Source organism: Enterobacter sp. 22452, assembly GCF_052045065.1.
GTDB classification, from domain to species: Bacteria; Pseudomonadota; Gammaproteobacteria; order Enterobacterales; family Enterobacteriaceae; genus Enterobacter; species Enterobacter mori.
The window spans coordinates 884,701-939,966 of sequence record NZ_JBQEOB010000002.1; the positions used below are offsets into that span (position 1 = coordinate 884,701).

Here is a 55,266-nt window from a genome sequence, read left to right on the forward strand (position 1 = left end):
CTATCGCCAGACCCACCAATGCTCGCATCAGCCTGATCACACTGACAGCCGAACCCGAAATGTACAATCAACTGGCGGCCCCCATGCTGGAGGATATTCGTGAGGTTTTGCAGGAAGAAACACAGCAGTTTTTGCGAGAACTGGTAGAAAAGGCGCAATATCCGGTTCATCAGACCATTATTGCCACCGGGGAATTAAACGAACATATTCTTAGCTTGTGCCAAAAACAGAATATTGATTTAGTGATCTGCGGTAATCATAACCAAAGCTTTTTTTCGCGCGCGGCATGTTCGGCGAAATCGATTGTCGCCTCAAGCCAGGTGGATGTGTTGTTAGTCCCTCTTGGGGGCTCATAAAGCCCCCGAGGAATATCACGCCAGTTTAGGGAAAGTCGCGATCTTTTTTTGCAGCTGTCCCTCATGGCTCTGCGGTTCAATTTCACGCAGATCGTCTATAAAACGAGCCTGCCAGTGGTTAATGTCATTTTTACGGATGGTTTCCATCATCTCTGCATGGCGAGATATACGCTCCGCCAGCGGCATGGTTAACGCGCGGTGGAGGGCGTTCGCGACGTCATCGCGATCGTAAGGGTTAACGATAAGTGCTGAAGTAAGCTCATTCGCCGCACCGGCAAATTGAGACAACACCAGTACCCCAGGGTCCGCAGGATCTTGTGCTGCGACATACTCTTTTGCCACCAGATTCATCCCGTCACGCAGGGGCGTCACCAGCCCGACGTCCGCATAGCGAAAGACCTTCATCAGGATCTTGCGCTCAAAGTGTTGATTCAGATAGAAAAGGGGTGTCCAGCCAAGCTGTCCGTAGCGGCCGTTGATGCGCCCTGCTTCGGTCTCCAGCTGGTGACGAATATCCTGATAAGCCTGCACCTCGCCGCGCGACGTCGGCGCTATCTGCGTATAGCGAATTTTGCCGTGATGCTGCGGATATTTCTCCAGTAACGTCTCATACGCCAGGAAGCGCTCCGGTAAGCCTTTGGAGTAATCGAGGCGCTCTACTGAAAAGATATTCTTAACGTTTTTAAGCTCATTTTTCAGCTGCGCCAGTTTTGGCGGCAACGGGCCAGACGCTTGTTCGGCAATCTCTTCCGGCTCGATGCCGATAGGATAAACCTCCGTATGGAAGGTTTTACCCCAGGCCGCGTGCGATTTTCCGCCATGCGTAACCAGCCGCGTTTTACCCGACACGCTGTCGAGGAAAGCCAGCCTGTCATTTTCAGTCTGGAAACCCAGGAGATCGTAATCGGACAGTGCTTCCAGGATCTCGTCGTGCTGCGGAAGCGCCGTGAAGATCTCCGGCGTCGGGAAGGGAATATGCAGGAAGAAGCCGATACGGTTGTTGACGCCGCGTCTTCTCAACTCTCTGGCAAAGGGCAGAAGATGATAATCGTGGATCCACAAAATATCGTCTTCTTTAATTAATGGCAGCAGTTTATCGGCCAGCAGAGCATTGACGCGCATATAGCCTTCATAAGACTCGCGCTGGAATTTGACCAGATCCAGGCGGTAGTGGAAGGCAGGCCACAGTACGGCATTAGAGAACTCGGAATAATATTCGTTATAGTCCTGTTCGTTCAGGGCGAAAGAGACCCACGTAATGTTGCCGCGCGAGACTTTCTTAAGCGGCTTGTCTTCGTTACTGATTTCCCCACTCCAGCCAAACCAGAGTCCTCCGGCGGCTTTTAGGGCACCTAATACCCCCACCGCCAGGCCACCCGCGCTGGCTTTTTTATCATCCGGCGGTGCAATGCGATTAGAGACGACGATTAAGCGACCCATATAGATTTCTCCCGTTGTGTTGCGCTATTTGTTGTTGTTGCTGGTTAGCGACGTCAGATATCCACTGCCAGACGCTGGCGACGCTTTCCAGCCGCCATCCGGCACACGTTTCTCCAGGCCCGACTTTGACAGACATCCCGCCGGCCTTATTTACCACCATAAACCCGGCCTCATCGGTCAGGTCATCCCCCAAAAATACCGGCTTACGCCCCTGAAAAGGCGGCTCGGCCATAAACGCCGCAATAGCAGCGCCTTTGTTGATCCCTTCAGGTTTAATCTCAATGACGCACTTCCCCGGCTGTAACGCGAGCTCCGGGTGCGCATCGGCCACGCCGCGGGCGATGGCAAAAACTGCCGCTTCATGATGCGGTGCCTGACGATAGTGCAGAGCAAAGGCCATACCTTTGGCTTCCAGCTCGGTACCCGGCAGCGCCTCCAGAGCAGAAGAGAGATGAGTATGCAGCGACTGAATTAAGGCATCAGGGAGTGAGACAATATGCTGTTGATCATGGATATCGCGGCGCTCCGCTCCGTGTACACCGGCCAGCGGAAAGTGATATGGACTGGCGAGCACGTCCAGCTCGGCCATTGAGCGCCCTGAAATCAATGCCAGTGCTCCCTCGTTCATCCGCGAGAGCTGCTGTAAATTCTCTAACACCGTATCCGGTACGACGACCTCATCAGGATGCGGCTTTATCCCGGCGAGTGTTCCGTCGAGGTCAAAAAAGAAAGCAAATTTTCCGGGCAGTACAGGCGGTGCGGTTAACAAGTCAGCCACCCTTTTCCTCCTTACAGTGAGTAAACAGCCATGTAAGTATAGACAGTGTGACGGCGCTCGCCATTTGACAACCGCCCCGACAGTAAAACTGGCGGGGCGGTTAAGGGGTCAACTATGGTTATTAGTTGAGCAATAAAAAGCGCGGAAAGGCGTTAAACGGTACGCTTCGCTTTTTGCTTGTAACGGTCGAAAATCACGGCTGCGAGCAGGATCAGACCACGCACCACGTACTGCGAGAATGGCGAAATATTCAACAGGTTCATGGCGTTCTCCACCGTCCCCAAAATCAGGATACCGGCCACCACATATGAGATTTTTCCGATGCCGCCTTTCAGGGAAACGCCCCCTAAAACGCAGGCTGAGATGACGATTAGCTCATAACCAATGGAGGTCATCGGCTGGCCGCTGGTCATGCGCGACGCCAGAATGATCCCTGCTGCTGCGGAGACCAGCCCGGAGAGCACAAAGATAATGATCTTGGTGCGCACCACCGGAACCCCCGCCAGGCGCGCCGCCTCTTCATTCCCGCCAATCGCCAGCGTGTTACGGCCAAAGGTGGTGCGGTTAAGCAGGAAGCCAAACAGGATCAGGCACGCGACGGTCAGCCAGATTGGCGCGGGCAGACCCAGCCAGTTGGCATAGCCCAGGGTAAAGAAGCGCTCGTCTTCGATCCCCACGGCTTTCCCGTCTGAGATGATATAGGCCAGACCGCGCACAATTTGCATGGTCGCAAGCGTCGTGATCAGGGCATTAATCTTCAGGCGGGCAATCACAAACCCGTTCACCAGGCCGCTCAGCACACCGAGCATCAATCCTGCAAAGACGCCAATCCACAGGCTCTCGGTCATGTTAATGACGACTGCCGTGGTCACGCCTGCACAGGCAATTACCGAGGCCACCGACAGGTCAAAATCGCCCGACGCCAGGCAGAACAGCATGCCGCAGGCCACCATGCCGGACATGGAGATTGCCAGCCCCAGCCCCTTCATATTAATGAAGGTGGCAAAGTTCGGCACAAAAATCGCGCAGGCGAGGAACAGCGCGGCAAAGACCACCAGCATACCGTACTGGTCCCAGATGCGGCCAAAACTGAAAGCCGACTTCGGCGCTCCGGATGTAGTTACAGAGGACATCATTGACTCCTTACTCAGGCGACAGCCTGGCTAACTTTAGGCATGGCGAGACTCAACGCCTGTTGTTCATTCGCCTGTTCATGCAGCAACTCACCGGCAATTTCACCTTCACGCATCACGACGATGCGGTCGGCAACGCCAAGCACCTCAGGCAGATCGCTGGAGGCGAACAGCACCGCCACGCCGCGTTTTGCCAGTTCATAAATCACGTTATAGATTTCGTGTTTTGCCCCCACGTCGATACCGCGCGTCGGCTCATCCAGCAAAATGACCTTCATATCTTCCGACAACCAGCGGCCCAGAATGGCTTTTTGCTGATTACCGCCGGAGAGATTCATGATCAGCTGTTCCGCACCCGGCGTTTTGATGTTCAGCGAGCGGATATGGTGGTCGGCGTTGCTCGCTTCCCAGCCGTCATTGATCAGGCACCCCGCGCGGATGTATTTGCGTCTTGCAGAGATATTGATGTTGTCGCGCACCGAGTGGACCGGAATGATCCCCTCCGCTTTGCGATCTTCCGGGCAGAGCATCATGCCCGCATTGATCGCGTGAGCGGGCTTCTGGATATCGATTTTTTGACCGTCAATCGAGACCTGCCCCTGTGTGATCCGCGTGCCGCCAAACAACCCTTTCATCAGTTCGCTGCGCCCTGCCCCGACAAGGCCAAACAGCCCGACGATTTCACCGCTGCGCACCGAAAGAGAAATCGGCGTGCGCACGCCGGGCGCTTTAACGTTATCCAGACGCAGGCGCTCCGGGCCGTACTCGCGCGGCTGCCAGTGGTAAATATCGCCCAGCTCACGTCCGACCATCGCCTGAACCAGCTGGTCATGGTTAACCTGTGCCATGTCCGTGAACGTCCGCACGTAGCGACCGTCCTTAAACACGGTGATGGCATCGCTTAGGGCAAAGATCTCCTCCATTCGGTGCGAAACGTACAGAATGATGCGCCCTTCTTTGCGCAGCTCGCGGATCACGCGAAACAGATTTTCAATTTCACGGGCGGAGAGCGAACTGGTCGGTTCATCAAAGGCGATAATCTTGGCGTTACGCGCCAGCGCCTTGGCAATTTCAACCATCTGCCACTGGCCGATGGAGAGATATTTCAGGGGCGTTTGCGGATCAACATCCAGCCCAAGGTGTTTAAGCTGCAGCCCCGCTTCGTAATTGAGTAGCGAACGATTTACCACGCCGCTTTTGTGCGGAAGCTGACCTAAATAGATGTTCTCTGCCACGGTCATTTCAGGAATGAGGTGCAGTTCCTGATAGATGATGGCGACCCCGGCATTGAGAGCCGCCGTCGTATCGGCAAATGCCACCTCTTCGCCGCGTATCGCCAGCGTGCCGGTTGTGGGGGTGTAGTTACCGCTGAGAATTTTCAACAGCGTGGATTTTCCCGCGCCGTTCTCCCCCATCAGCGCGTGGACCTGACCGGCATGGCAGTCGAAGCTGATATCGGTCAGCGCGTTAACACCGGGGAACGTTTTCCCGATGCCGCGAAAAGAGAGATAGGGATCAGACTGTTGCATAACGACTCCGTGATTCCTGTAGTGTGTACGTCTGGCCCCTCAGAAAAATGAGGGGCACAATCACAGCGTATTACTTACCGCCCAGTCCTTTTTTCGCCAGCTCCTCTTTGAAGTTGTCGCGGGTGATCAGCACCACGTCGGTCACTTCGGTGAATTTCGGCGGTTCAGCCCCTTTGGTCACCCAGTTGTAGAGCATTTCGCTGGATTTGTAGCCGTGAACATCCGGGCTTGGCAGCAGCGAGCCATAGAAGCCGGTCGCCTGCGCTTTGGACAGTTCGCTGACCGCGTCCACGCCGTTGATGCCGATGCCGATAACGTCAGGCGCCTTGAAGCCCTGGCCTTCGGTTGCGCGCACGCCGCCCAACACGGTGTTGTCGTTCATGCCGACCACCAGCCAGTGTTTGACTTCCGGATGCTGAACCAGCATAGAGTTAGCCGCGTCGAACGCGCCCGGGATGTCGTTAGATTTGGTTGGAACTTTGTAGATCTGCTTTTCCGGGAAACCGGCCGCTTTCAGGGCGTCCATGGAACCGGTAGTACGACGACGCGCCGTGTCCAGCTCGTCAGCGGTAATCGCCATCACGCCGGTTTCTTTTACATCCCAGCCCCGTTTTTGCATCTCTTTATAAAGTTCCTGGCCCTGACGTTCGCCGATTTTAGTCGCCGCCATCATCACCAGCGGGACGCTGTCCATCGGCTTACCTTTGGCGTTCACGAACTGGTCATCAACCGCAATGACCTTCATGTCATAGCCACGTGCTTTGGCGGCAATCGCTGAACCCAGTTTCGGATCAGGGGTACAGATAACAAACCCTTTCGCACCGCTGGCCGCCAGGCTGTCGATGGCGTTCAGGGTTTTTTCACCGTCCGGCACGGCGATTTTAATTACTTCAAAACCTAAATCTTTTCCGGCTTTATCGGCGAATTTCCACTCGGTCTGGAACCAGGGTTCTTCAGGTTGCTTAACCAAAAAACCGAGTTTTAAATTTTCAGCGATAGCGGATTGTGACATAACGGCAGCCAGGCCGATGGCCGCCAGCGCTTTAGTAAATTTGTGCATGGTAAACTCCAGCTTTAGCAATCTTTTTCTGTAGGGAATATTTGCGTGCTTCTTATTTAATCGGACTTAAAACAAGACATTAGCGCTTACCTCGTCATAAGCGTTAGTGCTGGTGATAGTTTTAGCGGGAAATTAATCATCCATAAGAGAGCGGCATCACACCGCAGAATTACAGTAATTGCGTACATAAATTCAGCGGAAAATGACATAAAAATGGCAGGAATTGTCAGACAATTAAAATGGGGTTAAGCAGAATAATCCATAAGATTAGCCAAGAAGTCCCTGACAGCCGGACGCCATCACGTCCGGCAGGGAAATTACCAGGCGTAATAGATGTGATCCGCGTGATCGCGAACAGGCGCTTCGTCACCCAACAGGCGAGCAGAAAGGGTCAGCGCAAAGTCAAACGCGTGGCCCAGACCTTTACCGCTGATCAGGTTTTTATCCTCGACGACCGGTGCATCCACGTATTCACCGTCCGTTACGGTTTCCCATAAATCTCCCGAGCAGACGTAACGGCGTCCTTTGAGTAACCCGTTACCGCCCAGCACGCGCGCTGCGGCAGAACAGAGGGGACAAATCAATTTTCCACTTTCATCATGTGTGGACACAAAACGGATGACTTCCCGGCTAGCGGCCAGATTGACGCTTCCCTGCGGCCCTCCGGGTAACACCACCGCATCGTAAAGCGTGTTCAGACGTTCTGATAACGTACAGTCTGCCACCATCGGGATGTTATGGTAGCTCATTACCGCCCGAGATTCTGCGCAAGCCAGGGTTTCCACCTCAATATTCAACCGACGCAGAATATCAATCGTAATAATTGCTTCTGCTTCCTCAAAACCAGGTGCCAGCAGCACCGCAACCTTCGCCATGTTAACCTCAGTGAATGAAATACATTAAAACACCGTTTCATTTTCACAGAGTCATCAGGAACAATCCTGCATGGCGATCACATTACCGTCATTTTTGCAAAAATTGATTTAGCGCAACTTTACGCCCATAGAATATATTTTGAATTAATCATGCATATTTGTTCTATTCGCAGGATATTCTGTTACCAGACTATTTAACGCTGTACATCCAGAGCAATAAATATATTCATACACCTTAAAATCAATCACTTAGTAATGTATTAATTTATATCTGTCTGTTTGAGATTCTGTACTATATTAAAATTTGTAATGTATGGTAAATACGGGCGGATTAAGAGTTTTCTTAATCCAGATACAAGGGTATGCTTATTTATATCGAACACAGGATGTGAATATTCGGTCAACTTCCGTCAATGCAGAATTGCCTTCTGCCATGTGATTTTTTGTACCTGCCGGGTCAGGTTTAGCTGCGGACATCACGTCCCACAGTCAATAAGGATATGAGTATGACTACCCAAACGATGATGCAAAAACTGAATGCCCAAATGAACCTGGAGTTCTACGCCTCCAATTTGCACCTGCATTTGAGCGCGTGGTGCTCCGAAAACAGTCTTAATGGTTCAGCCACGTTCTTTCGTACTCAGGCGCAAAGTAACGTCACGCATATGATGCGCGTCTTTAACTTTCTGAAAGCTGTAGGGGCGAACCCTATCGTAAAGGCCCTGGACACGATCGACGATAACTACTCTTCGCTGGAAGAATTGTTCCAGAAAACGCTTGAAGAGTATGAACAGCGCTGCAGCACACTCAGCAAACTGGCTGATGAAGCCAAAGCGCAGCACGACAGTATTACCCTGAAATTCCTGCGCGATATGGACAAAGAGCAGCAGCAGGACGGTACGCTGCTCAAAACGCTTGCGGACGAACTCCGCAATGCGAAGCATGCCGGTTTATGCCCGGAGCAGGCTGACCGTCATCTGCTCGACATTGTCACCGTTCAGCGTCACTGAGCGCGACTGACCTGCTCCTGACCGGGGCAGGTTCCTCCCACAACCTCCTGCTTTGTCTGAGATTTAACAAATCAGATCTTGCTCCCAATGAATAACCCTACATCGTGTAATGATTTATTTAATTACATAATGTTTGACGAGGGAGCATCATGATCACCATTGAGTTTATTGTTGTTATTGCCTGTCTGCTGGTCGGGACCCGCTTTGGCGGGATGGGACTGGGGCTAATAAGCGGTATTGGCCTGTTTATTCTGAGCTTCATTTTTGGGCTTCAACCCGGCAAACCGCCGGTTGACGTGATGCTGACCATTCTCGCGGTGATTGGCTGCGCGGCCACCCTGCAGACTGCCGGTGGTCTGAACGTGATGATGCAGTTCGCCGAGCGTCTGTTGCGCAAACATCCGCAGCACATCACGCTCCTCGCCCCCTTCACCACCTGGATGCTGACCTTTCTGTGCGGCACGGGCCACGTGGTTTACACCATGTTCCCCATCATTGCCGATATTGCGCTGAAAAAAGGGATCCGCCCGGAACGCCCCATGGCGGTAGCCTCCGTGGCTTCGCAAATGGCCATCACCGCCTCGCCTGTATCGGTCGCGGTTGTGTCGCTGGTGTCGATTCTCGGCGCACAGCACGGGATTGGTCACGCGTGGGGGATCCTGGAGATCCTCGCCGTATCCGTACCTGCCTCGCTGTTTGGGGTGGCGATTGCGGCCCTGTGGAGTTTACGTCGCGGCAAAGATTTAGCGGATGACGTAGAGTTTCAGGAAAAGCTGAAAGATCCGAAACAGCGGGAATTTATCTATGGCAGCACGGAAACGCTCATGAATCAGCGCTTCCCGAAACAGGCCTACTGGTCCACCTGGATCTTCTTCACCGGGATTGCCATCGTGGTTCTGCTCGGTGCCCTGCCTGAATTGCGCCCTGCTTTTGAGGTAAAAGGCAAAATGGCGGCGCTTTCGATGAACCTGGTCATTCAGATGATGATGCTGATTGCCGGTGCTGTCATGCTAGTGACCTGCAAGGTGAATGCCTCTGCCATCTCGAACGGTGCGGTGTTTAAAGCGGGAATGGTTGCGATCTTCTCGGTGTTTGGCGTGGCGTGGATGAGCGATACCTTTTTCCAGGCGCATCTGGATGAACTGAAAATGGCGCTGGAAGGGGTCGTGAAAAGCCACCCGTGGACCTATGCCATTGTACTGTTTCTGGTTTCTAAACTGGTGAACAGCCAGGCGGCGGCGTTAACTGCGGTTGCGCCGATGGGGTTAATGCTGGGCATCGATCCGAAAATGCTGATCGCCTTCTTCCCGGCCTCCTACGGCTACTTTGTCTTACCGACCTACCCCAGCGATCTGGCCTGCATCGGCTTTGACCGTTCAGGCACCACCCGCATCGGCAAATTTATCATCAACCACAGCTTCATCCTGCCGGGGCTGATCGGCGTGAGCTGTGCCTGTGCGGCGAGCTACCTGCTGGTCCAGACCTTCTTCTGACAGTCTCTCGGGCGACTGACAGGGTCGCCCGTTTCACGGCTTAGTGAGACTCGCCCTGCGGGGTGAATCGCAGCTCAATCAGTGCGATGGCTTTCTGAATAGCGCGAAGCGTAACCGGATCGGCTGCCGCCGGATGGCTGGTAAAATCGATGTTTTTCAGCTGGGTCGACATTTTTTCACGCACTTCGACAGGCGCGATAACGTCAATCACATCAAGGATTTGCTTAATAACCAGCTGACAGGCAACGACGTCAGAGACCAGTTCCTGATCGGCGCTCAGGTTTTGTGACATGGGGTTTCTCCTTAGTTAAAGGCCGCCATAGTAGCAAACCGCGCGCCCTTTCATCTCTTTCTCGTCGCCCGCAGGCATAAAAAAACCTGCCGAAGCAGGTTTTTTTATCAGAACATCGCACCCGGTGGGACGTCTTTGAAAGTCGTGCAGTAGTTAGCCCACATGCTTTTCAGGATTTTGCGCAGTTTCATTATGTTGCTCCAGTAACGTGTTATGCAGGTGTTATTGTCAATGCGCTTATAATATGACCACCATCACAAAAATCAATCATTTTGTGACGAACATCACACCAACAAATCCACCAGTGCTACAACAATGTTACGAAAAAAGCCGCAAAATCCACAGGTTACGACCATATAAATTCCAGTAAATTTTTATAAAAAATTTTGATACGTCTGGAAAGTTATGGATGTCTTCACACGCTGTTAGCCAACAATCCCACGCACGAAGGCTTCGATCTCTTTATCCTGGCAGTTTTCAAAGAAACACTGCTGGAAGCGTTGACCGGATACGGCGGTTTTCACCAGTTCAGGATCGATTGCGCGCAGGGTATCGAGGTAATTTTCTTTTACCACCGCCGCTTTCACCTGATTCAGGATCCCCGCGTTACGCACCTGAGGCTCTTTACGCTCTGGCGGATACCCCTCGCCGTTACGGCCCGTAAAGGCTTTCTCAAAGATAAAGCGCACGTTCAATTCAGCGCCCCAGCCAAAGCCTTTGGCAAATGGCAGAGACAACGCGTTACCGTTGTTGATCTGCGCAAACAGGAAGGCGTCAGCAGGATCGATGCAATAGCCGCAAATCACGCCCGGATGGATATTCAGCGACATCAGCGCCCCCTGGCCGGTACCGCAGCCGGTCACGACAAAATCCACGGCTCTGGAATTCAGCAAAATGCTCGCCATAATGCCCAGATGGATATAGGTAAGATGGTGATCGTTCTCGTCGCTCATCCCGACGTTATACACCGGGAAGCCTTTTTCATCGGCAACGGCTTTTAGCTCATTAAGGATGATGGGATTTTTAGCTGCCTGGCTGTTTTCCATCATCAGCGCAATTTTCATCGTGTCTCTCCTGAATGTGTGGCGGACAAGCCCGCTGTGGATACCTTATCCCCTTAACCTTACTATCAAACAAACACTCTTTCAAATTAAGTGAAAATGCGTTTTAAAAAACGCAATTGCGCTCACAGTTTCGTGACCTGATGCTGTTCGTTGCGAAGAGAAAGGGTTGATCTTCGGGCTATTCGAGGCATTGACTGGAACGGTGGAAGCTAAAATAGCCTATTTCCCTCTTCACGCAGAGTGAACCATGAAAAGAGTAATCATCGCCGGAACGATCCTGCTTCTCGCGGGATGCAACATTAACCGTCAGGCGGAGGTCAGTCACCTTGACGCCCCCAACGGGATTGTCCGCCTCGACTACGGCCAGGCCATGCTGCAAAACGCCCATTCCGATGCGTATGTGAATAACGGCACCGCAGTGAAAGCCTGTCAGGGCATGGGATATGCCACCGCCTCCGCCTATGGTCAGCCTGTCAAAACCTGTACCCTGATTAGCGGATCGCTGTGCCTGAACGAGAGCGTGACCATTCAGTATAAATGCATGGGCTACACCGTGAATCCTAACGCCACGAATCCATGGTATTAATGTCGTCTGCCAGCATCGCTGGCAGTCTTTTTAATTAAGAACACAAACAATTCTCATTAATAAATATAAAAAGTGTCAATGCGTGTTATTCCCATTCGTATTTTTAAATAAACAAATATTTATTTTACGTTTTGCAAATAATTAAATAACAAATTATAGTGTCGCTCATTGTGAACCAGAAATAATAAACCGGAGCGCCACCATGCTGAAAACTGAAATGATCGACAAGCTCAATGCTCAAATGAACCTTGAGCTTTATTCATCCCTTCTTTACCAGCAGATGAGCGCCTGGTGCAGCTATCACAGCTTTGAAGGTGCCGCCGCGTTTCTGCGTCGTCACGCACAGGAAGAGATGACGCACATGCAGCGTCTCTTTGATTATCTGACGGATACGGGCAGCCTGCCGCGCATTGATACGGTTGCCTCTCCGGTTGCTGAATACGGTTCTCTTGATGAACTGTTCCGCGCCACTTACGAGCACGAACAGCTGATCACTCAGAAAATTAATGAACTGGTTCACGCTGCAATGACCAGCCAGGATTATCCGACCTTTAATTTCCTGCAATGGTACGTTGCTGAGCAACACGAAGAAGAAAAACTGTTTAAATCCGTGCTGGATAAATTGTCTCTGGCCGGTAAATCAGGTGAAGGTCTTTACTTTATTGATAAAGAACTGGCGACACTCGATACGCAGAATTAATTCCCACACGGTGCTGAACCCTCAGCACCGTTTTAATGCCCATCTACTTATTACCTCTCCCCTTCGCCTCACCGTTCAACAGATGCTTGCCCCTCGCGAAAGCGTAAACTTAAAATTACACGGGTTGTAACGGTGATTTGACGAGTTCACGCTTTTCCCTTACTCTGCGCCGCAGATTAGGTCGCGATTAAGAATCGTTGTAGAGGAAAGCGTGAAAAACAGAGCTCTGGGAAGTATTTTCATCGTCGCAGGAACGACGATTGGCGCAGGAATGCTGGCCATGCCGTTGGCGGCCGCAGGCGTCGGATTTGGCGTAACGTTATTGCTTCTCGCCACACTCTGGGCGTTGATGTGTTACACCGCTCTGCTGTTACTGGAGGTTTATCAGCACGTCCCTGCCGACACGGGTTTAGGTTCGCTGGCTGCACGCTACCTGGGACGTTATGGCCAGTGGGTTACAGGCTTTAGCATGATGTTCCTGATGTACGCCCTGACGGCTGCTTACATTAGCGGAGCTGGAGAGCTGATCGCGTCCAGCGTCAATGACGGGTTTGGTACACACATTACGCCCGGCACAGGCGCGGTCTTCTTCTCGCTCATCGGCGGCGGCGTGGTGTGTATTGGCACATCGCTTGTTGATCTGTTTAACCGCTTTCTGTTCAGCGCCAAGATTATTTTCCTGGTTGTGATGCTGGTTCTGCTCGCGCCGCACGTTCACAAGATTAACCTGCTGACGCTGCCGCTGGAAAAAGGGCTGGCGCTTTCCGCGATCCCGGTGATTTTCACCTCGTTCGGTTTTCACGGCAGCGTGCCGAGTATCGTCAGCTATATGAATGGCGATACCCGCAAGCTGCGCCGCATCTTTATCATCGGCAGCGCGATTCCGCTGGTCGCCTACATCTTCTGGCAGCTGGTCACGCTGGGCAGCATTGACTCCTCAACCTTTATCGGTTTAATGGCTGCGCATTCCGGCCTGAATGGTTTCCTGATGGCGCTGCGTGAGGTGGTGACCTCTCCACACGTCGAGTTGGCGGTACATTTGTTCGCTGACCTGGCGCTGGCGACGTCGTTTTTGGGCGTGGCGCTCGGCCTGTTTGATTATCTGGCCGATCTGTTCCAGCGCCGCAATACCGTTGCCGGACGCTTGCAAACGGGTGCAATTACCTTCCTGCCGCCACTGGCCTTTGCGCTGTTTTACCCGCGTGGCTTTGTGATGGCGCTGGGCTATGCGGGTGTGGCGTTATCCGTCCTCGCGCTGCTGTTGCCTTCCCTGCTGGCATGGAAGAGCCGTCAGCAGCATCCTCAGCAAGGTTATCGCGTGGCGGGGGGTAAACCGCTGCTGTGCATCGTGTTTGCCTGTGGCGTGGTGATAATTCTGGTGCAATTCCTGATAGCAGCGGGAATGCTGCCGGAAGTGGGGTAATAAAAAAGGGGCTACGATTAGCCCCTTTCTTTATTAATGCAAACAACAACTCTTGAACTTCTTCCCGCTGCCGCACGGACAAGGATCGTTACGCCCGACCTTCGTGCCGTTAATAATCGGTTTTTGGGTTTCCTGCTGCTGCGGGTTAGCAACCCAGTAGTTGTATAAACGCAGCGCCGCGGGCTGGATGCTCTCGATGCTGGCGGTATACTCCTCTTCGGTCAGTTCATCCAGCTTTTCGCTGCCCTCTTCCGTCCCGTGCAGCGCAATCACATCCAGATCGGCTTTCAGTTCGTCAGGCAGTGATGACCAGTCGGTCAGCGCCACGCCGCGCATGTAGCCATAGCACCACTCTTCAACCACGGTGTAGCTTTGGCCATCAACGTCGTTAAAACCAAACATGGGCTCGAACTGATCCGGATACTCGCTCAGGCGCTCAGCAATGTCGTTCATATGCTTAAAGCAGAGATCGATAAAACGGTTCATTTCACGATCGTTTTTCCAGCGCGGAATGTACTTCTCGCCGCCCCAGACCGCTACCAGCCAGGCATCGGGTTCAACCACCCTTGGGCCGGAAAGCACTGCGGTAAGCATGCCGTCAAGTTCGGACACGTCAATCACGGACGCATCGTCATGACCGTAAGACATTAACGTCTCTTCCAGCCACTCCATTTCGCTTTCATTTAATGGGCCTTCAGTCATTGCTGACACTCCTGATAAAAAAAGGAAAAGATCCTAACACATATCGTACGCCTTTCCTGGCTGAAGTTGAGGTCTTTATTGCTGCAAAAACGTGCAAATCGTGACCCTTGCACAACTTATGGGCTTTGTTGTTAACGAGATGTGATCTCCGCTGTAATTTCAGTGCGTCCCGCGAGGCAGCGTAAATCGGCACTCTATACTCATCTATGTCGCAACCCGGTCAATGGGTTAACCATTCTGGCAACGATTTTGCTTAATGTTCTGCGCGCAAACTGCGCATGGAAACCTCGCCGTATTAAGCAGGATGTGGCCTGGATTTTGTTCGTTTAGTGCATGTTGTTCTCGATCTTATTTATAGATTGGCTGCGCCGTAGGGCGTTTGGGTTGACGCCGTGGTGCAAAAACCTCTTTGCTAAGGAACACAATAATGTCGCTGAAATTTATCAGAAGTCCCCTTTCTCTTGTGTTAGCCGGTTGTCTGGTGACGGCATTTTCCGCCCAGGCCGATATTGTGATTGGCGTGGCCGGGCCGTTTACAGGCCCAAATGCCACCTATGGCGATCAGTACTGGCATGGCGCAACGCAGGCCGCAGAAGACATTAACGCCGCGGGAGGGATCAACGGTGAGAAAATTAAGCTGGTTCAGGGAGATGATGCCTGCGAGCCTAAACAGGCTGTTGCCGTCGCCAACCGTTTAGTCGACCAGGACAAAGTCAATGCGGTTGTCGGCCATTTCTGCTCCTCTTCCACCATGCCCGCCTCCGAGGTGTATAGCGATGCGGGCATTATTGCCATCACCCCCGGTTCGACTAACCCACTCATTACCGAGCGCGGCATGAGCGATATGTTCCGCATGTGCGGGCGGGACGATCAGCAGGGGCAAGTCGCCAGCGACTTCATCATCGATAAGCTGAAGGCCAAACGTGTGGTGATCATTCACGATAAAGACACCTACGGTCAGGGGTTGGCGGACGCCACCAAAGCGGCGCTTGCCAAACGCGGCGTGAAGGATGTGATGTATGAAGGCTTATCACGTGGGGAAAAAGACTTTAACGCGCTGGTAACGAAAATTGGCGCGCAAAAACCGGACGTGGTGTTCTTCGGGGGCTGCCACCCTGAAGCGGGCCCGCTGGTGCGCCAGATGCGTGAACAGGGCGTACAGGCGAAATTCTTCTCAGGGGACTGTATCGTCAATGAAGAGATGGTCACCGCTGCGGGTGGCCCGCAGTACACCAACGGTATCTACATGACCTTTGGTAAAGATCCGCGACTGATCCCGGACGGTAAAGCGGTGATTGAGAAATTCCGCGCCGGTAAATTCGAACCAGAAGGCTATACCCTTTACTCCTATGCCTCCGTCCAGGCCATTGCCGCCGCCTTCAAAGCCACCGGAGGCAAAGACTCCGCCAAAGCCAGCGAGTGGCTGAAAGCGAACGCCGTCGACACGGTGATGGGCAAAAAAGCCTGGGACAGCAAAGGCGATCTGAAAGTGTCTGACTACGTGGTTTATCAGTGGGACGACAAGGGAAAATATAAGGAAGTGCAGTAACGGGACGGAGTCACGCTCAACGTCGGCAGGTTCGCCTGCCGACGCGGAATACACATCGGGCTGCACGCGTCGTGCGGCCTATAAAAAGAGCGCGCGATGATGAGTACATTCTTCCTGCAACAGTTAATCAACGGATTAACGCTGGGCTCCGTCTACGGCTTAATCGCCATCGGTTACACCATGGTGTACGGCATCATTGGCATGATCAACTTCGCCCATGGCGAAGTGTATATGATCTCGGCCTATCTCTGCGCCATCGGACTGGCCTTGCTGTCATTCTTCGGTCTTGAGTCGTTTCCCCTGCTGATTCTGGGCACGCTGGCGTTCACCATCGCGGTGACGGGCGTGTATGGCTGGACTATTGAGCGCATCGCCTATAAACCCCTGCGAAACTCCACCCGACTGGCACCGCTGATCTCCGCCATCGGGATGTCGCTGATTTTGCAAAACTATGCCCAACTGAGCCAGGGCCCCCGCCAGCAAGGCGTGCCAACCATGCTGGACGGCGTACTTCGCGTGCATCTGGGAGAAGGTTTCGTCCAGATCACCTACACCAAAATCTTTATTCTGATCGCCTCGTTCGCCGGCATGCTGCTGCTCACCTGGATAATCAGCCAAACCCGGCTGGGGCGGATGTGTCGTGCGGTGCAGCAGGATCGCAAAATGGCCTCCATTCTGGGGATCAATACCGACAGGATCATTTCGCTGGTCTTTGTGATCGGCGCGGCGATGGCCGGGCTGGCGGGGGTATTGATCACCATGAACTATGGCACCTTTGATTTCTACGTGGGCTTTGTCATCGGCATAAAAGCCTTTACGGCGGCGGTGCTGGGCGGCATCGGCTCTCTGCCGGGCGCCATGCTCGGCGGGTTGATTCTGGGAGTGGCGGAAGCGCAATTCTCCGGGATGGTGAACTCAGATTATAAAGACGTGTTCTCGTTTGGGCTGCTGGTATTGATCCTGATTTTCCGTCCTCAGGGTCTGCTGGGCCGCCCTGTCGTGGCGAAGGTGTGAGGGTGAAGACGATGACATCTGCCGGTTTCTCCCTTAAACGCTGCATTCTTGATGCCGTATTTTCCGGGCTGGTTGCTTTGATTATCTTTGGCCCTATCGCTGGCGTGGTTCTCGACGGTTACAGCTTTAACTTTGCCGGACAACGGCTGGCGTGGATTATTGCCATCGTCATGCTGGGCCGTTTTTTGCTGAGCATCTTCCTGCAGACCGCCCCCGGTGCGCGTTTCCAGGCGAGGTTTGAAGCGGACAGCGCAGGGGTATATGTCCGCCCTCCCGGATACAAGAGCCGCATGCGTTGGATTATTCCGCTGGTTATTACGCTTGCGATCTGCTTTCCGTTTGTGGCGACCAAATACGTGCTGACCGTTGCCATTCTGGGGCTGATCTATGTTCTGCTCGGCCTCGGGCTGAATATTGTGGTCGGTCTTGCGGGGCTGTTGGATCTGGGGTATGTCGCCTTTTACGCGATTGGCGCGTATGGCCTCGCGCTGGGGTATCAGTATCTGGGGTTAGGGTTCTGGAGCATGCTGCCGCTGGCGGCGCTGATGGCCGCCGCCGCCGGTGCGCTGCTTGGTTTCCCGGTGCTTCGCATGCATGGGGATTATCTGGCAATCGTGACGCTCGGGTTTGGCGAGATTATCCGCCTGGTGCTCAATAACTGGCTGACCTTCACTGGCGGCCCAAATGGCGTTTCAGCCCCTGCCCCCACCTTTTTTGGACTGGAGTTTGGCCGACGCGCCAAAGAAGGCGGCGTCCCCTTCCACGAGTTTTTCCATCTGACCTATAACCCAAACATGAAGTTTATCTTTATTTACGCCGTGCTGTTTTTGGTGGTGTTGATGGTGCTCTACATCAAGCACCGCCTGACGCGAATGCCGATTGGACGGGCGTGGGAGGCATTACGAGAAGATGAAATTGCCTGCCGCTCAATGGGTCTTAATCACGTGCTGGTGAAGCTTTCTGCTTTTACGCTGGGCGCATCAACGGCCGGGATTGCGGGGGTTTTCTTCGCCACCTATCAGGGGTTCGTTAATCCCACCTCTTTTACCTTTTTTGAATCCGCACTGATTCTGGCTATCGTGGTGCTGGGCGGGATGGGTTCAACGCTGGGCGTTGTGCTGGCCGCCTTTGTCCTGACCGTCACGCCGGAACTGCTGCGCAGTTTTGCGGAGTATCGCGTACTGCTGTTTGGCGTGTTGATGGTGGTCATGATGATCTGGCGTCCGCGCGGTTTGATCCGCATTAACCGCAGCGGCTATGCCGTGCGTAAGGGGGTCGCACCATGAACGGAACCATACTACACGTTGAGCACCTGATGATGCATTTTGGCGGGATTAAAGCGTTAAATGACGTCAGCCTTGATGTACAACGCGGGTCCATTACCGCCCTCATCGGGCCTAACGGCGCGGGGAAAACAACCGTGTTTAACTGCCTGACGGGCTTCTACAGGGCGTCCGGCGGAAATATCTTATTCAACACCCGCAGTAAAACCACCAATGTGATTCAGATTCTCGGTCAAAAATTCCAGCCCGGTGACTGGATTAACCCAGCCCGGTTAGGGTCGCGTCTTTTCTACAAAATGTTCGGTGGAACACACCTGGTAAACCGCGCGGGCCTTGCGCGCACGTTCCAGAATATCTGCCTGTTTCGCGAGATGTCGGTCATCGAAAACCTGCTGGTTGCACAGCATATGCGTGTAAATCGCAATCTCCTCGCCGGTGTGCTCAACACTCCCGCCTATCGTCGGGCGGAAAGTGATGCCCTCGATCGTGCATTTTACTGGCTGGAAGTGGTGGACCTGGTGGACTGCGCCAATCGCCTCGCGGGGGAAATGTCTTACGGTCAACAGCGACGCCTCGAAATCGCCCGGGCAATGTGTACTGGTCCGGAGATGATCTGCCTTGATGAACCTGCCGCAGGCCTGAACCCGGTGGAAACGCACAAGCTCAGCAGCATTATCCGTTTTCTGCGCGACCACCACGACATTACGGTATTACTGATTGAGCATGATATGGGAATGGTCATGGAGATTTCGGACGACATTATTGTGCTCGACCACGGAGATGTCATTGCGCGGGGGAAACCAGAGCAGATCCAGCACGATGAAAAAGTGATTGCCGCCTACCTGGGCACCGACGAGAGCGAGGTTAACCTGTGAACGAAACGATGCTGGAATTTCGTGAGGTGGACGTTTTCTACGGTGTGATCCAGGCGCTGAAACAGGTTTCCCTTGAGGTTAACAAAGGCGAAACCGTGGCGTTAATTGGCGCTAACGGTGCAGGAAAATCGACATTATTGATGTCTATCTTTGGTCAACCCCGGGTCCGTAGTGGGCAGATCCTGTTTTGCGGAGAGGATATCAGCCATAAATCCACCCACTACGTTGCGTCCGGCGGTATCGCCCAGGCGCCCGAAGGACGGCGTATTTTCCCGGATATGACGGTGGAAGAGAACCTGCTGATGGGCACAATCCCGATTGGAAACCAGTTTGCATCTGAAGATATGCAAAGTATGTTCGACCTTTTCCCCCGCCTCAAAGAGCGGCGTAAACAGCGGGCAATGACCATGTCCGGCGGAGAACAGCAGATGCTGGCAATTGCGCGGGCCTTAATGAGCCGCCCAAAGCTGCTGCTGCTGGATGAACCCAGCCTGGGATTGGCCCCTATCGTGGTGAAACAGATTTTCCAGACGCTGCGCGAGCTAGCACGCAACGGCATGACCATTTTTCTGGTTGAGCAGAATGCGCACCACGCGCTGAAGCTGTCTGATCGCGGGTATGTGATGGTTAACGGACAGATCCGGCTGAGCGGCAGCGGCGAGGAGCTGCTGGGGAATCAGGAGGTGAGGAAGGCGTATCTGGGTGGGGTGTGACCGTTAAATTTCAGGCACAAAAAAACCACCTTTCGGTGGTTTCACGACACTGCTTATTGCTTTGATTATTCTTTGCTTTCCCATGGTAGCCGGAGTGGGACTTGAACCCACACAGCGCGAACGCCGAGGGATTTTAAATCCCTTGTGTCTACCGATTCCACCATCCGGCCAGGGAAGAAAGTGGAGGCGCGTTCCGGAGTCGAACCGGACTAGACGGATTTGCAATCCGCTACATAACCGCTTTGCTAACGCGCCGTAAAACTTTTCAAACTGACACCCGCTGTTGCGCATGCCTTTAATCTGGAGCGGGAAACGAGACTCGAACTCGCGACCCCGACCTTGGCAAGGTCGTGCTCTACCAACTGAGCTATTCCCGCATGTCATCAAGTTGTTTCTAACCACTTGATTTCATTATCGTCCGGCTAGCTGCGCCGCCGTTCGATGCGTTGCATTCTACTGATATGTCGTTTTGAGTCAACGTTATTTTTTGCATCCCCGGATCGTTTGCTGAAAATTACGTCGAAACGATCACTGTTCAAGCAAATCTCCGCGCGCCGCGTTCAAATACTGCAGCATTGACCACAGCGTCAGTACCGCGGCGACCCACAGCAGACCAATCCCCGCCCACTCAACCCAGGCGTTCGGACGCCACAGCATCCAGACCAGCGCCGCCATCTGCGCCGTTGTTTTGACCTTACCAATCCAGGATACCGCCACGCTGCTGCGTTTACCCAACTCCGCCATCCACTCTCGCAGCGCAGAGATGATAATTTCGCGGCCAATCATCGTTGCCGCGGGCAGCGTGACCCACCAGGTGTGGTAATGTTCAGCCACCAGCACCATCGCGATCGCCACCATGACTTTATCGGCCACCGGATCGAGGAACGCACCAAAGCGAGTGCTTTGATTCCAGCGGCGCGCCAGATAACCGTCGAACCAGTCGGTTACCGCAGCGACCAGGAAAATCAGTGCGCAGGCAAAAGGCGCCCAGACGACCGGCAGATAAAACGCCAGTACAAAGAACGGGATAAGCACGACGCGAAAAAGAGTGAGCAACGTAGGGATATTAAATCGCATAATGACGGTAACTGTCTGTTGTCAGTAAAATTTAGCTCTATGTTGCTACAGAGCCCTCAATGTTTCAACGAGTAGTAGATCTTTTCTGCCAGCCCTTGCGAAATACCCGGCACTTTTGCAATTTCCTCCATGCTGGCATTGAGTAATCCTTGCAATCCGCCCATATACTTCAGCAGCATTTGACGACGTTTTGGTCCAACGCCTTCGATGGTCTCCAGCGTGCTGGTGTTTTTGACCTTCGCCCGTTTTTTACGGTGGCCGCTGATCGCGTGATCGTGCGATTCGTCGCGGATATGCTGGATCACATGCAGCGCGGGCGAATCCGGCGGCAGGCTAAAGCCCTCACCTTCCGGCTCAAAGAAAAGCGTTTCCAGACCCGCTTTACGATCCGCCCCTTTCGCCACGCCCAACAGCAGCGGATGGTTTTTATCCCACTCGACGTCGAGTGATTCAAACACCGCCTTCGCCTGCCCGAGCTGCCCTTTTCCGCCGTCGATAAGGATCACGTCCGGGATCTTGCTCTCTTCGATGGCTTTACCATAGCGTCGACGCAGCACCTGGTTCATCGCGGCGTAATCATCCCCCGGCGTGATCCCGGTGATGTTATAGCGGCGATACTCCGCCCGCAACGGACCGTTGGCATCAAACACCACGCAGGAGGCCACGGTCTGCTCCCCCATCGTATGGCTGATATCAAAACACTCCATACGTTTCACTTCAGGCAGCTTCAGAAGCGTAGCAAGCGCGGTTAAACGCTGGCTGACCGTCGACTGCTGGGACAGTTTCGTCGTCAGCGCCGTCGCCGCGTTGGTGCGCGCCAGCTTCAGATAGCGTGCACGGTCCCCGCGCGGTTTCGTCTGGACATTCACCCGACGCCCGGCCAGTTCTGAGAGGGAATCCGCCAGCAGGGTTTTATCGTCGAGATTGAAATCAAGCAGGATCTCGGAGGGTAACGTGCGCATCTGGCTACCCTGAAGATAGAACTGTCCAACAAATGTCTCGACCACTTCACCCAGCTCCGTGCCGCCCGGTACTTTCGGGAAGTAGCTGCGGCTGCCGAGCACTTTACCCTGGCGAATGAACAGAACGTGAACGCAGGCCAGCCCGTTATCAAAGGCCACGCCAATCACGTCCAGATCGTCACCGGTATTGGAGACAAACTGCTTTTCGGTAACGCGGCGTACGGCCTGAATTTGGTCACGAATGCGCGCAGCCTCTTCAAACTCCAGCGCCGCGCTGGCTTTCTCCATTCGCGCGATAAGCTGGGTGAGAACCTGATCGTCTTTCCCCGCAAGGAACAAGCGAACATAGTCCACCTGCTGGGCATACTCTTCTTCGCTGACCAGACCCGCTACGCACGGCCCCAGACAGCGACCAATCTGGTACTGCAGGCACGGACGCGAGCGGTTACGGTAAACGCTGTTTTCACACTGGCGGATCGGGAAGATTTTTTGCAGCAGCGCCAGCGTTTCTCGCACGGCATAACCGTTCGGGAACGGGCCGAAATATTCACCCTTCGCATGCTTCGCGCCCCTGTGCATCGCCAGACGCGGATGGGTATCCCCGCTCAGGAAAATAAAGGGATAGGATTTATCATCACGCAGCAGCACGTTATAGCGGGGCTGATACAGTTTGATGTAGTTATGTTCAAGCAGCAGCGCTTCCGTCTCGGTGTGCGTGACGGTGACATCAATATTCTGAATGAGTGCGACCAGCGCTTCGGTTTTGCGGGAGGCAAGATTGCTGCGGAAATAGCTGGAAAGGCGTTTTTTGAGATCTTTCGCCTTACCCACATAGATAACCGTACCGCCAGCGTCATACATGCGATACACGCCTGGCTGGCTGGTGACGGTTTTTAGAAATGCTTTTGAATCGAACGCTTCATTCACTGACTTATTAACGACTCCGCATTACACAGACCATGACGAATGGCCAGGTGAGTCAGCTCGACATCACCGTGAATGTTCAGTTTACTGAACATCCGATAGCGGTAGCTGTTCACCGTTTTCGGGCTGAGATTCAGCTGTTCAGAGATCTCATTCACTTTCTGACCTTTGGTGATCATCAGCATAATCTGCAACTCGCGCTCAGACAAACTGGCAAACGGCGATTCCGTTTTTTCAGGTTCAATCTGGCTCAATGCCATCTGTTGTGCAATGTCTGAGGCGATGTAGCGTTGCCCGGCAAACACGGAGCGAATCGCATTCACAACTTCCTGTGGTGCGGCGCCTTTACTCAGATACCCGGCGGCCCCCGCCTGCATAACTTTCGCGGGCAGCGGGTTTTCGGTATGTACGGTCAGCATGATGACTTTGGTATCAACAAAGGTACGGGCGATTTTACGTGTTGCTTCAAGCCCACCAATGCCGGGCATGTTCATATCCATCAACACCACGTCGGCCGAGTTTGTGCGACACCATTTCACGGCATCTTCACCACAGCAGGCCTCACCGGCAACTTTAATACCCTTTATATCTTCAAGAATGCGTCGTATCCCTGCGCGCACCAGTTCGTGGTCATCAACAAGAAGGACGTTGATCAAAGGAAATGTCTCCAGAATAGGGATAACGCTACTGACTACTTATTGCGTTTATATTAACGGTTTTCCTCGCAAGATTAAAACGTTAAAAAACGTGCTATACGATTACGCTCTCGTTTTTGGAAATTAGCCTGTACAGCAAGTGGAAAGAAAACCCATGCGGTATGGGCTTTTGCGTCTATTTTTAAGCATCTGTATTCAAAAAGTTACAAAAAACAGGCACGCAACATCGGCCTAAAAACAGTTCTAAACTTTTTGTAACAACAATTAACGGTAAACGAAGCGGCGATGACAATAAATTGTGAATATCGCAGAGGAGACATTACCTGTGGGTATTGTTTACGTAAATAAACAAAATGCGGAAAAGTACGAAAAACAACCACTGCTTTTTTTGTCACGGCTTGTGGTATACTCCGCGGCCTTGACTTTCATCGTCGCGCTCGAGCGCTGTTTTATATTGAGGAAAATAAATGAGCTCACCTGATTTCGCCACTGCGGAAAATAACCAAGAACTGGCACAGGAAGTAAACTGTCTGAAAGCGCTGCTGACGCTCATGTTACAGGCAATGGGTCAGGCTGATGCGGGCCGTGTGATCCTGAAGATGGAAAAACAAATCGCGCAGATGGAAGACCAGGCTGAATCAGCCGTATTCGCCAACACCGTTAAGCAGATTAAACAAGCTTACCGTCAGTAAAAAAAACGGCTGGATGCGGTGCATTCAGCCGTTATCTCGTCTGTCACGCAGAACGTGTTGTCTCTTCAGATCAGTCCTGTCGCCGCCGCATAACAGGCAATCTGCGTCTTGTTTGGCGCGTTAAATTTCTTCTGCATATTCTTTTGATGGAAATTAACCGTATTCTCAGATATCGAGAGAATAATCGCTATTTCTGCAGACGTCTTTCCTTCCGCAGTCCACTTCAGAATTTCCCGCTCACGCTTGCTGAATTTCATTTCAGGCGGCATGACCATCTCATGTTCAAAACGCAGCAGAGACGTTAAGGCCATTTGAACCAGCATTTGCAGGCGCAACTCTATTTCTTCGCCGCTTAACTTATCCGCCTGTGCGCTAGTACGTGATACAGACAGGAAACCGAGCGCGTGATTAGGCAGCATCAAACACTGTGTAATTCCCGTACGCAAACCGTGATCCCGCGCGCCATCCCACAGTGCCTGAGCATCAGCGAATAATTCATCCGTCCAGGGTAAATGCCCCTGAATGAAATTCTCTGGTTTCAGCACCGGATCGATGGCGAAAAAATTCTCTGACTTATATTGCGCCATCCATTCCTGCGGATAACTGGTTTGGACCGAAATCCGGGGGCGCGTAAAGGGGACAGGATGACGAACGCAAAGTGAGAAATAATCAAATTCGAGTGCCTGCGTTTGTCGCTGAAGTTCTTGATATACCTCGTCGGCACAGGACATTTCCTGAAACCGGAGGAAGCAATCCCGTCGCCAGTTGAAAAAGTCTGAATCCCTCATACTTACCGAATGAAGCCTCTGATAAAGATAATCATTATTATGGTGAATATAACCTAACACATAAATCTTATTTATTTATACAAAATATCGTCCATCGCACCTCAATCTTTAGATTTAATACGGTTAATCTGAACACGGGTGGAATAAAAGAACTACCAACACGCGTTTAGAGGCGAATAATTTGCCCCAGAAGAAAAATCTGGAGCAAATTACGGCAAAAATGCTACTGCATGAGGAATTTTTCGAGGAACTGGCGGGTGCGAGGCTGTTGCGGGTTCGCAAACAAGCTCTTCGCTGGTCCCTGCTCAACAATGCGGCCCTGATCCATGAAAATAGCCCGGTCCGCCACATCGCGAGCAAAGCTCATTTCGTGAGTCACAATCACCATTGTCCGTTTTTCCTGCGCCAGTTGGCGAATGGTGTTAAGCACCTCCCCTACCAGCTCGGGATCGAGCGCGGAGGTGGGCTCATCAAACAGGATCACATCCGGACGCATCGCCAGCGCGCGCGCAATGGCCACACGCTGCTGCTGTCCACCCGAAAGACGGCGCGGGTAGCTGGTTTCCTTACCTGCCAGCCCAACCTTCGCCAGCAGCTCCCGTGCGCGGGTGGTGGCCTCTTCTTTTGGCTCCCCCTTCACGATGACCGGCCCTTCAATAATATTTTCCAGCACCGTACGGTGCGGAAAAAGATTGAAGTTCTGGAAAACAAAACCGACATGCTGACGTAGACGGCGAATTAAGCCTTTCTGCTGGCTAATAGATTTCCCGGTATCAATTGTGATATCCCCTACGCGGATCGTCCCGCCTTCAGGCTGTTCAAGGAGATTAATACTGCGCAGCAGCGTGGTTTTCCCCGAGCCACTCGGCCCGATGATCGCCACCACTTCGCCCTGCTCCACTTCCAGATCGATACCGTGGAGCACCGTTTGTCCGTGGAATTTTTTCACCAGGTTTTTAACGTCGATTGCACTCATTTCGGATCACGCTCCTGGCGGTTAAGCTGGTTTTCAAAATAGTTCTGCAGGGCGGAAAGCACCGTCGCCATCACCCAGTAAATTAGCGAGGCCGCCAGATACATCGTGAACACTTCCAGCGTCCGCGAGGTGATCAGCTGCGCCTGACGGAACAGCTCCGGCACCTGAATGGTGGCCGCCAGCGACGTATCTTTTACCAGGCTGATAAAGCTGTTGCTCAACGGCGGTAACGCAACGCGCGCGGCCTGGGGCAATATCGCCCGACGCAGGGTTTGCCACGGCGTCATCCCGATACTGGCCGCCGCTTCCCACTGCCCTTTATCAATGGAGGAGATGGCCGCACGCAGGGTTTCGGAGGTGTAGGCAGCGGTATTTAACGACAGACCGATCATCGCCGCCGGGATGGGATCAAGCTCAATACCGAACTGCGGCAAACCGTAGTAGATCATAAAGAGCTGGGCGATAAGGGGCGTGCCGCGGAATACAGAGATGTAAAAACGCGCCAGCCAGCGTACCGGCAAGACGGGCGACATGCGCATTAACGCCAGCACAAACCCAAGCACCAGGCCGAAGAACATCCCTCCGATACTGAGTTGAAGCGTAAACACCGCTCCTTTAAGCAGGAACGGCAGTGAATCAATAACCAGTTGAATACTTTCGTGCATTATTATTTTTCGACCTGATTTTTAGACATGAGGATGATAGGCAAACAGCGCAGGCGCCCCGCCAGTGTGAACAAACAAAATCGGTCCTTCATCCTTAAAGCGCTTCTGTGCAATGCCGTCTATCAGCCCCGCCATCGCCTTACCGGTATAGACCGGATCGAGGAGAATGCCTTCGAGGCGTGCCAGCAATTTCACCGCTTCCATCCCCTCTTCATTTGGCGTGCCGTAGCCCGGCGCAAAATAGTCATCCCAGAGCAGAATGTCAGCCCTGGCTTTCAGCTCGAGTTGTTCTGCCACCGCCTGCTGTAAAGAAACCACTTTCGGCTTCTGATCCGCAACGCTGCGGGAGACCGTCACGCCAATCAGCTCGACATCCGGCAGCAGTTGCTCCAGCCCCACCGCCAGCCCGGCATGGGTACCGGCGCTACCGGAGGCGACAACAACGGATGAGAGATTCACCGCGCCCTCGCATTGCTGAGCAATTTCCAGCGCGCTTTCTACATAGCCCAGTGCGCCCAGCGCGTTCGACCCGCCGACAGGAATAACATACGGACGAAAACCCTGCGCTTCCAGACGCGTGGCCAGTTCGTCGAGCTGCGCGGTCGGATCGGTCAGGGCGTCGACCATCTCGACCTGCACGTTAAACAGATCCAGCAGGAGACGGTTACCGTTAGTGAGATAGTTTTCTGCGTGCGTTCCGATCGGGTTTTCCAGAAGCGCAACGCAGTGCAGGCCAAGTTTTGCCGCCACCGCCGCCGTCTGGCGCACGTGGTTAGACTGAATCGCCCCTGCGGTAATCAGCGTGTCCGCCCCTTCGCGCAGCGCGTCTGCCGCCAAAAACTCCAGCTTACGCAGCTTATTACCGCCCATCGCCATCGGCGTTACGTCATCGCGCTTGATAAAAATGTCGCGCCCTAAATAATCAGAAAATCGGGGTAAATACTCCAACGGCGTGGGCGCGCCGATAAACTCCAGGCGGGGAAAGCGCGTTAAATTCTGCAGTGACATGGTTCCTCCGGTAACGCTAATTCATATGATATTTTTCATTATGCACGCAGACGCGTAAGAAATAAAAAAGGCGCTTTTAAAAGCGCCTTTTTTTATGGGTCAATGACTTATTTGGTGACGTCAGCGCCGAACCATTTCTCAGAAAGCGCTTTCAGGCTACCGTCTTTCTGCATGTCAGCAATCGCGGAATCGATCGCTTTCACCAGGTCTTCGTTACCTTTACGGATGGCAACACCGGCTTCCTGACGAGAGAACGCATCACCCGCAACGGCCAGGGTATTGTTGGTTTTCTTCACCAGATCCAGCGCGGCCAGGCGGTCAACCAGAATGGCGTCGATACGGCCCACGCGCAGATCCTGGTATTTGGTCGGGTCATCATCATAGGTACGGATGTCCACGCCCTGCACGTTCTGGCGCAGCCACTCTTCGTAGTTGGTACCCAGACCGACGCCGACTTTCTTCCCTTTCAGGTCCGCTGCCGTTTTAATCCCGCCTTCGTTACCTTTCTTCACCAGCGCCTGAATACCGGACACGGTGTACGGCGTGGAGAAGTCATACTTCTTCTTACGCTCGTCAGAAATGGTCACCTGGTTGATCACCACATCAATACGTTTTGAATCCAGCGACGCCAGCATACCGTCCCATTTGGTCGGTTTCAGGGAGGCTTTCACGCCAAGGTGTTTCGCCAGTTCTTCCGCAAATTCCACTTCGAAACCGGTCAATTTACCGTCGTCACCCTGGTAGCTGAACGGAGGATAGGTTCCTTCCAGCCCCACCAGCAGCGTGCCACGCTCTTTTACTTTATTCAGCAGGTTTTCCGCGGCGAACGTTTTCACGCTCATGCCCGCAACCAGCGCAACGGCCATAACACCCATCAGCGCCTGACGACCCAGAAGTGCAAATTTCATAAATACCCCGATATAGTGGAATTTTTACGTAGTGTAGAGAAATCGCCTGCAACGTCAAAGGCGACTGCGCTACATCTTATTCTTTTTTAATATATATCAGAAGTTGTTCCGGCGTGGGCTTTCTGCTTCACGACACCCGGCATCTGTACCTTGTATTGTGCATACTTGCGCAGCGCAATCCGGTAGTTGTTGGTGCTGGTCGCAGGCAGCCACGGCTCCAGATTTTCATCCAGATAACCGGTTTTCAGCAGATCGCGAGAAATATTGTTGACGGTCAGATGTTGCCCAAGGCGACGCAGGCGAACTACATATTCGCGAACAGTGCCGTGGCTCATCTCCGTTTGTTCAAACAGGAATTGCTTGAAGCCGATAATATCGAAGAAGTCGCTTTGCTCTTTGCAGTGGAGATCGCCACAGAAACGGCAAAGCGCCACCCACTCTTTTTGCTCTTCGAGCCAGGCGGCCTCATCCATTAACGTGTCGAGGCGGGATATCGCGATTTTGTTCACGATTTCGCCACGACGAACCAGCGTGATACGGTCGAGTAATTTATTACAGTGGGCGCAATGCGTCTGGCTGTGTTTAAAGTCTTTCAGGTAGCGGCTTAAAGGCCGTCTTTTAGATTGCTGCACCGTCATGATAACTCCTGGTTGTCAATACGTTGTGCGGCATTTCCCAGGTGAATCAATCACCTATAACTTACCCAGTTTCGTGCGTAAGCGCTTGATGGCCTGGCTGTGCAGCTGGCTAACCCGAGACTCCCCCACCTCCAGTACCGCGCCAATCTCCTTGAGATTGAGCTCTTCCTGGTAATAGAGGGTCAACACCAGCTGTTCGCGCTCTGGTAAAGCTTCAATCGCTTCCATCACGCGCTGGCGTAAATTCCCTTCCATTAAATGGTGTAACGGGTTTTCTTGCTGATGCTCATCCGTCACCAGCTCGATGCTATCGCCATGCTCTTCGCGCCACTCATCGTAAGAGAAGAGTTGGCTATTATTGGTATCGAGCAACATCTGACGATACTCTTCAACAGCGATCCCAAGACGCTCAGCCACTTCGGTTTCCGTCGCGTTGCGTCCCAGTTCCTGTTCCAGCTGCCCCATCGCATGCGCCACTTCGCGCGCGTTGCGGCGAACACTGCGCGGCACCCAGTCTCGGCTGCGCAGCTCGTCCAGCATCGCCCCACGAATACGCTGAACTGCGTAAGTCGTAAATGCCGTTCCTTGCAGAGCGTCGTATCGGTCAACTGCATTCAATAACCCGATACCGCCCGCCTGTAGCAGATCGTCCAGTTCCACGCTCGCCGGCAAACGCACCTGGAGGCGCAATGCTTCGTGACGCACCAGCGGAACATAACGCTGCCACAGCGAGTGTTTATCCATTACACCATCAGCGGTATAGAGTGAATTCACGATAAACAGCCCTGCGTTAATTGAGTTATCGGCATGATTATCCGATTCTGCAGGGGTTTCAATTGGGTGAATAGTGGGTGAAATGAGGGGTTATTTGGGGGGTTATGCAAATAGCGCTAAATAAAAACCCCGCCGAAGCGGGGTTTACGCATTATCAGGCGATTAGCCCTGCAGCAGAGACAGAACCTGCTGAGGAACCTGGTTAGCTTTGGACAGCACGGAGTTACCGGCCTGCTGGATGATCTGCGCTTTAGACATATTTGACACTTCGGTCGCATAGTCGGCGTCCTGAATACGGGACTGCGCTTCAGACAGGTTGGTAGTGGTGTTGTTCAGGTTGGTTACAGCTGAGCTCAGACGGTTCTGTACCGCACCCAGAGAAGAACGGAATTTGTCTACGGACGCGATAGCTTTGTCCAGCAGAGCCAGTGGATCTGCAGTAGACACGCCTTTGAACTCGCCCGCTGCGTTCAGGGTAACAGTCTGTGCGTTGTTCAGGGTACCGCCCGCGCCGCCATCAGCGATAGCAGCAGCAGTCAGGGAGTAGTTTTTACCCTGAACTTCAGCGTAACCTGCAGCAGCGCCAGCAGCGTCTGCGCCAACTTTAACTGCAACACCAGTCAGAGTACCGGTACCACCGTTAGCATCGGTATAGGTGATGTCAGCGGTGTTCACTTTCACGCTGCCAGTTGCATCGTCAACAGACACAGCGTAGTTGTCAGAACCAGAAGAAACCACGTAGGTCGCAGTAGATGCGCCAGCTGGAGTCTGCACGTTGTGCAGAGTCAGGCTCTTCGCGTCCACGCCCAGAGTAGTAGCAACCGCGCTCAGGTCAACATCTTTCAGAGCACCGCTCGCGCCAACCTGAGTGATAGAATCGCTCAGTTTCAGTGCGTTGTTAGAAACGGAGAAGCCGTTCAGACCCAGAGTAGAAGAGTCGATCTGCTGCAGGTCGATGGAGATAGTCTGGCCGTCGTTTGCACCAACCTGAATCGCCATAGAACCGTTTTTAGCCAGTACGTTCACGCCGTTGAACTGAGTCTGACCAGATACGCGGTCGATTTCAGACAGACGGGATTTGATTTCGTCCTGGATTGACGTCAGGTCAGAATCAGAGTTAGTACCGGTAGTTGCCTGAACGGTCAGTTCACGAACACGCTGCAGGTTGTTGTTGATTTCAGACAGCGCGCCTTCAGTGGTCTGTGCCAGAGAGATACCGTCGTTAGCGTTACGTGCAGCCTGAGTCAGACCTTTGATGTTAGACGTGAAGCGGTTAGCGATAGCCTGGCCCGCAGCATCATCTTTAGCGCTGTTGATACGCAGACCGGAAGACAGACGCTCAATAGAAGAAGACAGAGCAGACTGGTTCTTGTTGATGTTGTTCTGAGTGATCAGCGAGAGGCTGTTGGTATTAATGACTTGTGCCATGATTTCGATTCCTGTTGTTCATCAAATCTGTTTGGTTAGATTTGGGTTTCCACCCTTCGGCTTCATCGCCGTCAAAGGTGTTATCGTCTGGTCCAAAACAACCTTTAGATTTTTTTTCAGGATCTCGATAATTTTTTTAGCCACGGAAATACTCTTCTCTATTACCGTTATTCCCGCCATTAAAAAAAAGAAATTAACCGTAAACTTTCACGCATAAAGGCCGATAACCCCACTATTCGTTCTACGTGTCGATAGATTAAGGAATAAATATGGCAAGTATTTCATCATTGGGGATTGGTTCGGGTCTTAAGTTAGCAGACATTCTGGATAGTCTCACCACGGCCGAAAAAGCGCAGCTGACGCCGATTTCCAAGCAACAGACATCCTATACCGCCAAGCTTAGCGCTTACGGCACGTTAAAGAGTTCGCTGGAAGCGTTTCAGACCGCCAACACCGCGCTGAATAAAGCTGACCTGTTTACGGCCACCAGCACGGCGAGCAGCACCACGGCATTCAGCGCGACCACGACCGGCAGCGCGATTGCGGGTAAATACACCATTAGCGTCTCTCAGCTGGCGCAGGCGCAGACGCTGACCACAAAAAATACCCAGGCGGATACCAAAACCGCCATTGCCACTGCGGACAGCAAAATTACCTTTACCGCGGGCAACGGTAAAGATCCGGTGACGGTTGATATCAGCGCGGCAAACTCCTCGCTGACCGGCATTCGTGATGCCATCAACAAAGCGGATGCGGGCGTGACCGCCAGTATTATTAACGTCGGTAATGGTCAGTATCGTCTGTCTATTACCTCAACCGAAACCGGTGCAGATAACGCGGTCAGCATCAGCGTGAGCGGCGACAGCGCCCTGCAATCCTTTATGGGTTACAACGGCACCAGCACCGACGCCAGCAACGGCATGACGGAAAGCGTCACCGCGCAGAACGCCAAGCTGAAGGTCAACAACGTTGATATCGAAAACAGCAGCAACACCATCAGCGATGCGCTGGAAGATATCACCCTGAACCTGAACGACGTCACCACCGGTAACCAGACGCTGACGATCACCAAAGATACGTCTAAAGCCGAAACGGCGATGAAAGCCTGGGTGGATGCTTACAACACGCTGCAGGACAGCTTTGCAACCTTAACCAAATATACGGCGGTGGATGCAGGCACAGATGCACAGGATTCCAGCAACGGCGCCCTGCTGGGTGACAGCACGCTGCGTACGATCCAGACCCAGCTGAAAACCATGCTGAGCAATACCGTGGGTGGTACCACCTATAAAACACTGTCGTCACTGGGCATTACCACTGACCCAAGCTCAGGAAAACTGGAGCTGGACAGCGATAAAATGAAAAAAGCGCTGACGGACAACCCGACTGCCGTTAAAGATCTGGTTGTGGGTGACGGTAAAACCACCGGCATCACCACCACTATGGCCACCCAACTGACTGACTGGCTCTCCAGCAAAGGGATTATCCAGGCAGCCAAAGATGGCGTCAGCAAAACGCTGAACAAGCTCACCGACCAGTACAACGCCGTGAGCGAGCGTATTGACGCACGCGTGGCACAGTACAAAGCCCAGTTTACCCAGCTGGACGTACTGATGACCTCGCTGAACAACACCAGCAGCTACCTGACGCAGCAGTTTGAAAATACGTCCAGCAGCAAGTAGTAACCGCTAAACGAACCCGAGGGGGATAACATGTACGGCGCAAAAGGCACGCAAGCCTACGCAAAAATAGAGGTTGAAAGCGCGGTGATGAGCGCCAGCCAGCAACAGCTGGTTATCATGCTATTTGATGGAGCCCTCAGCGCGCTGGTTCGCGCGCGTCTGTTCCTGCAAGACGGTAATATTCCGGCAAAGGGGTTGGCACTCTCGAAAGCCATCAACATTATTGAAAACGGGTTGAAGGTTGGCCTGGTGGACAATAACGGTGATGAGCTTACGCAAAACCTGATTGCCCTTTATGCCTATATGGTACGTCGCCTCCTGCACGCCAACGTGAATAACGACGCCAGCGCCATCGAAGAGGTGGAAACATTGCTGCGCAATATCGCTGACGGGTGGAAGGAGGTTGCGGGTACGCCACAACTGATGCAGGACGCCGTCTAATGAGTAATGCACCGCAACTCTATACCCTTTATCAGCAACTCCTTGAGCAGAGCCAGTTGATGTTGCGCCTGGCTCGCCAGGGTTTATGGGATGATCTCATTACTTGTGAAACCGATTATGTCAACGCGGTGCACTCGCTGGCTCGTCTTACGCAGGAAGCGGAACCCTCTGCACAAATGCAGGAGCAACTTCGACCGACTCTGCGCGTGATCCTCGACAATGAAAGCCAGGTGAAAACATTGCTGCAGTCCAGAATGAATGAACTGGCGAAAATGGTGGGGCAATCCTCCATTCAGAAAACCGTTCTTTCCACCTACAGCAACCAGGGCGGTCATGTCCTGGTCCCGCAAAGTAGTAGCGATCTCAATTAGCCATGTAGCTGGCGAACGAACGTTTCCCGCTTCGTTCGCCAGGCATTTCTGCAAAACGTACTCCATACTTGAGTTTCGCGACCTCATGGAGACGGTGCATGCGCAATCCAACCTTACTGCAATGCTTTCACTGGTATTACCCCGCTGGCGGTGAATTGTGGCGAGAAGTCACGGCTTTAGCCCCCAACCTCAACGAAATCGGCATTAACATGGTGTGGCTACCTCCGGCGTACAAAGGCGCATCGGGGGGATATTCGGTGGGCTACGACTCTTACGATCTGTTCGATCTCGGTGAATTCGATCAAAAAGGCGGCGTCGCCACCAAATACGGCGACAAAGCACAGCTGCTGGAGGCCATCGACGCGCTCAAAAGCAACCAGATCGCCGTGCTGCTGGATGTGGTGGTCAACCACAAAATGGGGGCGGACGAGAAAGAGCCGATCCGCGTGCAGCGCGTCAATGAACAAGACCGTACGCAAATCGACGATGAAATCATCGAGTGTGAAGCCTGGACGCGCTACACCTTCCCTGCCCGCGCGGGGAAATATTCGCAGTTTATCTGGGATTACAAATGCTTTAGCGGCATCGACCACATTGAAAACCCCAATGAAGATAATATCTTCAAAATCGTCAACGACTACACCGGCGAAGGCTGGAACGATCAGGTCGACGACGAGATGGGCAATTTCGACTACCTGATGGGCGAGAACATCGATTTTCGCAATCATGCCGTGACCGAGGAGATCAAATACTGGGCGCGCTGGGTGATGGAGCAAACGCAGTGTGACGGTTTTCGTCTGGATGCCGTAAAACATATTCCGGCCTGGTTTTATAAGGAGTGGATTGAGCACGTGCAGGAGGTGGCGCCGCAGCCGCTGTTTGTTGTCGCGGAATACTGGTCGCACGAGGTGGATAAACTGCAGAACTACATTAATCAGGTCGAGGGCAAAACCATGCTGTTCGATGCGCCGCTGCAGATGAAGTTCCACGAGGCGTCGCGTCAGGGGCGCGACTACGACATGAGCCAGATCTTCACCGGCACGCTGGTGGAAGCCGATCCGTTCCATGCGGTCACGCTGGTTGCCAACCACGACACCCAACCCCTGCAGGCGCTGGAAGCCCCGGTGGAAGCCTGGTTTAAACCGCTCGCCTATGCGTTAATTCTGCTGCGCGAAAACGGCGTGCCGAGCGTGTTCTATCCGGACCTCTTCGGTGCCAGCTACGACGATACGGGCGGCGACGGTAACACGTACCATATTGATATGCCCGTGATTGAACAACTGCATGAGCTGATCCTCGCCCGCCAGCGTTTTGCCCACGGCATTCATACGCTGTTTTTTGATCATCCTAACTGTATCGCGTTCAGCCGCAGCGGGACCGACGACGCGCCGGGTTGCGTGGTGGTCCTTTCCAATGGCGATGACGGGGAAAAAGTGATTTGTCTGGGAGAGAATTACGGCAATAAAACCTGGCGTGATTTTCTGGGCAATCGCGAGGAAACCGTGACCACGGCGGCGGATGGTGAAGGGACATTCTTCTGTAACGGGGGAAGCGTCAGCGTGTGGGTCATAGAGGATGCGCTGTAGAAACAATGCCGGGTGGCGCTAACGCTTACCCGGCCTACGGTGCGGCGGTTTTGTAGGCCGGGTAAGGCGAAGCCGCCACCCGGCAAAAAAAAGCTACGGTAGTTTACTCTCCAGCGGATTTTTGCTCAGGTAATTCGCACACTCTACCGTTGGACGATCCACTTTTTGCAGCTCCATACCATCATACTCAAGCGTTGCGCCATCACGCTCCAGCGGATAGATATCCAGCTTGCGGGTCACGTTATAGTAATCATCCGAACGCAGCATAATCTTGCCCGGCACCGCCACCACGCGCTGCCATTGACGGCAATCCAGCGTATCGCCCTCTTCCGTCACCACCAGCGTGGCAATCGCCTCCGGGCTCACCATCTTGCTTTGCGGCCCTTTTGACTGCCAGTACCCTGCCAGATGCGACGGCACAGGATGCTTGATGACTTCCTGATAATTATCAACCTGAACACAGCCGGTTAACGCCAGAAGCGCACCCACAATTGCTATTTTTTTCATCATCTTTCCTGCGTGGGAAGAAAAAAATATTGTGGCATTAAAGCCGTATGGGTGCCAGCGTAAGATCGGCAGGTTTTACACCTGCATCGACATCACGTCCTGATAGGCCGATACCAGCTTATTACGCACCTGGAGGCCCATCTGCAGAGACACCGACGCTTTTTGCAGATCGGCCATCACATCATTAAGCGCCACGCCCGGCTCACCGAGCGTAAATTTTTCCGCCTGCGTCCGGGCGGCGTTCTGCTTGTCGCTGATACGGTCAAGCGCGGCGTGCAGTTGCCCCGCAAAGCTGATGGTTGAAGGTTCGTCCATCACGTTCTGATTACGTGCCGTCATTGCCGTTGCCTGCAGCTGACTGATTACCCCTTCAATGCCCTGTATAGCCATGACTTTCCCCTGGATGGATTTTTACGCGGTCAAGACTAACAGCTTGTCAATCAGATAATGGCGGTAAATAGCGTTAAAAAACCAGGTTATTTGACGCATAGAAAATCACGAATCATCAAATAATGGCAGGGCCATCAATATGGAACTTTTGTCGTGTTTGCCGACCCGGGAGTCAGTTTTGTTTCTCTACACGAATAACGTAAACCACCAGGATTTAAGAGGTGCGCAATGAGTGCAACAGCATCGACAGCGCCACAGAATAAATCACTCGAGTGGATGAACCGCCTTCGCGCGAACCCTAAAATCCCGTTGATCGTGGCAGGCGCTGCCGCCATTGCGATCCTTGTTGCGATGGTCCTGTGGGCGAAAAGCCCTGATTACCGCACGCTTTACAGTAACCTTTCCGATCAGGATGGCGGTGCCATCGTCACCCAGCTTACCCAGATGAACATCCCTTATCGCTTTGCCGATAACGGCGGCGCGCTTGAAGTGCCAGCGGACAAGGTGCACGAGCTTCGTCTGCGCCTGGCGCAGCAGGGTCTGCCGAAAGGCGGCGCGGTCGGTTTCGAACTGCTGGATCAGGAAAAATTCGGTATCAGCCAGTTCAGCGAGCAGGTGAACTACCAGCGCGCGCTGGAAGGTGAACTGGCCCGTACCATTGAAACCTTAGGCCCGGTGAAGAGTGCGCGTGTGCACCTTGCCATGCCTAAGCCCTCTTTATTTGTTCGTGAACAGAAATCCCCTTCTGCCTCCGTGACCGTCAACCTTGAGCCTGGCCGCGCGCTGGACGAAGGGCAAATCAGCGCGGTCACGCATCTGGTCTCCAGCGCGGTTGCAGGCTTACCGCCGGGCAACGTGACGCTGGTGGATCAGGGCGGTCATCTGCTGACGCAAAACAACAGCGCCGGTCGCGATCTGAACGACGCGCAGCTGAAGTACGCGGCCGATGTGGAAGGTCGTCTTCAGCGCCGTATCGAAGCGATCCTGGGCCCGGTCGTCGGTAACAGCAACGTGCATGCTCAGGTTACCGCGCAGATCGATTTTGCGAATAAAGAACAAACGGAAGAGCAATACAGCCCGAACGGCGATCCGTCTCAGGCGGTGATGCGTTCTCGTCAGATTAACTCGAACGAGCAGGTGGGCGGCCCCTACCCTGGCGGCGTGCCGGGCGCGCTGTCTAACCAGCCTGCTCCGGCTAACGCGGCACCGATTTCAACGCCTCCGGCCAACCAGCAGAATGCACAGCAGACAACTTCAACGGCAAACAACGCGGGACCGCGTACCAGCAGCCGTAACGAAACCACGAACTACGAAGTGGACCGTACTATCCGCCACACCAAACTGAACGTGGGGGATATTCAGCGTCTGTCTGTTGCCGTGGTGGTGAACTACAAAACCCTGCCGGACGGCAAGCCTCTGCCGCTGACGGCCGAGCAGATGAAGCAGATTGAAGATCTGACCCGTGAAGCGATGGGCTACTCCGAAAAACGTGGCGATACGCTGAACGTGGTGAACTCACCGTTCAACTCGGTTGATGAAAGCGGTGGCGAACTGCCGTTCTGGCAACAGCAGTCGTTTATCGATCAGCTGATGTCCGCAGGCCGCTGGTTACTGGTGCTGATTGTTGCCTGGCTGCTGTGGCGTAAGGGCGTACGTCCTCAGCTCCAGCGCCGTGCTGAAGCCGAGAAAGCCGCGCTGGAACAGATGAATAATCGCCAGGAAGTGGAAGAAGCGGTTGAAGTGCGCCTCAGCAAAGACGAGCAGGTGCAGCAGCGCCGCGCTAACCAGCGCATGGGCGCAGAGGTCATGAGCCAGCGCATTCGCGAAATGTCAGACAACGATCCGCGCGTCGTCGCGCTGGTCATCCGCAGCTGGATGGGTAATGAACATGAGTAATACGCTTACAGGTACCGATAAAAGCGTCATCCTGCTGATGACCATTGGCGAAGACCGCGCGGCAGAGGTGTTCAAACACCTCTCGCAAAGAGAGGTGCAAATCCTCTCTGCAGCCATGGCCAACGTGCGGCAAATTTCCAACAAGCAGCTGACCGAAGTGCTGGCGGAATTTGAGCAGGAAGCCGAACAGTTTGCCGCGCTCAACGTCAACGCCAACGAATACCTGCGCTCCGTGCTGGTCAAGGCGCTGGGCGAAGAGCGTGCCGCCAGCCTGCTGGAAGATATTCTGGAAACCCGCGATACCGCCAGCGGTATCGAAACGCTCAACTTTATGGAGCCGCAGAGCGCCGCCGATCTTATTCGCGACGAGCACCCGCAGATTATCGCGACCATTCTGGTTCACCTCAAACGGGGCCAGGCAGCCGATATTCTGGCGCTGTTCGAAGAGCGTCTGCGTCACGATGTGATGCTGCGTATCGCCACGTTTGGCGGTGTCCAGCCAGCCGCGCTGGCGGAGCTGACCGAAGTGTTGAACAACCTGCTCGACGGCCAGAACCTCAAGCGCAGCAAAATGGGCGGCGTGAGAACGGCGGCCGAGATCATCAACCTGATGAAAACGCAGCAGGAAGAAGCGGTCATCACGGCGGTACGCGAGTTCGACGGCGAGCTGGCGCAGAAAATTATCGACGAAATGTTCCTGTTCGAAAACCTGGTCGAAGTGGACGATCGCAGCATCCAGCGCCTGCTTCAGGAAGTGGACTCCGAATCGCTGCTTATCGCCCTCAAAGGTGCCGAGCAGCCGCTGCGCGAGAAGTTCCTGCGCAACATGTCCCAGCGTGCAGCCGATATCCTGCGCGACGACCTGGCCAACCGTGGTCCGGTGCGTCTGTCTCAGGTGGAAAACGAACAGAAGGCGATCCTGCTTATCGTTCGTCGACTGGCCGAAACCGGCGAGATGGTGATTGGCAGCGGAGACGACACCTATGTCTAATGAGCTGCCGTGGACGCGCTGGACGCCCGACGATCTGGCGCCTCCCCTCTCCGAATTTATCCCGGCCGCCCTCCCGTCCGATGAGGGCGATATCGATGCCGCGGTGCCCGAGCTGAGCGAAGAAGAGCAGCGTGCGCAGATGCTGGCTCAGATGCAAATGCAGGCGCACGAACAGGGCTTCAACGCCGGTCTGCACGAAGGGCGGCAGAAAGGCCAGGAGCAGGGTTATCAGGAAGGGCTGGCAAAAGGGCTGGAGCAAGGCATCGAACAGGCGCGTCAGCAGCAGGCGCCCCTCAATGCCCGTATGCAGCAGCTGGTGAGCGAGTTCCAGCATACGCTGGACGCGCTCGACAGCGTGATTGCGTCGCGCCTGATGCAGATGGCGCTGGAAGCCGCGCGTCAGGTGATTGGCCAGACGCCAACCGTCGATAACTCGGCGCTGATTAAACAGATTCAGTGTCTGCTCCAGCAGGAGCCGCTGTTCAGCGGCAAACCGCAGCTGCGCGTTCACCCGGACGATCTCCAGCGCGTGGAAGAGAGTCTTGGCGCGACGCTCAGCCTGCACGGCTGGCGGCTGCGGGGCGATCCCTCGTTACACCACGGCGGGTGCAAAGTCTCTGCGGATGAGGGCGATCTGGATGCCAGCGTGGCTACCCGCTGGCAAGAACTGTGCCGCCTGGCAGCACCGGGAGTTGTCTGATGACCGCACGCCTTACCCGCTGGCTCAACACGCTCGATAACTTTGAAACGAAGATGGCACAACTGCCATCTGTTCGTCGTTATGGCCGTCTGACCCGCGCCACCGGCCTGGTGCTGGAAGCGACGGGCCTGCAGCTTCCGCTGGGTGCCACCTGCGTTATTGAGCGTCAGGACGGACTGGAAATGCGTGAGGTCGAAAGTGAGGTGGTCGGTTTTAACGGCCAGCGCTTGTTCCTGATGCCGCTCGAAGAAGTTGAAGGCATTCTGCCCGGCGCGCGCGTCTACGCGAAAAACAGTTCAGGCGACGGTCTGCAAAGCGGCAAGCAGTTACCGCTTGGGCCAGCGCTCCTTGGGCGCGTGCTGGACGGCAGCGGCAAGCCGCTCGACGGCCTGCCCTCCCCGGACACCACCGAAACCGGGGCGCTGATCACCCAGCCGTTCAACCCGCTGCAGCGTACCCCGATCGAGCACGTGCTGGATACCGGCGTGCGCCCGATTAACGCCCTGCTGACCGTGGGACGCGGACAGCGTATGGGCCTGTTCGCCGGGTCCGGCGTGGGGAAATCCGTCCTGCTCGGCATGATGGCACGCTATACCCAGGCCGATGTGATCGTCGTGGGGCTGATTGGCGAGCGTGGACGCGAAGTCAAAGACTTCATCGAAAACATTCTGGGTGCGGAAGGCCGCGCCCGCTCGGTGGTTATCGCCGCCCCGGCGGATGTGTCCCCCTTGCTGCGTATGCAGGGTGCTGCCTACGCGACCCGCATCGCCGAAGATTTTCGCGACCGCGGCCAGCACGTCCTGCTGATCATGGACTCCCTGACCCGTTACGCGATGGCGCAGCGTGAAATCGCGCTCGCCATCGGTGAGCCTCCGGCCACCAAAGGGTATCCGCCTTCGGTATTTGCCAAGCTTCCGGCGCTGGTCGAACGCGCGGGGAACGGCATCAGCGGCGGCGGCTCGATCACCGCATTCTATACTGTGCTGACCGAGGGCGATGACCAGCAGGATCCGATTGCCGACTCCGCGCGTGCGATCCTCGACGGTCACATTGTGCTGTCGCGCCGTCTGGCCGAAGCGGGGCATTACCCGGCGATTGATATTGAAGCATCCATCAGCCGCGCAATGACGGCGCTGATAACCGAGAAGCACTACGCCCGCGTGCGTAACTTCAAACAACTGCTCTCCAGCTTCCAGCGCAACCGCGATCTGGTGAGCGTTGGGGCGTATGCCAAAGGCAGCGACCCGATGCTCGACAAAGCGATTGCGCTCTGGCCGCAGCTGGAGGCGTTTTTGCAACAAGGTATTTTTGAACGCGCCGACTGGGAAGACTCAATCCAGGCTCTGGATCTGATTTTCCCGCAGGTGTAACACAGGTGGAGGGCGAAGGTCATGGCGCAAAACAGCGCGTTATCAACGCTAAAAGATCTGGCTGAAAAGGAAGTTGATGATGCCGCACTGCAGCTCGGCGCAATGCGACGCGGGTGCCAGCAGGCTGAAGAGCAGTTGAAGATGTTAATCGACTATCAGCATGAATATCGCACCAACCTGAATACCGATATGACGCAGGGCATTGGCAGCCAGCGCTGGATCAACTATCAGCAGTTTATCCAGACGCTGGAAAAGGCGATTGAGCAACACCGCCTGCAGCTTAACCAGTGGACCGAAAAAGTGGATACCGCGCTCAACTTCTGGCGCGAGAAAAAACAGCGGCTGCAGGCCTGGCAAACGCTACAGGACCGACAGGTCGCGGCGTCAACCCTGGCGGAAAACCGCCTGGATCAGAAAAAAATGGATGAGTTTGCCCAGCGCGCATCAATGAGGAAACCGGAATGATCACACTGCAACAACTGCTGATGACCGACAGCGACCTGTCAGGCGGCACGCAAACGGGGAAAGGCGCCGAGGGTGCGCAAGACTTTCTTTCTCTGCTGGCGGGCGCGTTGACCGATGCGCCTGGTCAGGGCAAAGATGCGCCGCTGACCCTGGCTGATTTGAAAGCCGCTGGCAGCAAGCTGTCCAGTATGGCGCAACAGGACGCAGGCGAGACCACCCTGCAGGCGAAAATTGCCGACCTGCTCTCACGCCAGGAGACGCTGACTGCCGACGATGACGCGGCGAAAACCACTGCGCTGCAAACGCTGGTGTCCGGGCTGATGCCGACGACCCACGGTGATGCGTTAAAGACGCTGACGCACGCGTCCGCAAAAGATGACAGCAAAACTGACCTAAGCGAAGACGAACTCGCGGGGCTTAGCGCGCTGATGGCGATGTTGCCGCACCAGCAGACGGCAACACCGGTGACGACGCAGGCAACCCACGTCGACGGCATTACCGCTCAGACGTCCCTCACCTCCGCGCTTCCGCAAACGCTGAAAAACGCGCTGCCGGGCAAAGAGAATAACCAGCCTCAGGCGGCGTCTCAGCCTGTGGCACAAACGGCTGACGCTGCCCTGCCAGCCAGCGTACCCGTGACGCCTGCGGTCGCGGCGGCGGCTGAGAAACAGGACATCGCGAGCAGCGCGTCGTCAACCTCGCCCACCGCAAGCCTGGCGCCAATCCTCAGCAGCCACGCGACCTCACAGCCCGCTGCAACCGTTGCCACCGCGCCGGTATTGAGCCAGCCGCTCGGCACCAGCGAATGGCAGCAGACGCTGAGTCAGCACATCACGCTGTTCACGAAGCAAGGCCAGCAGACCGCTGAGCTGCGTCTGCACCCGGAAGACCTGGGCCAGGTGCAAATCTCGCTTAAACTGGATGATAACCAGGCGCAGCTGCAGATGGTGTCTCCGCACAGCCACGTGCGCGCGGCGCTGGAGGCTGCTCTGCCGGTCTTACGCACTTCTCTGGCGGAAAGCGGCATTCAGCTTTCGCAGAGCAGCGTCAGCAGTGAGAGCTTCGCCGGACAGCAGCAATCCTCATCACAGCAGCAACAGCAGGCTTCCCGTTCGGGCCAGCACGGTGCGTTCAATGAAGAGAGTGATGAGTTATTGCCGACCCCTGCCGCCCTGCAATCCGCCGCGCGGGGAAATGGCGCAGTGGATATCTTCGCCTAAACGCCAGAGGTAGCGTGATTATTCCCGTCTTTTCCACGCTTTGAGATAAGGCGGACACGGGATAATCACCCTATTAAGCTGTACCGAAACAGGAAGCTCGTATCAGATGACTGACTCCGCTATCACCAAAAAAAGTAAGCGCTCCATCTGGATCCCGCTGCTGGTGTTGATCACGCTCGCCGCCTGCGCTACCGCGGGCTATAGTTACTGGCGTATGCAGCAGGAACCGACTGCCGCTGCTGCCAAAGCTGAAGCGCCACCGCCTCCGGCTCCCGTGTTCTTCCCGCTGGACACCTTCACCGTCAACCTGGGTGATGCGGATCGTGTGCTTTATGTTGGCATTACGCTGCGCCTGAAAGACGAAGCTACCCGTTCTCGTCTGAACGATTATCTTCCTGAAGTGCGTAGCCGTCTGCTGCTGCTGTTCTCTCGTCAGGACGCTTCGACGCTCGCTACCGATGACGGTAAGCAAAAACTGGTCGACGCCATCAAACAGACGCTGTCGACCCCGCTGGTAAACGGCCAACCGAAGCAGGAAGTCACTGACGTTCTGTATACAGCCTTCATTCTGCGGTAACGACATGGGCGACAGTATTCTTTCTCAGGCAGAAATCGATGCGCTGCTCAACGGCGACAGCGATAAGAGTGATGATCCACAACCGGGACTGAGCGGCGACGACAATATTCGCCCCTATGACCCGAATACCCAGCGTCGCGTGGTACGTGAACGTCTGCAGGCGCTGGAGATCATCAACGAACGTTTTGCGCGTCAGTTCCGTATGGGGCTGTTTAACCTGCTGCGTCGTAGCCCGGATATCACCGTCGGCGCGATCCGCATTCAGCCGTATCATGAGTTTGCCCGCAACCTGCCGGTGCCAACCAACCTTAACCTGATCCATCTGAAGCCGCTGCGCGGCACCGGTCTGGTGGTGTTTTCACCAAGCCTGGTGTTCATTGCGGTGGATAACCTGTTCGGCGGCGACGGGCGTTTCCCGACCAAAGTAGAAGGTCGTGAGTTCACCCACACCGAACAGCGCGTCATTAACCGCATGCTGAAGCTGGCGCTGGAGTCTTACAGCGACGCGTGGAAGGCGATTAACCCGCTGGAAGTGGAGTACGTCCGTTCCGAGATGCAGGTGAAGTTCACCAATATCACCACCTCTCCGAACGATATCGTCGTTAACACGCCGTTCCACGTTGAAATCGGCAACCTGACCGGTGAGTTCAACATCTGCCTGCCGTTCAGCATGATTGAACCGCTGCGCGAGCTGCTGGTGAACCCGCCGCTGGAGAACTCGCGCCACGAAGATCAGAACTGGCGTGAAAACCTGGTTCGCCAGGTTCAGCATTCGCAGCTTGAGCTGGTAGCGAGCTTTGCCGATATTCCGCTGCGGTTATCTCAGATCCTGAAATTACAACCCGGCGACGTTTTGCCGATAGAAAAACCCGACCGCATTATTGCCCATGTGGATGGTGTCCCCGTGCTGACCAGTCAGTACGGCACAATTAACGGCCAGTATGCGTTACGCGTTGAGCACTTGATCAACCCGATATTGAATTCGCTGAATGAGGAACAGCCCAAATGAGTGACATGAACAATCCGTCCGATGAGAACAGCGGAGCACTGGACGATCTGTGGGCTGACGCGTTAAACGAGCAAAAGACGACCCCGACGAAAAGCGCGGCGGACGCGGTATTCCAGCAGCTGGGCGGCGGCGACGTCAGCGGCACGCTGCAGGATATCGACCTGATCATGGATATCCCGGTTAAGCTGACGGTTGAGCTGGGCCGCACCCGCATGACCATTAAAGAGCTGCTGCGCCTGACGCAGGGTTCCGTGGTCGCCCTTGACGGCCTGGCCGGTGAACCGCTGGATATTCTGATCAACGGTTATCTGATTGCTCAGGGTGAAGTGGTGGTGGTTGCTGATAAGTACGGCGTGCGCATCACCGACATCATTACGCCATCCGAACGTATGCGTCGTCTGAGCCGTTAAGCATGAAAACCCAGGCAACAATGTCCCAACCCTCCGCGGTACCTGGCTCACCGCTGCTCCAGGTGAGCGGTGCCCTGTTCGGTATTATTGCCTTCATTCTTATTGCGGCCTGGCTGGCAAAGCGTTTTGGTCTGGCGGGTAAAACCGCCGGAACGCGCGGCCTGAAGGTCAGCGCCAGTACCACGCTGGGGCCACGCGAGCGCGTGGTCATCGTCGACGTGGAAGATGCGCGTCTGGTGCTGGGGATCACCGCCTCAAACATCAATGTATTACATAAACTGCCGCCCGCCCCTGTCACGGGTGACGAGCGCGCAGAAGCCCCAGCGGATTTCCAGTCCGTTATGAAGAGTTTGCTTAAGCGTTCCGGGAGATCCTGATGCGCCGTTTGTTATCCCTTACGCTTGCGGGTGTTGGCCTGTTTGCTCCCGCGGTCTATGCGCAACTGCCCGGTCTGGTCTCGACCCCGCTTGCCGGAGGCGGTCAAAGCTGGTCGCTTTCGGTTCAGACGCTGGTGTTCATCACCTCGCTGACCTTTATTCCGGCCATTCTGCTGATGATGACCAGCTTTACCCGCATCATCATTGTTTTTGGCCTGCTGCGAAACGCCCTGGGAACGCCTTCCGCGCCGCCCAACCAGGTGCTGCTGGGTCTGGCCCTGTTTTTGACCTTTTTCATTATGTCGCCGGTGATCGACAAGATTTACACCGACGCCTACCAGCCGTTTAGCGAAGATAAAATCTCGATGGAGGTTGCCCTGGAGAAAGGCGCGCAGCCGCTGCGTGAATTTATGCTGCGCCAGACGCGTGAAGCGGATTTAGCGCTCTTTGCCCGCCTCTCCAACACCGGCGAGCTTCAGGGACCGGAAGCGGTGCCGATGCGCATTTTGCTGCCAGCCTATGTCACCAGCGAGCTAAAAACCGCGTTCCAGATTGGCTTCACTATTTTCATTCCGTTCCTGATTATCGACCTGGTGATCGCCAGCGTCCTGATGGCGCTCGGGATGATGATGGTACCGCCTGCGACCATCGCTCTGCCCTTTAAGATCATGCTCTTTGTGCTGGTCGATGGCTGGCAGCTGCTGGTCAGTTCGCTGGCGCAGAGTTTCTACAGTTGAGGAGCGCGCAATGACGCCAGAATCGGTCATGATGATGGGTACGGAAGCGATGAAAGTCGCGATTGCCGTTGCCGCCCCGCTGCTGCTTGTTGCCCTCGTGACCGGTCTGATCATCAGTATCCTGCAGGCCGCCACGCAGATTAACGAAATGACGCTGTCGTTTATCCCGAAAATCATTGCCGTGTTCGTGGCGATTATCGTCGCCGGGCCGTGGATGCTGAACCTGCTGCTGGACTATATGCGCAACCTGTTCACCAATCTGCCGTACATCATCGGCTGATATCACGATGCTGCACTTCACCAGCGATCAATACGTCCAGTGGCTGGGCGTCTACTTCTGGCCGATGCTGCGCATTATGGCGCTCATCTCAACCGCTCCTATTCTCAGCGAGAAATCGATACCCAAGCGCATCAAAGTGGGGCTGGGGATCGTCATCACGATTATTGTCGCCCCGTCCCTGCCGCCGGTTGTTATCCCTGTATTTTCCGCTAACGCCGTATGGGTGGCGCTTCAGCAGGTGATGATCGGCGTCGCCGTTGGGTTTACCATGCAGCTCGCGTTTGCGGCAGTGCGTACTGCGGGTGAGCTGATCGGCCTGCAAATGGGGTTATCCTTCGCCACCTTCGTCGACCCCGGCAGCCACCTCAACATGCCGGTGCTGGCGCGTATCATCGATCTGCTGGCGATGCTGCTGTTCCTGTCGTTTAACGGCCACTTATGGCTTATCTCAATGCTGGTGGACACCTTCCACACGCTGCCGATTGGCGAAAATCCGGTTAACAGCAACGCGTTTCTGGCGCTGGTGCGTGCCGCCGGGCTGATTTTTCTCAACGGGCTGATGCTGGCGCTGCCGATCATCACCCTACTGCTGACCGTTAACCTGGCATTAGGCTTACTGAACAGAATGGCACCGCAGCTTTCCGTGTTTGTCATTGGTTTTCCCGTGACGTTGACGGTCGGTCTTTTATTAATGTCATTGCTAATGCCACTTATCGCCCCCTTCTGTGAACATTTATTCAGCGAGATATTCAACCTGTTAGCGGATATTGTCAGCGAACTGCCTCGCAAATAATAGTCCTCACACTCCATATTGTCTTTCTGAGGATATTCCTAAAATAAAACGCGAAAAACATCTTCCAGGATATATCTGACGCGGTTTAAATGTTTCTAACCATCTCACAATACTTAATATTTACTTTACTTTAAGAAGATTCCTGGCAAATTATAAGTAACTTTACGGGATAGTGAGTTCGCCTGAAAGTCTTTGTCATGCTCACAGGTTTTATTTGGTTTTTTCCATCCCGTATGGCTGTTTATGAGCTCTCAGGCAGATGGTGAATTATCGTTACGCATTGAGTGAGGGTATGCCATGTCAACGATCATTATGGATTTATGCAGCTACACCCGGCTAGGGTTAACCGGGTATCTGGCAAGCAGAGGGGTAAGAAAGAGAGACATCAACGATGCACACACCGTTGACGAACTCGAAGCCGCTTGTGAAGCACACAAGCCCGGCGTGGTGTTTATTAATGAGGACTGTTTCATTCACGATCCAGCCAACAGTCAGCACATTAAGCAAATCATTAATCAGCATCCTAAAACGTTGTTTATTGTTTTTATGGCGATCGCCAATATTCATTTCGACGAATACTTGTTGGTCCGTAAAAATTTATTGATCAGTTCTAAATCGATTAAACCCGAGTCGCTGGATGACATTTTGGGTGATTATTTGAATAAAGAAGTTAAGAATGTAGGAGCGGTTAACTTACCCACCCTATCATTAAGCAGAACTGAATCAAGTATGCTCAGAATGTGGATGGCTGGACAAGGGACAATTCAGATCTCGGACCAGATGAATATCAAGGCAAAAACGGTTTCGTCACACAAAGGAAATATTAAAAGGAAAATTAAAACGCATAATAAGCAAGTGATCTACCACGTCGTTCGCCTGACCGATAATGTCACAAACGGAATTTTCGTTAATATGCGCTGATCCGCGCAAGACCTTCTGTACCCTACCTGCGATCTCTGGCCTGGCCAGAGATTTTTGCATTTTCAGCCGCATGGGCCGGGGACGGGAACGCCGCCCGACACCACGCTATTCTGCTGCTTCCACAAAAATACCATCCTCATGTCCCAGTTCGTTAAAGAACCAGATACCGAGCGGGTAATCTTCCAGAGAAACCAGGTACATTACACCTTCGCTAAACTCTTCTATTGCCAGCACCACACCCGGGCGGCGCGGTCCACCGTCCGTTTTAACGGTTACCCGATCGTTGACCTTCATACATTCCTCCTGTGGTTTTGAGCCAGTGTAGAACAAAACGCATTAACTGGCACCGCCCCCCGGCGCGAATGGTGTTTTTGTGTGCGGTCTATACTTATGGATGGACACGGTTGCATGAGGACCCCGTAATGAAGACCGATAAAGAGTACAGCGACACCATCAAGCGTGAGGTGGAGGTGGATGTCGATGCCCTGCTGGCCGCTATCAATGAGATCAGTGAGTCCGAAGTTCGCCGCTCAGACGATGAGTCAGACAAAGTAATTGTGAACGGAAGGGACTATCACACTTACCGCGAGCTGGCCGAAGCCTTCGAGCTTGATATTCATGACTTCAGCGTGTCTGAAGCGAATCGGTAAGAAGAAAAAAATCCCGGTCATGGGGATGGCCGGGATCAAACTTGCTTATGCAAGAAGCACTTGAAAATTCGTTACACCAGGAAATCTGATGTAGAAACAACACTATCCCCAACGGATTTGTCTGACAAGCATATATTCTCCTGGCGAATATAATATTTTATACATGTGAATTTTAGTTATGAGCAGCAACATGCGCCGCGTATGGGTTACGCAGGAACGATTCCGTCAAACCGCTCTCCCGGCACTGTCATTTTTTAGGAATAATCTTAGATAAGCGCGCATCAGCCATCAGGAGCCGTTATGCCTTCGCTTCAGAATCCACTGCTGATTTTCACCGATCTGGATGGGACACTGCTGGATATTCATACCTATGACTGGCAGCCTGCCGCCGCATGGCTGGAGCGGCTACAGGATAAACAGGTCCCCGTTATCCTTTGCAGTAGCAAGACGGCGGCTGAGATGCTCGACATCCAGCAGGAGTTAGGCCTGGAAGGTCTGCCGTTCATTGCGGAAAACGGGGCGGTCATTCAGCCTGATGTTCGCTGGGACCCACCTGCCCGGCGCATCACGGGGATCTCGCATCATACGATTCGTCAAATCATCGAACAGGTCAGACTGCAAACGCACGTTAAATTCACCACCTTTGATGACGTGAATGAACGGGTAATCAGTGAATGGACGGGACTGACGCCTTCCCGTTCGCTGCTTGCGCGCAGGCAGGAAGCGTCCCTGACGTTAATCTGGCGCGACAGCGATGCGCAAATGACCCGCTTTGAAGAGGCGCTGGAACCGCATGGCTTGCAGTTTGTACAGGGGGCGAGATTCTGGCACGTCCTGGACGCGCGCTGCGGCAAGGATGTGGCGGTAAAATGGCTGACTGAGCAGTATTGTCTGCAGGAGCGTGTTGCGTGGACATCCCTTGGGCTGGGCGATGGTCCCAACGACGCCCCGCTGTTAGACAGCGTCGACTTTGCGGTGGTGGTCAAAGGCATTAACCGCCAGGGCATTTCGCTGCAGAACGATAACCCGGAACGGGTTTATCACACGCAGCGTCCCGGCCCTGCGGGCTGGCGCGAAGGGCTCGATCACTTCTTGTTGTGATCGCGCCAGACGACGCAGTTGCGTCCCCCCTGCTTTGCCTCATACAACCGCGCATCGGCAATGGACTGCAGCTGCTCAAAATTGTAGTTACCCGTCTCCTGCGCGCTGCTGACGCCCAGTGAGGCACTGATGCGCAGAGTGACGCTCTTCTTAACCAGAATCTCTTTGCTGTCGATACGCGCGCGGATCCGCTCAGCAACATTTGCCGCTTCCTCAAGCGTCAGGCCAGGGAGCACGACACAGAACTCCTCGCCACCCACACGGCCGCCCACGTCATTGGCGCGCAGCGCACTCGCAATCAATCCTCCGGCGTGCGACAACACTTTATCCCCTGCCTGATGCCCGAAGCGGTCATTGATACCCTTGAAATGGTCCAGATCGATCTGGATGACAGACAACGGCAGGGACTGCTGCTGGCATTGCTTCGCAAGGACATTCGCCCGTTCAAACAGCGCCCCGCGATTATTCAGGCGGGTCAGCGGATCGTGCCAGGCCTGCCACTGAAGCGAGTGTTGAAGCGTATACATATTGCTGACCATGCGTCGGATCACGAGCCAGGAGATCAGCAGCATGGCGGTGAAGAGCGCCCAGAGTAACGCCAGCACAATACTGATGCTGCCGAAATCCCCTCGCACCCCTTCATGTAGCGTATGCACGCGCAGGACAACGCCCTCAAAATGATCGAGCCGTTCCCAACTGATAAAGCGGCTACCCAGACGAATCCCCCCCTCCGTGTCGGACTCGATAGCGTGAGCTATCTGCGCCAGCTCGCTTTCATCGAAGTGGTTAACCGAGCTTTCAGGTGATTCTGAGGTCGCAATCATATTGAGGCGCGTGTCGTAAAGCTGGTATTCGCCTTCTGTATGGTTGTCCATGGCCTCCTCCAGCAGCTGTTTCATCGTATCAACGCTGATATCCATCGCCACCACGCCATACCAGAAATGGTCGTAATAAATCGGCACGCTGGCGGTAATAAGCCGCTTGTTCCCGATAAATGACGACGGTGGTGAAATAAACCAGCGAACGGCACGTGCGCGGTTTTCACGCTCAGACTGCTGTGAAAACCAGGGCTGCGTGACCAGCTGATAATAGCGGGGGGCAATATCTCTCGGTTGTGCAGGCGTATCGGTCGCGATAAAGAACCCTGCGCGGGAAACATACAGCACCCGCTCCACGTTACTGCTGTGCGATGACGCCAGACGCAGGAGGTACCCTACTTCGAGGGCTGCAGAGAGTTCGTTTGCCAGGCGATCGTTATCACGGTTGAGCAGCGTGGTTTTTTCAACAAACGCATCGGACACCCCGTTGATGGGTAACGTGCGATTTTCGTCCACCGCGATTTGCCAGTTTGTGGTGTTCCGCAGGGTATTAAAACGCGTCACCGCATTGTGCAGCACGCCGAATGCCAGCGGTGTTTGCAGCGCATCGCGCATGCTGTGACGGAAGAAAAGCATTTTATCGACGTTGTACTGCAACTGCCTGTCCAGGGCATTTGCGACCGTTTCCAGATGGTTACGCTGGCTGGAGATATAGGCATCTTCCAGTACCACCACTTCACGCCAGGTGAGAAGCGTGGAAAAGACCAGGACAATAATAAAACAGAGATTAACAATCAGGCCGGGATTGCTACGCTGATGCAGCCATTGCTGAAGAGATCGTTTTACAACATAGGTATCGCGCTGCACACACACTCCCTGAATGTCACATAAAAACGCCCGGCGAACCGGGCGTTAGAGTGATTAAGCCTTCTCGCGATGTTGCCGTCCGTCCCCCGGCTGAAGCTCGTCTTCACGAAACGCTTCCCGCTTGATGCCATAACCATCATGCCACCGGCACTCCACCATACCACTGGAATAACCTGTGACAATCATACGCGGACCACCGTTCTTCGGCTTAACTTCATCACTGACCAAAAAGACCATACCCGCCTCCTGTATCAGGGTGAAACTTTTTCAATTTAGACGAGGAATGGCCTTTTTGCATCCCTGTTCGGGTAGCAATTAGTGCGAGGCTCCACGCATTTTTTCGACTGCTTTTACGGCGGCGACCACGATAGCGCCAATGATAAAGCCCAGCACCAGATTCAACAGCGTCGGCAAAATAGCGGCGACAACCGCCCCCTGCGCCGAGGCAAAATGCTCAATCGCATGGTGCAGCGGCGCAATACCGTGCACGACAATCCCGCCGCCGACGAGGAACATGGCCAGCGTACCCACGACCGACAAACTTTTCATCAGCCAGGGGGCCAGCGTCAGCAGGCTTTTACCGATACCGCGTGCTACCGCGCTCGATTTCTCCTCCAGCCAGTAGCCGATATCATCCAGCTTGACGATAAGCCCCACCAGGCCGTAAACGCCCACGGTCACCAGAATCGCAATGCCGGAAAGCACCATAACCTGATTGACCAGCGGCGCTTCTGACACAATCCCCAGCGTAATCGCCACGATTTCGGCCGAGAGAATAAAGTCAGTGCGGACGGCCCCTTTCACTTTATCACGTTCGAACGCCAAAGGATCCTGAGCGGCCAGGGCTTCCAGTCGCTGCTGGCGCACCTCTGGCGTGTCGCTCTCCTTACGTGAGGCAAAAGAGTGCAGGACTTTCTCGACCCCCTCGAAGCACAAAAACGCGCCGCCAATCATCAGCAGTGGCGTGATGGCCCAGGGGATAAAGGCGCTGATCAACAACGCGAGCGGAACGAGGATCACCTTATTGATAAAGGACCCCTTCGCCACGCTCCATACCACCGGCAACTCCCGGTTAGCCTTTACGCCAGTGACCTGCTGCGCGTTCAGCGATAAATCATCCCCCAGTACACCAGCCGTCTTTTTGGCCGCCAGTTTTCCCATGACCGAAATGTCATCCAGCAAGGTGGCAATGTCGTCCAGTAATGTTAATAAGCTACTTCCTGCCAAAATCTCTATCCTTCTTTTTTTGCTAATTAAGTGAATAGTATGGAACAAAACCGGACACCCGGAAACAGGCACCTGACGTCAACAAAAAATTCACATCCAGACCACAATTAAAGCACTCGCCAGACCGATAGTTTTGGCGTTTACTATGAGCGAACTTTTTATTTCGACGTGAGGGACTATGCGTTTCCGGCAACTATTACCGCTCATTGGAGCACTTTTTTCGCTGTATATCATCTGGGGATCCACCTATTTTGTCATTCGAATCGGTGTGGAAAGCTGGCCTCCATTGATGATGGCAGGGATCCGCTTCTTCTCTGCGGGCGTATTGTTGATAACGTTTTTGCTGCTGCGTGGCCACAAGCTTCCCCCACTCCGCCCGCTGCTCAACGCGGCACTGATTGGCTTTCTGTTGCTGGCCGTTGGGAATGGTGCCGTGACCGTGGCGGAGCACCAGAATGTCCCGTCCGGGATCGCCGCCGTGGTGGTCGCCACCGTCCCGCTGTTTACCCTCTGCTTTAGCCGCCTGTTCGGTATCCGCACCCGCAAGCTGGAATGGCTGGGGATCGGCATCGGGCTTGCGGGGATCATCCTGCTCAACAGTGGTGGCAATCTGAGTGGAAACCCATGGGGTGCGCTGCTGATCATGGTTGGCTCCATGAGCTGGGCGTTTGGCTCCGTCTACGGTTCGCGGATTGAACTGCCTTCCGGCATGATGGCAGGCGCGATTGAGATGCTCGCAGCGGGAATCATACTGCTGATTGCCTCGACGCTGATGGGTGAGAAGCTGACAACGATGCCGGACCTGTCTGGCTTCCTGGCCGTGGGGTATCTTGCGCTCTTTGGCTCCATTATTGCCATTAACGCCTATATGTTCCTGATCCGCAATGTCTCCCCGGCCGTCGCCACCAGCTACGCCTACGTGAACCCGGTGGTCGCCGTCCTGCTCGGTACCGGTTTTGCGGGAGAAGTGTTATCGACGGTGGAATGGCTGGCGCTGGGTGTGATTGTTTTTGCGGTGGTGCTGGTAACATTGGGCAAATATTTGCTGCCTGCGAAACCGGTCGTCACGCCGTGCGAGGTGGAGAAACCTTAATCCCCTGCGTATCGATCTGCGCGGCCTCAGCGCCGCCGCAGATCCACTCTTCCAGCCGCTCTGTCAGGTCCAGATCGCTCAGTTTTAGCCTGCCGCGCAGGGCGCACTCCCACACGACTAATACCCGCCAGCCCTGAGAAAGCAACGTCGCAATATCGCGTTTATCCCGCTCTACATTCTTGCCTATCTTCTCCAGCCAGAAATCAGTTCGCGTTGCGGGAACCTTGAACAGGTAGCAGTTGTGATGGTGCCAGAAACAGCCGTGGGTAAAGATAATGCACTGATACGCGTCGAGGATGAAATCGGGACGCCCGGCGAGCGAGGCATCCTGGACGCGAAAATCAAAACCGGCCTGCGTCAGTAATTCCGCCAGCCGTTTTTCGATGGCGGTATCACGCGTGCCGATGGCACGCATGTTTTTACTGCGCGTCGCTTTATTGTGTACGTCCGTCATTGACGGCCTCGCTCTGACGCAGCGCCACAGCCTGTTTAATGCGTGAGGCCAGCAGTTTCGCCACCGCCGCAAACGCGGGCACGACCACCGAGTTACCAAACTGACGGTAAGCCTGGGTGTCTGACACCGGAATACGGAAACTGTAGCCCTGCGGCGACTCAAACCCCATCAGCCGCGCACACTCACGCGGGGTTAAGCGACGTGGGCGATGGCGCTGATTCTGCGGATCGTCAAAGTCTTTTTCACCCAGCGCTTTATCCCAGCCTCTGTCGATGAGGATCTCTGCGCCGTCTTTGTAATAACGCGCCGACAAGGTGCGGGTCACGCTGTCTGGATTTGTTGGGTTCACCATGCCAAAACCGAACCCATTGCCTTTGGCCTGGTGCTTTTTGGCATAGCGGTAGAGGTATTTCCACAGTACCGGCGTCAGGATAAATTTGGCGTCAACGGCGGGCTCCAGCAGATCGGCCACGCTCGGTCGGCGCGCCGGATACAGCGACGGGATATCCCTCAGGGTGAAGTCGCCTTTCAGATTGAGGTCCCGGCGGAAACCTACCAGCACGATACGTTCGCGATGCTGCGGCAGGAAATATTTACCGTCGATGATTTTCGGATCGTCTGCGCCCATGTCCTGCGCATCGGCCACGTCGTAGCCCAGCTCATCCAGCGTTTGCATAATGATGCGGAAGGTTTTCCCGCCATCATGGCTTTTTAAGTTTTTGACGTTTTCCAGCACAAAAATAGCCGGACGACGGGCATCAATAATTCGGACCACGTCAAAAAACAGCGTGCCCTGCGTATCACAGGCAAACCCGTGGGCGCGTCCCAGGGCATTTTTTTTCGACACCCCGGCGAGCGAAAAAGGCTGGCACGGGAAGCCCGCCAGCAGCACGTCGTGCTCAGGCACGGTTTGCCGAATATGCTCTGCGGCCTCTTCGTCGCTGACGCCGCTTTTGTGGCTC

General features: G+C 54.3%; 62 protein-coding genes, 3 tRNA genes and 1 pseudogene (2 of these 66 cut by a window edge). 34 read left to right on the forward strand and 32 right to left on the reverse strand.

From position 1 onward, the window contains the following. A protein-coding gene (uspC, locus tag ACTJJA_RS09380; protein ID WP_010432484.1) for a universal stress protein UspC crosses the window boundary here: on the forward strand, window positions 1-356 show its 3' portion. The gene continues 73 nt to the left of window position 1, outside the view; 356 of the gene's 429 nt are visible here — the last part of the coding sequence; the start codon falls outside the window, past its left edge; its stop codon occupies window positions 354-356. A gap of 15 nt (window positions 357-371) precedes the next feature. Here the strand turns inward: uspC and otsA are convergent, their stop codons facing one another. The 6 genes from otsA to ACTJJA_RS09410 form a co-directional block, all read right to left on the reverse strand. Continuing rightward, a complete protein-coding gene (gene otsA, locus ACTJJA_RS09385; RefSeq protein WP_440667582.1) occupies window positions 372-1,796 on the reverse strand; it encodes an alpha,alpha-trehalose-phosphate synthase in 1,425 nt (474 codons plus the stop codon). Further along, on the reverse strand, window positions 1,771-2,574 hold the full coding sequence (gene otsB, locus ACTJJA_RS09390; protein ID WP_108417565.1) for a trehalose-phosphatase: 804 nt from the start codon (window positions 2,572-2,574) through the stop codon (window positions 1,771-1,773). The genes otsA and otsB overlap by 26 nt, the downstream gene beginning before the upstream one ends. A 152-nt stretch (window positions 2,575-2,726) precedes the next feature. Next, entirely contained in the window at window positions 2,727-3,707 is a 981-nt protein-coding gene (araH, locus tag ACTJJA_RS09395) for an arabinose ABC transporter permease AraH (protein WP_010432481.1), read from the reverse strand. Window positions 3,708-3,721: 14 nt separating this feature from the next. Continuing rightward, window positions 3,722-5,236: an L-arabinose ABC transporter ATP-binding protein AraG gene (gene araG, locus ACTJJA_RS09400; protein WP_010432479.1), complete on the reverse strand. Its 1,515-nt coding sequence runs from the start codon at window positions 5,234-5,236 to the stop codon at window positions 3,722-3,724. A gap of 70 nt (window positions 5,237-5,306) precedes the next feature. After that, the gene (araF, locus tag ACTJJA_RS09405; protein ID WP_049006600.1) at window positions 5,307-6,296 is read right to left on the reverse strand and encodes an arabinose ABC transporter substrate-binding protein AraF; all 990 of its coding nucleotides are present in this window, start codon (window positions 6,294-6,296) and stop codon (window positions 5,307-5,309) included. A gap of 317 nt (window positions 6,297-6,613) precedes the next feature. Further along, the gene (locus tag ACTJJA_RS09410; protein ID WP_420984599.1) at window positions 6,614-7,171 is read right to left on the reverse strand and encodes a DJ-1 family glyoxalase III; all 558 of its coding nucleotides are present in this window, start codon (window positions 7,169-7,171) and stop codon (window positions 6,614-6,616) included. A gap of 506 nt (window positions 7,172-7,677) precedes the next feature. Here ACTJJA_RS09410 and ACTJJA_RS09415 point away from each other — a divergent pair. Beyond that, a complete protein-coding gene (locus ACTJJA_RS09415; RefSeq protein WP_440667586.1) occupies window positions 7,678-8,181 on the forward strand; it encodes a non-heme ferritin-like protein in 504 nt (167 codons plus the stop codon). Window positions 8,182-8,330: 149 nt separating this feature from the next. After that, a complete protein-coding gene (locus ACTJJA_RS09420; protein WP_440667588.1) occupies window positions 8,331-9,674 on the forward strand; it encodes an anaerobic C4-dicarboxylate transporter in 1,344 nt (447 codons plus the stop codon). Between the two features lie 40 nt (window positions 9,675-9,714). Here the strand turns inward: ACTJJA_RS09420 and ACTJJA_RS09425 are convergent, their stop codons facing one another. The 3 genes from ACTJJA_RS09425 to ACTJJA_RS09435 all read right to left on the reverse strand — a co-directional run bounded on the left by ACTJJA_RS09425 (window position 9,715) and on the right by ACTJJA_RS09435 (window position 11,030). Continuing rightward, window positions 9,715-9,966: a DUF2766 family protein gene (locus tag ACTJJA_RS09425; protein WP_006176098.1), complete on the reverse strand. Its 252-nt coding sequence runs from the start codon at window positions 9,964-9,966 to the stop codon at window positions 9,715-9,717. 107 nt (window positions 9,967-10,073) lie between these two features. Further along, a complete protein-coding gene (azuC, locus tag ACTJJA_RS09430; protein ID WP_003859682.1) occupies window positions 10,074-10,157 on the reverse strand; it encodes a stress response protein AzuC in 84 nt (27 codons plus the stop codon). Window positions 10,158-10,391: 234 nt separating this feature from the next. Beyond that, entirely contained in the window at window positions 10,392-11,030 is a 639-nt protein-coding gene (locus tag ACTJJA_RS09435) for an RpiB/LacA/LacB family sugar-phosphate isomerase (RefSeq protein ID WP_089598429.1), read from the reverse strand. A gap of 247 nt (window positions 11,031-11,277) precedes the next feature. Between ACTJJA_RS09435 and yecR the strand changes: the two genes are divergently transcribed. The 3 genes from yecR (at window position 11,278) to tyrP (ending at window position 13,739) form a co-directional block, all read left to right on the forward strand. After that, entirely contained in the window at window positions 11,278-11,616 is a 339-nt protein-coding gene (yecR, locus tag ACTJJA_RS09440; protein ID WP_440667591.1) for a YecR family lipoprotein, read from the forward strand. Between the two features lie 202 nt (window positions 11,617-11,818). Beyond that, window positions 11,819-12,316 carry a non-heme ferritin gene (ftnA, locus tag ACTJJA_RS09445; RefSeq protein ID WP_010432452.1) on the forward strand — a complete coding sequence of 166 codons (498 nt, stop codon included), beginning with the start codon at window positions 11,819-11,821 and terminating at the stop codon, window positions 12,314-12,316. A gap of 211 nt (window positions 12,317-12,527) precedes the next feature. Continuing rightward, entirely contained in the window at window positions 12,528-13,739 is a 1,212-nt protein-coding gene (gene tyrP, locus ACTJJA_RS09450; protein WP_440667594.1) for a tyrosine transporter TyrP, read from the forward strand. A 33-nt stretch (window positions 13,740-13,772) separates the two neighbouring features. Here the strand turns inward: tyrP and ACTJJA_RS09455 are convergent, their stop codons facing one another. After that, window positions 13,773-14,441: a YecA/YgfB family protein gene (locus ACTJJA_RS09455; protein ID WP_010432448.1), complete on the reverse strand. Its 669-nt coding sequence runs from the start codon at window positions 14,439-14,441 to the stop codon at window positions 13,773-13,775. A 427-nt stretch (window positions 14,442-14,868) separates the two neighbouring features. Between ACTJJA_RS09455 and ACTJJA_RS09460 the strand changes: the two genes are divergently transcribed. From ACTJJA_RS09460 to ACTJJA_RS09480, 5 genes are all read left to right on the forward strand, one after another. Beyond that, window positions 14,869-15,990 (forward strand): branched-chain amino acid ABC transporter substrate-binding protein, encoded by a 1,122-nt coding sequence (locus ACTJJA_RS09460; protein ID WP_421510598.1) that lies wholly within the window; start codon window positions 14,869-14,871, stop codon window positions 15,988-15,990. 99 nt (window positions 15,991-16,089) lie between these two features. Then, a complete protein-coding gene (locus ACTJJA_RS09465; RefSeq protein ID WP_440667737.1) occupies window positions 16,090-17,004 on the forward strand; it encodes an ABC transporter permease subunit in 915 nt (304 codons plus the stop codon). An 11-nt stretch (window positions 17,005-17,015) separates the two neighbouring features. Further along, entirely contained in the window at window positions 17,016-18,290 is a 1,275-nt protein-coding gene (gene livM / locus ACTJJA_RS09470) for a high-affinity branched-chain amino acid ABC transporter permease LivM (protein ID WP_126816352.1), read from the forward strand. Then, window positions 18,287-19,162, forward strand: coding sequence for an ABC transporter ATP-binding protein (locus ACTJJA_RS09475; RefSeq protein WP_440667597.1), 876 nt, complete (start codon window positions 18,287-18,289; stop codon window positions 19,160-19,162). Before livM ends, ACTJJA_RS09475 begins: the two co-directional genes overlap by 4 nt. An 8-nt stretch (window positions 19,163-19,170) precedes the next feature. Next, window positions 19,171-19,875: an ABC transporter ATP-binding protein gene (locus ACTJJA_RS09480; protein WP_250902879.1), complete on the forward strand. Its 705-nt coding sequence runs from the start codon at window positions 19,171-19,173 to the stop codon at window positions 19,873-19,875. Window positions 19,876-19,958: 83 nt separating this feature from the next. On the opposite strand, the gene ACTJJA_RS09485 is transcribed toward ACTJJA_RS09480, so the two are convergent. From ACTJJA_RS09485 to uvrY, 6 genes are all read right to left on the reverse strand, one after another. Continuing rightward, window positions 19,959-20,045 (reverse strand) — tRNA-Leu (locus ACTJJA_RS09485). Between the two features lie 11 nt (window positions 20,046-20,056). Beyond that, window positions 20,057-20,130, reverse strand: a tRNA-Cys gene (locus tag ACTJJA_RS09490). Window positions 20,131-20,176: 46 nt separating this feature from the next. Further along, a tRNA-Gly gene (locus tag ACTJJA_RS09495) sits at window positions 20,177-20,252 on the reverse strand. A 151-nt stretch (window positions 20,253-20,403) separates the two neighbouring features. Then, window positions 20,404-20,952: a CDP-diacylglycerol--glycerol-3-phosphate 3-phosphatidyltransferase gene (gene pgsA / locus ACTJJA_RS09500; RefSeq protein WP_006176115.1), complete on the reverse strand. Its 549-nt coding sequence runs from the start codon at window positions 20,950-20,952 to the stop codon at window positions 20,404-20,406. A gap of 56 nt (window positions 20,953-21,008) precedes the next feature. Beyond that, window positions 21,009-22,841, reverse strand: coding sequence for an excinuclease ABC subunit UvrC (gene uvrC, locus ACTJJA_RS09505; RefSeq protein WP_010432427.1), 1,833 nt, complete (start codon window positions 22,839-22,841; stop codon window positions 21,009-21,011). Continuing rightward, the gene (gene uvrY, locus ACTJJA_RS09510; protein WP_042714108.1) at window positions 22,838-23,494 is read right to left on the reverse strand and encodes a UvrY/SirA/GacA family response regulator transcription factor; all 657 of its coding nucleotides are present in this window, start codon (window positions 23,492-23,494) and stop codon (window positions 22,838-22,840) included. Before uvrY ends, uvrC begins: the two co-directional genes overlap by 4 nt. Before the next feature lie 400 nt (window positions 23,495-23,894). Between uvrY and ACTJJA_RS09515 the strand changes: the two genes are divergently transcribed. Beyond that, window positions 23,895-23,975, forward strand: coding sequence for a hypothetical protein (locus ACTJJA_RS09515; protein WP_419716714.1), 81 nt, complete (start codon window positions 23,895-23,897; stop codon window positions 23,973-23,975). Further along, window positions 23,962-24,186 carry a DUF2594 family protein gene (locus tag ACTJJA_RS09520; protein ID WP_010432421.1) on the forward strand — a complete coding sequence of 75 codons (225 nt, stop codon included), beginning with the start codon at window positions 23,962-23,964 and terminating at the stop codon, window positions 24,184-24,186. The genes ACTJJA_RS09515 and ACTJJA_RS09520 overlap by 14 nt, the downstream gene beginning before the upstream one ends. Window positions 24,187-24,251: 65 nt before the next feature. Here the strand turns inward: ACTJJA_RS09520 and sdiA are convergent, their stop codons facing one another. The 8 genes from sdiA to ACTJJA_RS09560 form a co-directional block, all read right to left on the reverse strand. Beyond that, entirely contained in the window at window positions 24,252-24,974 is a 723-nt protein-coding gene (gene sdiA / locus ACTJJA_RS09525) for a transcriptional regulator SdiA (protein WP_010432419.1), read from the reverse strand. Window positions 24,975-25,197: 223 nt separating this feature from the next. Next, window positions 25,198-25,950, reverse strand: coding sequence for an L-cystine ABC transporter ATP-binding protein TcyN (gene tcyN, locus ACTJJA_RS09530; RefSeq protein WP_010432417.1), 753 nt, complete (start codon window positions 25,948-25,950; stop codon window positions 25,198-25,200). After that, window positions 25,947-26,615, reverse strand: coding sequence for a cystine ABC transporter permease (gene tcyL / locus ACTJJA_RS09535; protein ID WP_010432414.1), 669 nt, complete (start codon window positions 26,613-26,615; stop codon window positions 25,947-25,949). Before tcyL ends, tcyN begins: the two co-directional genes overlap by 4 nt. Before the next feature lie 21 nt (window positions 26,616-26,636). Beyond that, window positions 26,637-27,623, reverse strand: coding sequence for a D-cysteine desulfhydrase (gene dcyD / locus ACTJJA_RS09540; RefSeq protein ID WP_440667601.1), 987 nt, complete (start codon window positions 27,621-27,623; stop codon window positions 26,637-26,639). A gap of 107 nt (window positions 27,624-27,730) precedes the next feature. Further along, the gene (tcyJ, locus tag ACTJJA_RS09545; RefSeq protein WP_100165996.1) at window positions 27,731-28,531 is read right to left on the reverse strand and encodes a cystine ABC transporter substrate-binding protein; all 801 of its coding nucleotides are present in this window, start codon (window positions 28,529-28,531) and stop codon (window positions 27,731-27,733) included. An 86-nt stretch (window positions 28,532-28,617) separates the two neighbouring features. After that, window positions 28,618-29,169 carry a flagella biosynthesis regulatory protein FliZ gene (gene fliZ / locus ACTJJA_RS09550; RefSeq protein WP_010432406.1) on the reverse strand — a complete coding sequence of 184 codons (552 nt, stop codon included), beginning with the start codon at window positions 29,167-29,169 and terminating at the stop codon, window positions 28,618-28,620. 54 nt (window positions 29,170-29,223) lie between these two features. Beyond that, window positions 29,224-29,943: an RNA polymerase sigma factor FliA gene (locus tag ACTJJA_RS09555; protein ID WP_042714098.1), complete on the reverse strand. Its 720-nt coding sequence runs from the start codon at window positions 29,941-29,943 to the stop codon at window positions 29,224-29,226. Window positions 29,944-30,105: 162 nt separating this feature from the next. Next, a complete protein-coding gene (locus ACTJJA_RS09560; protein WP_010432402.1) occupies window positions 30,106-31,371 on the reverse strand; it encodes a FliC/FljB family flagellin in 1,266 nt (421 codons plus the stop codon). A 269-nt stretch (window positions 31,372-31,640) separates the two neighbouring features. On the opposite strand from ACTJJA_RS09560, the gene fliD reads away from it, so the two are divergent. The 4 genes from fliD to amyA all read left to right on the forward strand — a co-directional run bounded on the left by fliD (window position 31,641) and on the right by amyA (window position 35,451). Then, complete coding sequence (gene fliD / locus ACTJJA_RS09565; protein ID WP_010432396.1) at window positions 31,641-33,053, forward strand: flagellar filament capping protein FliD; 1,413 nt, start codon at window positions 31,641-31,643, stop codon at window positions 33,051-33,053. Between the two features lie 30 nt (window positions 33,054-33,083). Then, window positions 33,084-33,494, forward strand: a complete 411-nt coding sequence (gene fliS / locus ACTJJA_RS09570; protein WP_010432394.1) for a flagellar export chaperone FliS — start codon at window positions 33,084-33,086, stop codon at window positions 33,492-33,494. Next, window positions 33,494-33,865: a flagella biosynthesis regulatory protein FliT gene (gene fliT / locus ACTJJA_RS09575; protein WP_010432391.1), complete on the forward strand. Its 372-nt coding sequence runs from the start codon at window positions 33,494-33,496 to the stop codon at window positions 33,863-33,865. The genes fliS and fliT overlap by 1 nt, the downstream gene beginning before the upstream one ends. A gap of 98 nt (window positions 33,866-33,963) precedes the next feature. Continuing rightward, a complete protein-coding gene (amyA, locus tag ACTJJA_RS09580; protein ID WP_440667605.1) occupies window positions 33,964-35,451 on the forward strand; it encodes an alpha-amylase in 1,488 nt (495 codons plus the stop codon). A 93-nt stretch (window positions 35,452-35,544) separates the two neighbouring features. Here amyA and yedD read toward each other — a convergent pair whose 3' ends face one another. After that, the gene (gene yedD / locus ACTJJA_RS09585; RefSeq protein ID WP_010432387.1) at window positions 35,545-35,958 is read right to left on the reverse strand and encodes a lipoprotein YedD; all 414 of its coding nucleotides are present in this window, start codon (window positions 35,956-35,958) and stop codon (window positions 35,545-35,547) included. 75 nt (window positions 35,959-36,033) lie between these two features. Continuing rightward, window positions 36,034-36,348 carry a flagellar hook-basal body complex protein FliE gene (fliE, locus tag ACTJJA_RS09590; protein ID WP_010432385.1) on the reverse strand — a complete coding sequence of 105 codons (315 nt, stop codon included), beginning with the start codon at window positions 36,346-36,348 and terminating at the stop codon, window positions 36,034-36,036. Window positions 36,349-36,576: 228 nt separating this feature from the next. Between fliE and fliF the strand changes: the two genes are divergently transcribed. From fliF to rcsA, 14 genes and pseudogenes are all read left to right on the forward strand, one after another. Further along, window positions 36,577-38,244 (forward strand): flagellar basal-body MS-ring/collar protein FliF, encoded by a 1,668-nt coding sequence (gene fliF, locus ACTJJA_RS09595; protein WP_108417550.1) that lies wholly within the window; start codon window positions 36,577-36,579, stop codon window positions 38,242-38,244. Further along, the gene (gene fliG / locus ACTJJA_RS09600) at window positions 38,237-39,235 is read left to right on the forward strand and encodes a flagellar motor switch protein FliG (protein ID WP_089599455.1); all 999 of its coding nucleotides are present in this window, start codon (window positions 38,237-38,239) and stop codon (window positions 39,233-39,235) included. Before fliF ends, fliG begins: the two co-directional genes overlap by 8 nt. After that, window positions 39,228-39,935: a flagellar assembly protein FliH gene (gene fliH, locus ACTJJA_RS09605; protein ID WP_440667610.1), complete on the forward strand. Its 708-nt coding sequence runs from the start codon at window positions 39,228-39,230 to the stop codon at window positions 39,933-39,935. Before fliG ends, fliH begins: the two co-directional genes overlap by 8 nt. Next, window positions 39,935-41,305 carry a flagellar protein export ATPase FliI gene (fliI, locus tag ACTJJA_RS09610; RefSeq protein ID WP_010432376.1) on the forward strand — a complete coding sequence of 457 codons (1,371 nt, stop codon included), beginning with the start codon at window positions 39,935-39,937 and terminating at the stop codon, window positions 41,303-41,305. The genes fliH and fliI overlap by 1 nt, the downstream gene beginning before the upstream one ends. Before the next feature lie 21 nt (window positions 41,306-41,326). Further along, complete coding sequence (gene fliJ, locus ACTJJA_RS09615) at window positions 41,327-41,770, forward strand: flagellar export protein FliJ (protein ID WP_010432373.1); 444 nt, start codon at window positions 41,327-41,329, stop codon at window positions 41,768-41,770. Then, window positions 41,767-42,990 (forward strand): flagellar hook length control protein FliK, encoded by a 1,224-nt coding sequence (fliK, locus tag ACTJJA_RS09620; protein WP_440667613.1) that lies wholly within the window; start codon window positions 41,767-41,769, stop codon window positions 42,988-42,990. The genes fliJ and fliK overlap by 4 nt, the downstream gene beginning before the upstream one ends. A 106-nt stretch (window positions 42,991-43,096) precedes the next feature. Then, a complete protein-coding gene (gene fliL / locus ACTJJA_RS09625) occupies window positions 43,097-43,567 on the forward strand; it encodes a flagellar basal body-associated protein FliL (protein ID WP_010432366.1) in 471 nt (156 codons plus the stop codon). A gap of 4 nt (window positions 43,568-43,571) precedes the next feature. Then, on the forward strand, window positions 43,572-44,576 hold the full coding sequence (fliM, locus tag ACTJJA_RS09630; RefSeq protein WP_010432363.1) for a flagellar motor switch protein FliM: 1,005 nt from the start codon (window positions 43,572-43,574) through the stop codon (window positions 44,574-44,576). Next, complete coding sequence (fliN, locus tag ACTJJA_RS09635; protein WP_003859592.1) at window positions 44,573-44,986, forward strand: flagellar motor switch protein FliN; 414 nt, start codon at window positions 44,573-44,575, stop codon at window positions 44,984-44,986. The genes fliM and fliN overlap by 4 nt, the downstream gene beginning before the upstream one ends. Window positions 44,987-44,988: 2 nt before the next feature. Then, window positions 44,989-45,363 (forward strand): flagellar biosynthetic protein FliO, encoded by a 375-nt coding sequence (fliO, locus tag ACTJJA_RS09640; protein WP_029485119.1) that lies wholly within the window; start codon window positions 44,989-44,991, stop codon window positions 45,361-45,363. Next, complete coding sequence (gene fliP / locus ACTJJA_RS09645) at window positions 45,363-46,100, forward strand: flagellar type III secretion system pore protein FliP (RefSeq protein WP_042716760.1); 738 nt, start codon at window positions 45,363-45,365, stop codon at window positions 46,098-46,100. Before fliO ends, fliP begins: the two co-directional genes overlap by 1 nt. 10 nt (window positions 46,101-46,110) lie before the next feature. After that, complete coding sequence (gene fliQ, locus ACTJJA_RS09650) at window positions 46,111-46,380, forward strand: flagellar biosynthesis protein FliQ (protein ID WP_003859587.1); 270 nt, start codon at window positions 46,111-46,113, stop codon at window positions 46,378-46,380. Window positions 46,381-46,387: 7 nt separating this feature from the next. After that, window positions 46,388-47,180 (forward strand): annotated as a pseudogene (gene fliR / locus ACTJJA_RS09655) (flagellar biosynthetic protein FliR); the annotation flags it as partial. A 290-nt stretch (window positions 47,181-47,470) separates the two neighbouring features. Further along, entirely contained in the window at window positions 47,471-48,094 is a 624-nt protein-coding gene (rcsA, locus tag ACTJJA_RS09660; protein WP_010432341.1) for a transcriptional regulator RcsA, read from the forward strand. A 105-nt stretch (window positions 48,095-48,199) separates the two neighbouring features. Here rcsA and dsrB read toward each other — a convergent pair whose 3' ends face one another. Further along, a complete protein-coding gene (dsrB, locus tag ACTJJA_RS09665; protein WP_010432339.1) occupies window positions 48,200-48,388 on the reverse strand; it encodes a protein DsrB in 189 nt (62 codons plus the stop codon). A gap of 128 nt (window positions 48,389-48,516) precedes the next feature. Between dsrB and yodD the strand changes: the two genes are divergently transcribed. After that, window positions 48,517-48,744, forward strand: coding sequence for a YodD family peroxide/acid resistance protein (gene yodD / locus ACTJJA_RS09670; RefSeq protein WP_120157917.1), 228 nt, complete (start codon window positions 48,517-48,519; stop codon window positions 48,742-48,744). Between the two features lie 300 nt (window positions 48,745-49,044). After that, window positions 49,045-49,845 (forward strand): mannosyl-3-phosphoglycerate phosphatase-related protein, encoded by an 801-nt coding sequence (locus ACTJJA_RS09675; RefSeq protein WP_440667619.1) that lies wholly within the window; start codon window positions 49,045-49,047, stop codon window positions 49,843-49,845. Here ACTJJA_RS09675 and dgcQ read toward each other — a convergent pair. The 3 genes from dgcQ to ACTJJA_RS09690 form a co-directional block, all read right to left on the reverse strand. Then, a complete protein-coding gene (gene dgcQ, locus ACTJJA_RS09680) occupies window positions 49,830-51,530 on the reverse strand; it encodes a cellulose biosynthesis regulator diguanylate cyclase DgcQ (protein WP_440667621.1) in 1,701 nt (566 codons plus the stop codon). The two genes, ACTJJA_RS09675 and dgcQ, sit on opposite strands and share 16 nt — an antisense overlap. 54 nt (window positions 51,531-51,584) lie before the next feature. Further along, on the reverse strand, window positions 51,585-51,767 hold the full coding sequence (locus ACTJJA_RS09685) for a YodC family protein (protein WP_010432330.1): 183 nt from the start codon (window positions 51,765-51,767) through the stop codon (window positions 51,585-51,587). A gap of 78 nt (window positions 51,768-51,845) precedes the next feature. Further along, on the reverse strand, window positions 51,846-52,757 hold the full coding sequence (locus tag ACTJJA_RS09690) for a DUF808 domain-containing protein (protein WP_010432327.1): 912 nt from the start codon (window positions 52,755-52,757) through the stop codon (window positions 51,846-51,848). A gap of 178 nt (window positions 52,758-52,935) precedes the next feature. On the opposite strand from ACTJJA_RS09690, the gene yedA reads away from it, so the two are divergent. Further along, window positions 52,936-53,850, forward strand: coding sequence for a drug/metabolite exporter YedA (gene yedA / locus ACTJJA_RS09695; protein WP_440667624.1), 915 nt, complete (start codon window positions 52,936-52,938; stop codon window positions 53,848-53,850). Here yedA and ACTJJA_RS09700 read toward each other — a convergent pair. Continuing rightward, window positions 53,822-54,304, reverse strand: a complete 483-nt coding sequence (locus ACTJJA_RS09700) for a very short patch repair endonuclease (RefSeq protein WP_100165983.1) — start codon at window positions 54,302-54,304, stop codon at window positions 53,822-53,824. The two genes, yedA and ACTJJA_RS09700, sit on opposite strands and share 29 nt — an antisense overlap. Beyond that, window positions 54,285-55,266: the 3' portion of a DNA cytosine methyltransferase gene (locus tag ACTJJA_RS09705; RefSeq protein ID WP_440667739.1), read on the reverse strand. It continues 434 nt past the right edge of the window; only the last 982 of its 1,416 coding nucleotides appear in the window; its start codon lies beyond the right edge, outside the window; it ends in the stop codon at window positions 54,285-54,287. Before ACTJJA_RS09705 ends, ACTJJA_RS09700 begins: the two co-directional genes overlap by 20 nt.

Excerpts from the sequence above, each read along its gene's own strand:
- fliN (WP_003859592.1), top strand. The coding sequence starts at position 44,573 with ATGAGTGACATGAACAATCCGTCCGATGAGAACAGCGGAGCACTGGAC.
- ACTJJA_RS09415 (WP_440667586.1), top strand. The coding sequence starts at position 7,678 with ATGACTACCCAAACGATGATGCAAAAACTGAATGCCCAAATGAACCTG.
- ACTJJA_RS09700 (WP_100165983.1), bottom strand. The coding sequence starts at position 54,304 with ATGACGGACGTACACAATAAAGCGACGCGCAGTAAAAACATGCGTGCC.
- amyA (WP_440667605.1), top strand. The coding sequence starts at position 33,964 with ATGCGCAATCCAACCTTACTGCAATGCTTTCACTGGTATTACCCCGCT.
- fliL (WP_010432366.1), top strand. The coding sequence starts at position 43,097 with ATGACTGACTCCGCTATCACCAAAAAAAGTAAGCGCTCCATCTGGATC.
- otsA (WP_440667582.1), bottom strand. The coding sequence starts at position 1,796 with ATGGGTCGCTTAATCGTCGTCTCTAATCGCATTGCACCGCCGGATGAT.
- ftnA (WP_010432452.1), top strand. The coding sequence starts at position 11,819 with ATGCTGAAAACTGAAATGATCGACAAGCTCAATGCTCAAATGAACCTT.
- ACTJJA_RS09480 (WP_250902879.1), top strand. The coding sequence starts at position 19,171 with ATGCTGGAATTTCGTGAGGTGGACGTTTTCTACGGTGTGATCCAGGCG.
- yodD (WP_120157917.1), top strand. The coding sequence starts at position 48,517 with ATGAAGACCGATAAAGAGTACAGCGACACCATCAAGCGTGAGGTGGAG.
- azuC (WP_003859682.1), bottom strand. The coding sequence starts at position 10,157 with ATGAAACTGCGCAAAATCCTGAAAAGCATGTGGGCTAACTACTGCACG.
- fliF (WP_108417550.1), top strand. The coding sequence starts at position 36,577 with ATGAGTGCAACAGCATCGACAGCGCCACAGAATAAATCACTCGAGTGG.
- ACTJJA_RS09425 (WP_006176098.1), bottom strand. The coding sequence starts at position 9,966 with ATGTCACAAAACCTGAGCGCCGATCAGGAACTGGTCTCTGACGTCGTT.
- araG (WP_010432479.1), bottom strand. The coding sequence starts at position 5,236 with ATGCAACAGTCTGATCCCTATCTCTCTTTTCGCGGCATCGGGAAAACG.
- ACTJJA_RS09455 (WP_010432448.1), bottom strand. The coding sequence starts at position 14,441 with ATGACTGAAGGCCCATTAAATGAAAGCGAAATGGAGTGGCTGGAAGAG.
- sdiA (WP_010432419.1), bottom strand. The coding sequence starts at position 24,974 with ATGAGGGATTCAGACTTTTTCAACTGGCGACGGGATTGCTTCCTCCGG.
- ACTJJA_RS09410 (WP_420984599.1), bottom strand. The coding sequence starts at position 7,171 with ATGGCGAAGGTTGCGGTGCTGCTGGCACCTGGTTTTGAGGAAGCAGAA.
- fliH (WP_440667610.1), top strand. The coding sequence starts at position 39,228 with ATGTCTAATGAGCTGCCGTGGACGCGCTGGACGCCCGACGATCTGGCG.
- araH (WP_010432481.1), bottom strand. The coding sequence starts at position 3,707 with ATGTCCTCTGTAACTACATCCGGAGCGCCGAAGTCGGCTTTCAGTTTT.
- ACTJJA_RS09465 (WP_440667737.1), top strand. The coding sequence starts at position 16,090 with ATGAGTACATTCTTCCTGCAACAGTTAATCAACGGATTAACGCTGGGC.
- yedA (WP_440667624.1), top strand. The coding sequence starts at position 52,936 with ATGCGTTTCCGGCAACTATTACCGCTCATTGGAGCACTTTTTTCGCTG.
- yecR (WP_440667591.1), top strand. The coding sequence starts at position 11,278 with ATGAAAAGAGTAATCATCGCCGGAACGATCCTGCTTCTCGCGGGATGC.
- rcsA (WP_010432341.1), top strand. The coding sequence starts at position 47,471 with ATGTCAACGATCATTATGGATTTATGCAGCTACACCCGGCTAGGGTTA.
- pgsA (WP_006176115.1), bottom strand. The coding sequence starts at position 20,952 with ATGCGATTTAATATCCCTACGTTGCTCACTCTTTTTCGCGTCGTGCTT.
- ACTJJA_RS09460 (WP_421510598.1), top strand. The coding sequence starts at position 14,869 with ATGTCGCTGAAATTTATCAGAAGTCCCCTTTCTCTTGTGTTAGCCGGT.
- fliE (WP_010432385.1), bottom strand. The coding sequence starts at position 36,348 with ATGGCTATACAGGGCATTGAAGGGGTAATCAGTCAGCTGCAGGCAACG.
- fliT (WP_010432391.1), top strand. The coding sequence starts at position 33,494 with ATGAGTAATGCACCGCAACTCTATACCCTTTATCAGCAACTCCTTGAG.
- fliP (WP_042716760.1), top strand. The coding sequence starts at position 45,363 with ATGCGCCGTTTGTTATCCCTTACGCTTGCGGGTGTTGGCCTGTTTGCT.
- dsrB (WP_010432339.1), bottom strand. The coding sequence starts at position 48,388 with ATGAAGGTCAACGATCGGGTAACCGTTAAAACGGACGGTGGACCGCGC.
- fliD (WP_010432396.1), top strand. The coding sequence starts at position 31,641 with ATGGCAAGTATTTCATCATTGGGGATTGGTTCGGGTCTTAAGTTAGCA.
- yedD (WP_010432387.1), bottom strand. The coding sequence starts at position 35,958 with ATGAAAAAAATAGCAATTGTGGGTGCGCTTCTGGCGTTAACCGGCTGT.
- tcyL (WP_010432414.1), bottom strand. The coding sequence starts at position 26,615 with ATGCACGAAAGTATTCAACTGGTTATTGATTCACTGCCGTTCCTGCTT.
- fliS (WP_010432394.1), top strand. The coding sequence starts at position 33,084 with ATGTACGGCGCAAAAGGCACGCAAGCCTACGCAAAAATAGAGGTTGAA.
- fliJ (WP_010432373.1), top strand. The coding sequence starts at position 41,327 with ATGGCGCAAAACAGCGCGTTATCAACGCTAAAAGATCTGGCTGAAAAG.
- fliZ (WP_010432406.1), bottom strand. The coding sequence starts at position 29,169 with ATGACGGTGCAGCAATCTAAAAGACGGCCTTTAAGCCGCTACCTGAAA.
- ACTJJA_RS09675 (WP_440667619.1), top strand. The coding sequence starts at position 49,045 with ATGCCTTCGCTTCAGAATCCACTGCTGATTTTCACCGATCTGGATGGG.
- fliQ (WP_003859587.1), top strand. The coding sequence starts at position 46,111 with ATGACGCCAGAATCGGTCATGATGATGGGTACGGAAGCGATGAAAGTC.
- livM (WP_126816352.1), top strand. The coding sequence starts at position 17,016 with ATGACATCTGCCGGTTTCTCCCTTAAACGCTGCATTCTTGATGCCGTA.
- ACTJJA_RS09560 (WP_010432402.1), bottom strand. The coding sequence starts at position 31,371 with ATGGCACAAGTCATTAATACCAACAGCCTCTCGCTGATCACTCAGAAC.
- ACTJJA_RS09685 (WP_010432330.1), bottom strand. The coding sequence starts at position 51,767 with ATGGTCTTTTTGGTCAGTGATGAAGTTAAGCCGAAGAACGGTGGTCCG.
- fliK (WP_440667613.1), top strand. The coding sequence starts at position 41,767 with ATGATCACACTGCAACAACTGCTGATGACCGACAGCGACCTGTCAGGC.
- ACTJJA_RS09420 (WP_440667588.1), top strand. The coding sequence starts at position 8,331 with ATGATCACCATTGAGTTTATTGTTGTTATTGCCTGTCTGCTGGTCGGG.
- ACTJJA_RS09475 (WP_440667597.1), top strand. The coding sequence starts at position 18,287 with ATGAACGGAACCATACTACACGTTGAGCACCTGATGATGCATTTTGGC.
- fliI (WP_010432376.1), top strand. The coding sequence starts at position 39,935 with ATGACCGCACGCCTTACCCGCTGGCTCAACACGCTCGATAACTTTGAA.
- fliO (WP_029485119.1), top strand. The coding sequence starts at position 44,989 with ATGAAAACCCAGGCAACAATGTCCCAACCCTCCGCGGTACCTGGCTCA.
- fliG (WP_089599455.1), top strand. The coding sequence starts at position 38,237 with ATGAGTAATACGCTTACAGGTACCGATAAAAGCGTCATCCTGCTGATG.
- ACTJJA_RS09435 (WP_089598429.1), bottom strand. The coding sequence starts at position 11,030 with ATGAAAATTGCGCTGATGATGGAAAACAGCCAGGCAGCTAAAAATCCC.
- ACTJJA_RS09520 (WP_010432421.1), top strand. The coding sequence starts at position 23,962 with ATGAGCTCACCTGATTTCGCCACTGCGGAAAATAACCAAGAACTGGCA.
- dcyD (WP_440667601.1), bottom strand. The coding sequence starts at position 27,623 with ATGTCACTGCAGAATTTAACGCGCTTTCCCCGCCTGGAGTTTATCGGC.
- tcyN (WP_010432417.1), bottom strand. The coding sequence starts at position 25,950 with ATGAGTGCAATCGACGTTAAAAACCTGGTGAAAAAATTCCACGGACAA.
- araF (WP_049006600.1), bottom strand. The coding sequence starts at position 6,296 with ATGCACAAATTTACTAAAGCGCTGGCGGCCATCGGCCTGGCTGCCGTT.
- tcyJ (WP_100165996.1), bottom strand. The coding sequence starts at position 28,531 with ATGAAATTTGCACTTCTGGGTCGTCAGGCGCTGATGGGTGTTATGGCC.
- fliM (WP_010432363.1), top strand. The coding sequence starts at position 43,572 with ATGGGCGACAGTATTCTTTCTCAGGCAGAAATCGATGCGCTGCTCAAC.